Below are 57,671 nucleotides of genomic sequence, written 5' to 3' on the forward strand. Positions count from 1 at the left end.
AGCTAAACTTCTTAATGCGTCACCAGGAGTTCCTGGAGTGTATATTTTATCGCCAACAACCCAGTCAGCAGAACTAAACTGCCAAGTGCCACCACCTCTAACATTATACTTATCATAGCTATCTATCAATACGCCCATTATATCCGACATTGACTCATTTAGAGCACCTGGTTCATCTTGATAGTCTAGGTTAGCAGTGTATTGAGTTACACCATGAGTAAGCTCATGGCCTACTACATCTAAATCGCCACTGAAATAAGTGAAGGTTGTGCCATCTCCATCACCATAAACCATTTGGTTACCATCCCAGTAAGCATTATTATAAGCACTTCCATAGTGAGCAGTTGATATTATTGACATTCCATTGTTATCTATACTGTTTCTTCCAAGAAGATTTTTATAGAAATCATAAACTACTCCTGCATAGTAGTGAGCGCTAACTGGTGCCTTAAAGCTTGTTGTATTAAAGGTTGAAGATGAGTTTGCAACTAAAGTTCCTGGTTCTGTTTGCTTGTTAGCTGCAGTGTAAGTTTTTATTTGACCAGTCATTGCTTTAGTCTTATCTAGCATCTGGTATGAAGAACCTGATTGATATAGATTTAAGGACTTAGTAGTTCCATCTACTAAAGTACCACTTCCTGTAACATTTCCATCGAATCTTATCTTGCTCTTTTTATCAATAACATTTCCTGAGTTAGTATCTATGAATACATCCCAGTTAGCTATCTCAGGGTCTTGATAATAGATATTAACTTTATAAGTTTCATGAGCTGTACCATCTAAAACTATTACCTGTTTTTCAACAGCAGGATCTTTGGCTAATGAGTTGAACTTAAATTGTTTTTTTGCTGTATCTATAGCTTGTTTTTCAGATATAGTATTAGCAATTATTGATTTTGGCGAATCAACACCACTAGCTAGTGATCCTGATACGTTCGATACGACTCCTGTCTTGTCAAATTGAACTGAGATTTCAGCTCCTCTTACGGGAATTCCGTTTATAAGCTGAGCGGCCTTTACATTAGTAAAGCCTAACTCGTCCTTATTTATGGATAAGATTTTAAAGTTATTTGATGGTTCCTTTACACCAAACAAATCCTTGTTGTCTTCAAGGAAAGTTAGTGCAGACTTTTCATCTATAGCTTGCTTGTCTGAAAGTTTACCAGAGATGAAAACTTGTAGCTTACCATCCTTTTCTTTGCTCTTGTGAAGATCAGATTTTAACTTCCCTTCACTTAGTTTGGTTAACTTTTCAACAATCTGAGCCTTTTTTTCCTCAGAATTGTTAGTTGATGCTGAAGCTGATGACTTAGCTTGCACTACGCAAGTAGTTATAACAGATACAGCAATCAAGGATGAAATAATTTTTTTGTTCATTTTGTTGCCCCCTTTTATTTAATTAAATTATTAACTCTATAAACTTATCCCTTAAACCAGAATTATTGCCCCAAATTCTTGGTAAAAGAATATATAAACCAAAGTATTCTCTGGTTTAAGTTAAAAATTAGAGAGTTTAATTTATATTATATGGGATTTGATACATATATAAAGTCCCAAAAAAGTTACAAAATGGTTAAATATTCAAAATACCTCCGGTAAAGTCTCTGAATCTCTTTATTACATTAATTTACATAAAATAAAATAATTTGTTAAGAAGTGATATGTTTGAAAATTTATAAAAAGTGATGAAGAAACTATTGGGTTACATAATGTTATTATCTGAATACTAAGTATAGGTAATTTAGTGTATTTATCTTTACAAAATCATAAAATTTATAATCTATTAAATTAGTATAAATATTTGTGTACTATGAATATAATTACTAAGGCAACAAATTAAAAGTAAAGCATAACATATAAATTGGTGTAAATATGGATTGTAGTATTCTATTTCCTAAGAAATATTTAAGGGGGATATCATATATGAAGATTGACATAATTTCAGGCTTCTTGGGAGCAGGTAAAACTACTTTAATTAAAAAATTAATAAAAGAGCAATTGTATAGAGAAAGAATAGTAATTATTGAAAATGAATATGGTGAAGTTGGTATAGATGGTGAATTGCTAGCAGGAAGTAATATATGTGTTAAGGAGATAGTTTCTGGGTGCATATGTTGTTCAATAAGTGATGATTTTGTTAAAGCTGTTGATATTATGGCAAGAGAATATAATCCAGACAGATTAATTATTGAACCTTCTGGAGTAGCTAAGTTATCAAGAGTGGTGTCTTTTATAAAAACTTTAGATTCATTGGGTAATATTAAGATAAATATACAAGCTGTAGTTGTAGATATAAATAACTTTGATTTGTATATAAATAACTTTGGAGAATTTTATACTAATCAAATAGTGAATGCTAGGACAGTAATATTAAGCAGAACCCAAGATTCTAATGATCAAGAGATTACTCATGTAGTAATGGCCATTAGGAAAATAAATCCTAGATGTTCTATAATAACAACGCCTTGGGACAGGTTGCCTTCTCAGAGAATAATAAGTGTTTGTGAACAAAGGATTGATGATTTGATGAGGGACTCTAATCAAGCTAGGAAGTCTCTAAATATTACACACGTTATAAGAAATTCTAATACACTAACTAATAGTTTGGCTAAAGATGTTTTTGATGTTTGGGCTAAAGAGCTTCATTCTAAATTTAGTATAGATGAGATTAACATGATATTAGAAAGTTTTAAAGATGAAAAAGGTTTAGGATTTGTCATAAGAGCTAAAGGGATAATTGAATTATTAGATGGAAAGTGGATTAAGTTTGATTATATTCCAAACTATATAGAGATTAAAGAGATTAACTGTAGAAGCCATAGGAGAGTTTCTGTTATAGGAAGTAAATTGAATAAGATTGCAATAGAAGAACTTTTTCTAAAAAAGCATATAGGGTAATACAACAATAAATGGGAGGTTATAATGTTAGGGAAAACTGACATAGAATTAGTAACAGGTTTTTTGGGGGCGGGAAAGACATCCTTCCTTCAGTCCTTCATAGATATATCAGGAAAAGCTGATGAGGATTTGCTTATACTACAATGTGAAAGAGGTAGAACAGAACTATCTGATGAATTAATAAAAAGAAAGAACGTTACATTAAAAAAGTACAAAAAAAACGAAGAATTAGATATGAAGAACTTTATGAGGATTATAAACTTTTATGCACCTAAAAGAATAATCATAGAATGTAATGGAGTAAGCAATTTAGATGACTTCCTGACATTCTTAAATGTAAAAGAGTTAAAAAGAAAGGTTAAGGTTACTGGAATTATTACAGTGGTGGATAGTGTAACTTTAAATATGTTTATTAAGAATATGGGGTCATTAATTATTCCTAATTTAAGATCAGCAGATCTTATAGTGATGAACAATTGTGATTCCATTAGTGAAGAGAAGAAGCTACAATTGGAAAGTATGTTAAAGGCTATAAATCTTCACGCTCATATTTTGCAATGCAGAAGCTTTACAAGTTTATATGAAGATGTAAAGAACTGTAGCATAATTAAAAAGTTTGTTTAAAGAGGATGGATATGAATAATATTATTGGAATAGTTCAGTATTTTTCAATTATTTTTGCTAGTATCTTCTTAGAAGCACTCCCTTTTATAATAATAGGCGCCTTAGTATCAGCGTTTATACAAACCTTCTTGGATGAGAAGCTTATTAAGAGGATAATTCCCAAAAACAAAATTTTAGGCGGATTAATGGCATCTCTCATTGGAATGATTTTTCCTGTATGTGAATGTGCTACAGTACCAATAGGAAGGGGCTTGTTAAAAAAAGGAGTCCCGTTAAATGTAGCTGTAACTTACATGCTTGCAACGCCTATAATAAACCCTGTTGTACTAATGTCTACCTACTATGCTTTTAACGGTAGTATTAAAGTACTGTTATATAGAGCTGTTTTTGGTCTATCAATAGCCATAATAGTAGGATATATAGTTGATATATTAAATGGTAGATTTGATGTTCTTTCAGAGAGAGGTTTTTATATAGAAGATAAATGTACATGTGGTTGTAGTGGGTACCAAAATAGTAAATCAAGGTTTTTAACTATTTTAGATCATTCATCTAAAGAACTTTATGATATAGGAAAGTATTTTATAATTGGCGCTGCTTTAGCGGCCCTATGTCAGGTACTTATACCGAGGGACAAGCTTGCTTTGTTAGGTCACAATGTACCTTTTTCAATATTAATAATGATGGGGTTTGCATTTTTATCATCGCTGTGTTCAGAGGCAGATGCTTTTGTTGCAAGCACCTTTTTGGACAGTTTTGGACTAGGTGCTGTTATGTCATTTTTGCTTCTTGGCCCAATGATAGATTTAAAAAATACGGTTATGCTATTTTCATCGTTTAAGAAAAGCTTCGTGTTTAAACTGCTATTTTGCATTTTTTCATTATGCTTTATAGCCGGTTGTATAATATATTAGGAGGAAGAAACTATGAAAAAATTTAACTTCAATGAACTTTTATGGTTTTTGACTCTGGTTTTAAGTTCTATACTATTAATGTACCTGCTAAAAACCTCAAGCATTTCAAACTTTGTTCACCCAAAGATGGATAAGTATCTAATATTTGCTATAGCAGCTCTTCTGGTGATAGCTGTTATACAATTTTTTAAGATATTTACTGTACCTGATAGAGGTGGAGTGAAAAAGGACTACTTAATATTTTTAGTGGCAATCTTCATAATTGTACTAGCTACTAATAAGGATATTGGTACTGAAGGAATAAGTCTTAAGGGAATAAAGCTTTCAACAAGAAGTTATTGGGATGCTACTGGGGACCATCATCATCATTATGATAGTATACCAGGTGGAACTATAGAGTTGTTAGGGGAAAATTACTACTGCTATTTAGAAGATATAGAAAAGAACATAGATCGATATAAGGGAAGGCAAGTTATTACTGAAGGTATGGTATATAAGAATTCAGATATGGATAAAAGCGACTTTATAATTGCTAGAACTGTTATGAGCTGTTGCGCAGCAGATTCTCAAATAATAGGTATAAAAGTTATTGATAAGAAGGCTTACCCTAAAAGTGGACAATGGGTGGAGTTACGGGGAACTCTTGGAAGTGCTAAAGTCTATGAGGGAAATAAGCTTGTTGAAGTACCTACCATAATTTCAGACAATTTGACTGTTAAACCTAAACCTTTCAATCAATATATTTATCAAAACTAATATCATCTAAGTTTATGAGATATAAAGTTTAGAATTTTAACTAAATTAATGTAAATTTTATACGATATTAGATTTATGAATCCATTAATTGATACTGAAATTAAATATAAATCACTACATTTATAAATCTATTTGAAGTAACTTTTGTGTCATTAACACAATATTTATAGGTCAGTTTGTATAATGGAGCGATTTATGTGTTAAATATTCTTGAGGTGAAGATGAGAAAGATAAAGCGCATTTGGGTAATGTTATGCCTGTTTATAATAATATTAATAGGGATAAGCATTTATCCTCCAATACCAAGACCAGATATTATAATAGTCCATAATGGGAATACGTCTATAACACTATCAGAGGAAGATAAAGAATATCAAAACATATTTGACTTAACTAGCAAGAGATTTACACTAAGAAGTGTACAGACAAAAATAGACCATAGAGAAAAAGAAAATATAATAAAAGACAGTACTAAATCAATAGAATTCATATATGATAAAGAACAATCATTTAGATCTAAAAAGAATTTCTTAAATTCAGTACTTTATCGTAAGTTACTATTTCCTATAGAATCTTCCGATAGAAGTAAAGATGGATACATGATTTTTGGATCTGAAAAGGATTATTATGATCTATCTGTAAAGGACCTAGTACAATCGAGTAAACTTGATAAAGCCTTAAAGGATTTGAATTAGAATAAAAAGCATAATTTAAACTTATTGACTGCTTTTGTTTATGTATTTTTATCACAGATAAAATATATGGATAATATCTAACAGTTTTTATACTTTTATGGTACAATAAAATATAAACTTTTGCTGTTTAGAAAGGGAGGAGTCATTAATGAATCCAGTTGCATTTAGTGTATTTGGGCTTGATATCAGATGGTATGGTCTTTTAATCTCATTTGGGGTACTTGCTGCTTTAGCATTGGCATACTTTACATGTAAGCTAAAAGGTACTAGTTTCGATAAGCTTATGGATATTTTTATTTTAGCATTCCCAATGGCCATAATAGGAGCTAGACTTTATTATGTTGCATTTGAATTTGATTACTATAAGAGTAATCTTAGCCAAATTGTAAACATAAGACAAGGTGGTCTTGCTATTCATGGAGGCGTAATTTTTGCTCTAGTTACAGCTTTGATATATACAAAAGTTAAAAAGCTTAATTTCCTTGAGTTTGCAGATATTGCAGCCCCTTCAATAATATTAGCTCAAGCGATAGGAAGATGGGGTAACTTCTTTAACGGTGAAGCTCATGGGGGAGCTGTTAGCCAAGAATTTATAAGTAAATTTCCTAAGTTTATACAAAGTGGAATGCTTATTGATGGAGTTTACTACAATCCTACATTTTTATATGAATCATTATGGAACATTCTTGTTTGTATAATTCTGTTAGTTATACTTTATAAGAGAAAGAGCGAGCATAAAGGTATAGTTCTAGGAAGTTATATGATTTTGTATTCTATAGGTAGATTTTTTATAGAAGGCTTGAGAACAGATAGTCTTTACATGGCATTTGGATTGAGAACCGCTCAAGTTGTTAGTGGAGTATTAATTATTGGCGGCATAATACTTATTACTGCAATATTAAGAAGAAAAAAAGGTATATTTTATTAGTATATAACGGGGCATTATAATTCTGCCCCATTTTTGCAAGTGCATTACTAATATAGGATAAAATTTGTCTGTTGACGAATGTTATATAAACATATATAATAAAAATCGTGACAGCAAGATAGTATGATTTTCATATATGTCTTTAATTCACACTATAATATATGGAGAGATGTCCGAGTGGTTGAAGGAGCACGCCTGGAAAGCGTGTGTAGGGGAAACTCTACCGGGGGTTCGAATCCCCCTCTCTCCGCCATAGTCGTGCTAGACGGGGAGTTAGCGGTGCCCTGTACCTGCAATCCGCTATAGCAGGGTTTAATTCCTCATCGAGGCCTTAATCTGTGAGGCCTGCCCCATGTAAGTGGTGTTGATGGCTGGGTCCCACGCAACGGCAGCCCGTGAACCTCGTCAGGTCCGGAAGGAAGCAGCGATAAGCGGTTCCTGTCGTGTGCCGTGGAGCAGCCTGGCCTGAGCTAACTGCATGGGTAACGCTCATAGATTATTGTCGACATGAGGTGCACGACTTTTAAGTTGAATTATAAAGCCTTTCAGTTATATACTGAAAGGCTTTTTTACTATCTATGAAAGTATAAAGTTTTTTGTTAGTCCAATTTTTTTCTAAAGCGAACTATGCTAAGGATTAATAATAATAAACCAAGTATAAATAATAAACTTACATCTTGGATTAGATATCTTAAATCTAATCCTTTTAGAGCTATTCCCCTTATTATATTTAAGAAGTAGGTTAGAGGGATTATATTGCCTAGATACTGTATTATCTTAGGCATGGCTTCTCTTGGAAATACAAAACCTGACAGCAATACACTTGGCAGTAATGCAACAAAGGCCATTTGCATCGCTTGAAGTTGAGTTTTAGCTATTGTAGATATTAATATACCTATAGCTAATGCGCAAACTACGAACCCAGAGCCTAAAAATATTAATAGAGGTATACTTCCTGATATAGGTATATTGAACCAGTATATACCTAGAACTAATGAGTATATAAAATCTGCGAATCCAATAACAATATAAGGTACAAGCTTTCCGAGTATTATCTCAGGTGACTTTAGAGGTGAGACTATAAGTTGCTCTAAGGTGCCGCGTTCCTTCTCTCTAACTAAAGCAAAAGCAGTCAATATTATGGTTATATTTTGCATAATAAGTCCTATAAGACCTGGAATTGTATAATTTTGATTTCTTAGAGTTGGGTTATAGAGTACTTTAGTTCTTATATCTATTGCTGAATTGTTACTTGCATTTATCTTAGAGTTTAGTTTGTTAAGTATCTTTGAGTTTTGGTTCTGAGCAGCTAGTATACCACTGCTAAAGGCTGTTCTAGCTGTAGTTGGATCTGAGCCATCTACTATGAATTGAATAGTAGGCTTATCCTTTTCTGCAATTTTTTCAGAATAATCTGGTGGAATGATAAGGGCAGAGTGAGCGGTCCCTTTATCTAAAGAATTTTCAATGGCTTCAATACTGTGTACTTTTCCAACTACTTTAAAATACGAGGTGTTCTCGAAGCCTTTTATTAATTCACGGCTTTCTGCCGTATTACTTTGATCTAATACAAGCAATGAGATATCTTCTAGTTCTGTAACTACTGCATATCCAAAGAGTAATATCATAATTAGAGGCATCATTATCGCTATTGCAAAGCTAGCCTTATCTCTTTTTATCTGAATAAATTCTTTTTTTACTATTGACATAAACCTCTGCATATTCATAGTTAGGACATCTCCTCACCGGTTAGAAATTTTAAATCTTCAAAGGACGACTGAATTTTTTGATTAGTAGATTTTTCTACATATCTTATAAAGACATCTTCTAGATTGGATACCTGTTCTTTTTCGATTAGTTCCGTAGGGGTTCCTACTGCTATCAATTTGCTGTTAAATATAAAAGCTATATTATCACAACTTTGCGCTTCATCCATGTAATGTGTTGTTACAAGTATGGTGATTCCTTGTTTAGCTAATGTAAAGATCATCTGCCAAAATACTCTTCTAGATACAGGGTCTACTCCAGCAGTAGGTTCATCTAAAATTAATATTTTAGGTTTATGAATCAAAGCACAACCTAAAGCAAGTCTTTGCTTCCAACCTCCGGAAAGATTTTTTGTTAGAACATTCTCTCGTCCTACTAATCCTGCCATAGCTATAATTCCACCTTTTCGCTCCTTTCTTTGCTTTGCTGTAAGACCATAAATACCAGCATAAAAATCCAAGTTTTCACTAACTGTTAGGTCTTCATAGAGACTAAACTTTTGAGACATATATCCGATGCTTTGCTTGATTTTAGAAACATTTTTGGTCACATCATAGCCTAGGATTTTAGCAGATCCATCAGTAGGGGTTATAACACCGCACAACATTCGTATAGTTGTAGACTTACCAGAACCATTTGGGCCTAAAAACCCAAAAATCTTGCCTTTTGGTACAGTGAAGCTTATATTATCAACGGCAGTATAACTGCCGAATTTCTTTGTTAAACCTTGAACTTCTATAGCATCCATTAGTATCACCTCTATTCTAAGCTTACATCAGCCATAAGACCTGGAACAGCCCCACTATTGTCTTTAAGCTTTAATTTTACCTCAAATAAGGTCTTTTCCTTATCGTTCTTTGTCTCTACGTTTTTTGGAGTGAATTCTGATTGAGTTGATATATATACAACTTGGGCTTTTTCTGTTGCATTATTGATTTTAATAGTTAGAGATTGATTTAGTTTAACCTTTGATCTCTTAGATTCCTCAATATATATCTTTAAATATTTACTCTTTATATCACTGATTTTTAAAATATTAGTTCCAGTAGATATTAGATCACCTTTATGAACTAACACATCTGTTACGGTTCCATCTATAGGCGAGGTTATGCTAGATTTTGAAACTTGTAGTTTAGCTAAATCTACTGAAGCTTTAGCTTGATCTACAGCGCCTTGAGCCTCATCTTTTATTGATGCTTTAGCATTACTAGGTATATCGGATTGTTTAGCTTCAGCTATTTTCAATGCACCTTCTGCCTGAAATTGCTGTATCTCATATACCTTAGAGTCTACTTTGGCAACTTTGTCACCAGCTTTAATTGTAGAGCCTTCAGATACATTAAGTTCTGATAGTTTTCCAGAAACCTCTGAAGAAATATTGTAACTTTCACACTCCACTGTTCCAGTGTATATATTTTCACTGGAATTTTTGACTGAGTTACAACTTACTAGACTTAATGATATTAATAATAATAGAAATGATGTAGTTCTTTTTAACATGATATAGACCTCCTATTTTTTACTTAGCCCGTTTAGAAATAAATCGATTATTATATCAACCTGTTCATCGTCGCTAATAGGTACTATGGTTGGGAGTAACTGTCTCTGAATTATATAAATTCCTAAGGTACCTACTATTCCTCTAGCAGCTATTGTAGGGTTTATATCCCTAAAGATTCCTTTGGATATGCCTGATTTTACAAAATCCTCTAGCAAGACCTTACCTCTTAATGCCATACTTTCTATAAAGAGATTTCTTAAATCCTCATGGTATTGAAGCTCAGTAAAAACAATTTTAATTAAGTTCCAGTTTTCATCTATCACATTTAGTCTATCTCTAGCAATGGCTTTTAATGTATCCTTTGGATCTTTGCTCTCGTAATCTTTTAATATTTTTTTTATCCTAGAGGAGATAAAGGCTTCACCTAAAACCTCAATAAGCCTTTTCATAACACCTCTAAGTAAATCTTTTTTTGTTTTGAAATATCTAAATATGGTCCCTTCAGCAACGCCTGCTTCTTTGGCTATTTCACTAGTAGTAGCAGCGCTGAACCCTTTTTCTGAAAATATTTTTATCGCAGATTCGAGTATTAGTTCTTCTTTATTTTCTCTAACCATATTGAAGCTCCTTTATAATTCTTTTACATAAGTTTATGATTACTTTAAAATGAGTGAGTACTCACTTACATAATAGACCTAATGGCTATATTTGTAAATACCCAAAAGAATAAATTTTACACACAATCATCCCATATTCTTTGATTAAAGTTAAACTTTGTGGCATAATATTTTTAGAATATTTGTTAAATGTAGTAGAAGGAGATAATAAATGATAGAATTCATAGTAAATTGGGCTATATACGTTTTAAGTAAGCTCGGTTATTTTGGAGTGTTTTCTTTAATGGCAATAGAGAGTGCCTGTATTCCAATACCTAGTGAGGCTATATTACCATTTGGTGGATTTTTAGCATCAAGTGCAAACCCAGGAAATAAATTGAACCTTATGCTTGTTATTTTGATTGGAACATTGGGAGGAACCTTTGGATCAGTGTGTATGTACTATATCGGAGCAAAAGGTGGAAGACCATTAGTTGAAAAGTATGCAGAGAAGCTTAGACTTTCAAAGTCTCATTTAGAGATGAGTGATAATTATTTTAATAAATATGGTGAAAAGATAGCATTTTTCTCAAGGCTATTACCTATAATAAGAACTTTTATATCACTTCCAGCTGGAATAAGTAAAATGGACGTTAAGAAGTTTACTTTTTATACTTTCGTTGGATCCTTAATATGGAGTGTGGTTTTAGGGTATGCAGGATATGTCATGGGAGAAAATTGGACTAAGATTCGTGAATGGTTGCACATAGCTGATTACTTTGTTGTGGCTGCGGTTTTAGGTTTAATAGTATATTGGTATGTAAGAAGAAGAAAAAAGAAAAAAGCCGTTACAGAATAAAATATATATAATATAAATTACTTATTTGACAGAGGTGATTAATTTGAATTTCTACGATCCTGGTGCAAAGATAAGGCTTATGAGAAAAAGATTCAATATGAATCAATTGGAATTAGAAGATAGTAATATGACAAGAGCTTTTATAAGTATGATGGAAAGCGGTAAAAGAAGAGTAAGTAAAGTAAGCTCGAAAATATTGGCAGAAAAGTTTAATAATAAGGGCAAGGAATCTGGACTGGAATTAAACTTAGATGATGAGTATTTTTCTAGAGAACCTCAAGAAGATGCTAGATTTTATTGTGAAAATGAATTGAAGAGAAATAATAAGCATAGTCAGCTTGAAGAGTTAATAAATATAGCTATAGAGTTTCAACTTGATAATGTAGCTGCAAAGGTATATAGAAAAAGGGCAGATAAATATTTTGATGAGTTGGACTATGCTAATGCATTTATTAATTATTCAAACTCTTTAGGTAAATATAAGGAGCTAAAGTCATATGAGGATCAACCTTATATATACACGCAGATGGGACTTTGTAAGTCCAAAAGAAATGAGTATGATGATGCAATATTCTATTTTAATCAAGCTATGTACTATGCTAAGGATAAAGGGGAAAGGGCCTATTTCCTTAAGGCAAGTTACAGTTTAGCATCTACTTATTTTGATATGCAGAGGTACAACGAGAGCATAGAAATTTTAGACAAGTACATATTAGGACAAGATCTAGAACAGGACTTATTAGTTAATGGAAAGGTTTTAAAGGCAAATAGCTGTTATAAGCTTGGAAAGAAGAAGGAAGCTGTAAGAGATTACTTTTCAGTAATAGAGCAACTTAAGGAAGATAGTGAGGTACTACTAGCATCGCTGTATGGAAACTTGGGTGAATATTATTATGAGATTGAAGAGTTCTATGAAGCTATAAAATATATAAATCTTTCACAGAAGATAAAGAATAAGGTTGATAAGAAATCACTTCCATATACTCTAAATACTAAAGGAAAGATATTTTACAGACAAGGCTTAGTAGATGAGAGCATAATGATTATGGAGCTTGGTATGAATATGGCAGAAGAATTCAATAATTTTTCTGTACTTTTTGAAATCTATAAAGAACTTATTCGCATATATGAGGATATAGATGACTTAGATAAGATTAAAGAAACTTCCTTAAATTTATTGAGTATTTTTAAGACAAACAACATAGAGGAAGGTAAAAAATATATACTCACTAAGCTTGTTCAAGTAGCACTTAAGAAAAATGATAAGGAAGAAGCTATAAGTCTCTTATCACAACTAGGTGATGCACTTAGTGTTTAAACATGCAGTAATATAAATTTATTAATAGAGATAATAAAACGCCTTCTCTAGGAGAATACTATTCTACTAAAGGAGGCGTTTTTATGAAGAAATTTATATCACTTGCCATATGTTTAATAGTCTTGGTAACTTCAAGTGTCAGTGCTCGAGAACCCGATGCTAAAAGGTTTGCAGTTCCACCTCTAAAATATAGTTATAATGCTCTTGAGCCATATATTGATGAGCAGACAATGAAAGTACATCACGATAAGCATCATGAAGCATATGTAAGTAACCTTAATAAAGCTTTAGATAAGTATCCAGAATTGCAGGGAAAAACAGTGGAGCAATTATTATTAAGTATTAATAAAGTTCCCAGTGATATTAGAGAAACTGTTAGAAACAACGCAGGTGGACATTATAATCACACTTTCTTTTGGGATGTAATGTCGCCTAATAAAGGGGGAAGTCCTAAGGGGAATATAATGAAATCTATTGAACGTGATTTCGGTTCTATGGATAACTTCAAGAAATTATTTAAGCAAACAGCTCTAGATAGATTTGGATCAGGTTGGGCTTGGCTTTTAAAAGATAATTCAGGAAAGCTATCTATAATGTCTACAGCTAATCAGGATACCCCAATTCAGTTAGGACTTAAGCCTATTATAGCTATAGATGTTTGGGAGCATGCATACTACTTAAAATATCAAAATAAAAGAGCTGACTATATTGATGCCTGGTGGAACGTGGTAAATTGGGATAGGGCTGAAGAGCTATATAATGAAAAATAAACGCCTGTTGCTTGAAGCTGTATTATAATGGTATTACTAAGTTTTCTATAAATGTATAATAAAGCAGGGGTGGAGTAATATACCTACTCCACCATTAAATATTGTATTAATAATTATTTTCTAACTAGAGAAATAAACTCGTATGGAATTGTATTTCTTTCATCTTCAACGCCAATTTCTTGCTCTACAACAGTCCACTCAGAGTAATCAATCTTAGGGAAGTAGGTATCACCATCGAAGTGCTTTTTCACCTTTGTTATATAAAGTTTGTTTACATAAGGAAGTAGCTGCTTATAGATTTCTCCACCTCCTATAATAAATACCTCTTCTTCTATTTTTGAAAACCTACTAATAATTTCTTCTATTGAATTAATAACCTCTACATTAGGATCATCTACAAAAAGGTGCTCATCCTTAGTAATTATGACATGATGTCTATTAGGTAGTACGCCAGGTAATGATTGAAAAGTTTTTCGTCCAAGCACTACTGTGTGTCCAGAGGTTACCTTCTTAAATCTTTTAAGATCTGCAGGAAGATGCCAGATAAGATCATTATTATTACCTATTACTCCATTTTCAGCTATAGCTGCTATTATAGAAAGCATTATATTGCTACCTCCATATCTATTTTTGAATGGTGTTTATAGTCTATAAGTTTTATATCATCAGCTGTAAAGTCATAGAAGTTCTTTATTTCAGGATTTATCCATAGTTTAGGCGCATCAAAAGCAGAAGATTTTCTTGCAATCTGTTCTTTTAAGCCATTAACATGATTTTCATAAATATGAGCATTATTTATAACATGAGTAAATAATCCTGGCTTTAATCCTGTAACTTGAGCTACAAGATGGACTAATACTGCATATTGACTAGAATTAAATGGAACACCAAGCCCCATATCTCCACTTCTTTGAACTAGCATGCAATTAAGCTTACCATCAGTTACATCCCACATGGTCAAAAAGCAGCAAGGATGTAAAGGTCCCCCATCGAGATAAGGAATCTGCCATAGGTTTATCATCATTCTTCTATCCTGAGGGTTTGTTTTTAAAGTCTCAATAAGGTTATCCATCTGATCAAACTTTTTTACTACCCATCCATAAGAAGTACCTATTGTACCATCTTCCATCATCCACTCATCCCATATATGGACATTGTCCTCTTGAAGCTTTCTTACATCATTTGAACCATCTTTGAATATCCACAATAGTTCTTTAACTGCAGTTTTAAAGGCTACAAATTTTGTGGTTAAGATAGGAAACTCCTTTTCTAGATTGAATTGCATTATTTGATGAGGAAGTTTATAGGTTCTTATTCCAGTTCTATTATTATCAAAATAACCATTTTCTAAAATATCCTCTACTACAGAAAGATACTTTTTATCATAAATACTCATATTTTCCTCCTAGGGTTTACAATTTACTTATCAATTTATGTAAAGTTTTAAGATAGATTATTGAATCTATATATTATTTTACTATTTTAATATTAAATTTTAAAACGGTAAAAGTCTTTATAGAATTCAATTATTAACAGTGTATAGGTTTTTAGCTCTAATTAGTAAGATATATTAACATAATTCATAAATAGCCAGTAAAGTAGTATATACTTTTTCCTTTTATAAACTGCAATTTGTTTAGAGTTAAGGAATTTAAAAATATAACAATATAAATTTATAAGAATTTATTGGAAAACAAGTGGTTCAAAGATAAAATAGTAATAAAGATAGGGTATGAAAAGGGGAGAGTTTATTGAAGCTTGAAAGATTGATTACAATAATCATGATGCTTATAAATAAAAGAAGAATAACATCAAGGGAATTAGCTGAATTTTTTGAGGTGTCAGTAAGAACTATACAAAGAGATATAGACACGATAAATATGGCTGGAATACCAATAGTAGCTTATAAGGGATATGAAGGCGGCTATGAGATATTAGATGGATATAAGATAGACAATAATTTCGTTACTGAAAAAGAATATAATTTGCTACTAAAGTTGCTTAAGGGTGTAGAAGGTGTCTACGATGACCCAACTATAAAAAATATGTCTGAGAAGTTTAAGGCTGTTAAGGCTAATGATAATGTGAGTATAGATAAAAGTATTGTGATGGATTTTTCTCATTGGGGTAACTCTTCAAGGATAAAGAAAAAAGTTTCTACAATAAAACAGGCTATTGACGATAAAGTTACTGTAGCTTTTAACTACATTGATTTAAATGGTAAAGTTACTAGCAGGGAAGTAGAACCCTATACATTAATATTAAAAGTTAATACGTGGTACCTATATGGCTTTTGTAGATTAAGAAAAGACTTTAGGCTTTTTAAATTGGCAAGACTTGATAAATTAGAGAAGACTAAGACTTACTTTGAAGCTATTGATATAGAAGAGCATAAATTAATAACAGATAAGATAGACAACTATACGGATTTAAAGTTGAGGTTCCACCCATCTTGTATGAATAGGATAGATGATTATTTCGAAGTGGAGGAAATGAATTTTCAAGAAGACGGCTATATATTAATAAATACAAGTTATCCTGAAGATGAATGGGTTTATAGCATGTTATTAAGTTTTGGAGATAAAGTTGAAATACTAGAACCTGAACATATAAGAGATATAATTGTAAAACGGGTACAAAATATTTTGAAATTATATTCTTAATATGACAAACATCTGTCGTATTGTATCTTCTATAATTTAAATAAAGATGTTTCATTTTAATGCGAGATTATTTTAAATTTTCCTTTGGTTTCTGCAAGGAGAGTTAGAGGGTATAGGGTTTAGTATAAAATGATACATCTATATAATTTAATTAGGAGGTAATTCATATGGAAATGAATATTTGTCAAAGTTGCGCTATGCCGTTAGAAAACGAAACCCTATTAGGTACTAATAAGGATGGAAGCAAAAATAAAGAGTATTGCATCTATTGTTATGAAAGTGGCTCATTTAAACAGGATATAGAAATGAATGAGATGGCAGACATATGTGTTAAGTTTATGAAAGAGGAAGGTATGGATGAAGGTAGAGCTAGAGATATAATGAATAGCACTTTGCCTACCTTGAAGAGATGGAGATAAAAGTATAGCCTGATCTTAAAGCTAGTTGCGATTAAAGAATAATGTTTAAGTTAACTGTACAGTGATTCAAGTTTTAACGAGCTTACGTGAAAAATTCGCTAAAGTGTCCTTCTTTAGCGATTTTTTTGGTTATATATAGATTGAATAGAGTTATAGACAATCATTAATATAAGGTTTAAATGCGGATTAAAATTTTGCTTAGATTATATAGTTGTAGTTGTTCATTTAATTATTCCTAAATAGGAAATAAACTATGGTTGGTTAAATCAATACCATTGATGTATAATAATTATTAGGAATGATAGTGAGGTGAATTACCTTGGCATATACAGCTTTATACAGAGAGTGGAGACCTAAGAAATTTGAAGATGTTGTAGGTCAGGAACATGTAACAGTAACTTTAAGGAATCAAATAATAAATAATAGAATAGCTCATGCATATCTTTTTTGTGGAACTAGAGGTACGGGTAAGACTTCAAGTGCAAAGGTTTTTGCGAAGGCTTTAAACTGCCTTAACTTACATGATGGAGAACCTTGTAATGAATGTGAGATGTGCAATAAAATAAATAGTGGTCTTGCTATAGATATAACAGAATTAGATGCTGCATCTAACAATGGTGTAGATAAGATAAGAGACATAATAGATGATGTTCAGTATCCTCCTCAGGAAGCTAGATTTAAAGTTTATATAATGGATGAGGTACATATGCTATCTCAGGGGGCTGTAAACGCATTTCTTAAAACCCTTGAGGAACCGCCTAAAAATGTAATCTTTATTTTGGCTACAACAGACCCTCAAAAGCTTCCGATAACAATACTATCAAGGTGTCAGAGATTTGATTTTAAAAGAATAAGCAAAGAAGATATATCAGGGCAACTTAGGAAGATAGTAAAGGAACAAGGAGTTTATGCTGATGATAAGAGCTTAGAGCTTATATCAAGAGTATCTGATGGAGCACTTAGAGATTCTCTAAGTATACTAGATCAAGCAATTTCTATGGGAAATGGTAAGATAGAGTATGATGGTCTTGTATCTATGCTTGGATTGGTTACAAATGAGTATCTATTTAATATAACAGAAGCTATTATTGAGAGAAATATTGAGAAGACTATGAACATAATCGAGGAAATAGTTTTTTCAGGTAAGGATATACATCTATTCATAAAGGATCTTATATCTCATTATAGAAATTTACTTATGGTTAAGGTTACTAATACTCCAGAAGAAGTCTTAGACATGTCTGTTGAAAATATAAACTTCTTAAAGCAACAGGCTACAAGGCTTAGAGTAGAAGAGGTTATGAGGGCTATAAGAATACTTCAGGAAGCAGAAGAAAGTTCAAAGTTAAGTAAGCAGGCAAGAATATATTTAGAACTTGCATCAATCAAGCTTTGCAAGATAGAGTACGATACTTCGAAAGAAGTTCTTTTAACTAGAATAAATAAACTAGAGGAACTTATAAAGAGTGGGAAAATAAAAGTTTCTGCTTCTAGCTCTACCGGCGAAAGTGCCAAATCCAATATAGCCTCTGTAAATAGTAAGTCATCACAACCCAAAACTGTGTCAGAAAGCACTATTGGAGATATATCAGAGTCTAATCATAATACTCACTCAACTATCACTATAGATGATGTAAAAAGAGCCTGGAAGGATATAATGGAAGGCTTTAAAGCAAGAAGGGCTATGGTGGTATATGCTTCATTAATAACAGGAAAGCCTTCTAGCGTAGAAGAGGGAATTGTGACGATAGAGTATGAAGAACAGTACTCTTTTAATAAGATAAGGTTAGAAAAGATAGAAGTAAGTAAAACTGTAGATGAAGTATTTTCAGAGATTCTACGAGATAAGGTAAAGGTTAGATATAAGATAAATAAAGGTGATGAAGAAGAATCTAAAGCCACAGAAGAACTTCTTGTTGATATTATAGGTGATGATATTTTACAAGTTTTAGATGAGTAAAGTAAACAAATACAGAGTTTACACATAATATTAATTATGAGGATATAGTATTGAATAAAAAAATACTATATAATATATACAGACTAAATGTAAGGAGGAATATCAAATGGCAAAGGGTGGATTTCCAGGAGGCTTCGGCGGAGGGAATATGAATAATCTTATGAAGCAGGCTCAAAAGCTTCAAAAAGATATGGAAGATATGCAAAAGGACCTTGAGAACAAAGAATTCGAAGCTTCAGTAGGCGGCGGAGCTGTTGTTGTAAAGGTTAATGGAAAGAAAGAAGTTAAGAGCATAAATATAAAACCAGAAGTTGTTGATCCAGATGATGTTGAAATGCTTGAAGATTTGATATTATCAGCAGTAAATGAAGCTATGAGAAAAGCAGAAGAAGAGACTGCTAGTAAGATGGGTAAACTAACTGGTGGATTAAATATGCCAGGAATGTTTTAATTTATAGGTTTACTGAAAATATAATCATAAAGCTTATTTAGGCATACAAGAACCTCAGTTCTTTGTATGCCTAAAATATTAGAGGAGGAATAAAGATGGATTTTTATCCAGTTGCCATAGAGAAACTCATAGAAGAGTTTGCAAAGTTGCCAAGTATAGGGCATAAAACTGCGCAAAGATTAACGCTACATATACTTAACCTACCTAAGGATGAAGTTGAAGAATTTGCTAAGGCGCTTGTAAAAGCAAGAGGAACTATAAAGTACTGCTCTGTTTGCGGAAACTATACAGATAAAGATCCTTGCGCAATATGTTCAAATCCTAATAGAGAGAAAAATACTATTTGTGTAGTTGAGCAACCAAAGGACATAATGACTATGGAGAAAGTTAAGGAGTTTAATGGAGTATATCATGTTCTTCATGGAAATATATCTCCTATGCAGGGAAGAGGACCTCAAGATATAAAAATAAGAGAACTAGTATCTAGGATGACTGGTGAGATAAAGGAAGTTATAGTTGCAACTAATCCTACTATAGAAGGTGAAGCTACAGCTATGTATATATCCAAAATACTTAAACCATTAGATGTTAAGGTTACAAGAATAGCCGCAGGAATTCCAGTTGGTGGAGATCTTGAATATGCTGATGAGGTAACTCTTTCTAAGGCTTTGGAAGGTAGAAAAGAAATTTAATATTTTTTAACTTTATTAATATAAAAAAGAATAACAATATGAATATATAATCCATAATATGTAAATAATAGAAGTATTAGAAATTAATAAGCATATTTGGAGGAGTATATGAATAAAAATTTTATATTAGAATATGTTAGAAATAAGATTGACTCTTCAAAAGAAAAAAACGAGCTACTGCGTCAAATAGAAAATGCTAGGTTAGAATTAGAGTGGGCTTGGGAAGTTTTTGACTATGTAAATGATCCTAAACTTATAGAGGTTGCTATTTTTTCAGAGCAGGCAGCTAGAACAAAGTATGAATTTCTCATAAGTGAAGCTAAAAGAATCGGTATAAAAGCAGACAATACTTTAAATTTAAGAATATGTAAATAAAGATAAAATATAGGCTGTTTAGTTTGTATATATCTGCATAGATTAAGGGGTTGGGTTAATGGATGCATTAATATTTGGTGCTTTAGGATTAATTTTATTAGTTATTCTAGTAAAGTTTTTTTCGTGGCCATTAAAGGTTTTAGTAAAGTTGCTTATTAATGGAGCGTTAGGAGTTATACTTCTCTTAATAACAAATTATATAGGACAACAATTTTTTCATTTTACCATAGGGATAAATATTATAACCGCGCTTATTGCAGGTTTTTTTGGAATACCAGGAGTTATATTTTTGATTATATTTAAATTGTTTCTTTAGAAAATGGGCAGGTTCACTGAATGCGACCTGTCCTTTTTATTTATTATTAAGATTAAGGTTCATGAAAAAACCACTAATGAAACTAGCATTAGTGGTTTTTTCATATTATTTATTAATAGATGGGAGCGGTAATTTCAATATTATAATTATGGGAATGTGAATGTATTAAAATCTATTCCAATTCATAAAATATGATATATAGCATTTGAAATAATGTTCTTTATAGAATCATTGTATGTACTAATAATAAAAGTGTTACAGAAATAAATAATAATTTTGTAAATGTTTTTTGTGTAAAAGTATGGTATAAATGTAATTATATAAAAATAAATTTTATAATTACTACAAATAATATTAGCAATATCTATTGCCTTAAGGAGGGAGTTATAACGTCTACTTTAAAGAAGTTAATAAAAGAAGACTGGAAAAGAGTAAGTATTGTATCAGGCATTATTTTTTTATCTCTATTCTTTTTAACTAATACACTTGAGATGATATCCTATGTTAGAAAGCCACCACAACCTATAGACTGGTATACAGGTGACCAATTAATAAATAAGTTTCTATCACTAGGAGTATTGAAATCCTTAATTTTTTATTTAATAAGTGGTACTGTTGTATGCATATATCTAAAAAATAAAGAGGTTTATTTCTCTATAAAAGAAAAAAGAGAAAAGAAACTTATGTATATTAAAATCTATATGTACTTAACAACAACAAGTCTGTTAGCAAATTTATTGCTTTTTATAGTAAAGGCATTATTATTTATAAAAGGTAATAAGTTATTTTCATTCTATGGAAAATTATCAATAGGACAAGTTATTTTATTCTTCTTTACCTGTTTTTTTATTACTTTAATGATTAATGCACTTGTATTACTCAATAGTATGTTCTTTAAGGAGGGGGTGCTAGCTCTTTTAAGTCCACTCTTTACTGTAGAAATAATAATAGCAGTCTTTGGGATAACTACAATGTTTGTAAGTGAACAAACAGGCTGGTTTGGTAATATATTGGCTTTAGTAAACTCAGGTAATATTGACAATATCATATATAGTTGTATATATGGATATAGATTTGAGACTTCTGATGTGGATACCCAGTTAATTTATATATTGGCTATGATATTTGTTACTGTTCTATTAACAACATTATCCTATCTATCTTACATGCACATAGATGGGAAGAAGAGTAAAAGATTGTATTATTATGAGGGGATAAGAGTGGCATGGTATATAGTCATGGGAACTATAATCTGCTACTTAGTAACCTTTACTTCTTCAGGTATTGTGGCACTCTTTAAACAGGATGTAACAATAGAAGAAGGTAAGTATATGTTTAACATTGCTTTTTTAATATCCACACCAATATTCATATTATTGGAGTATATTTTATATAGAGTTACTGGTAGAGAAAGAAAAGTAGTTATAGAAGATAATGAGGACATTCCAGTATAAAATGAGCTAATTAAGTTAGATTTAACACATATACTATATATTTAGTAAGGTTAAGTTTTTAGATTTTAGCCTCAGTAAAGATGTTAATTAATAATTGTAATAGCAGAAAGTTAGTTAGAGACTTATTTTGGATCTAACTAACTTTTGTTTTTTACTGTCTATATCAGTGTGAGGCTTATTGTTATCTAAATATATCAATATCAAAGGGTTGAAATTCTTGTTAGGGGAAGCAATAAAACTTATTTACTGGTTAGCTTTGCTCATGTACATTCGTATGTAATATAAGACCTCACTATATAAACTTAAGAAAAAATTAAGATAATATTAATTTAATAGTTAGAAGTTTCTGGTAGCATTAAAATAGTAAGGGAGGTTGTTCTATGAATGTATTAGAAGTAAAAGGCGTAAAAAAGAAATTAGGAAAGAAACAGATAATAAAAGGCGTTTCCTTTGAAGTTGAAGAAGGAGAGATATTTGGATTCCTAGGTCCTAATGGAGCAGGTAAAACTACAACAATAAGAATGTTAGTTGGGCTTATAAAACCTGATGAGGGAATTATAAAAATTGCTGGACATGATATACAAAAAGATAGAGAAAGCGCATTAGCTAATCTAGGAGCAGTTGTTGAGAATCCAGAATTGTATGGCTATCTTTCTGGAAGAGAGAACTTAATGCAGATAGCTAGAGTAAGAAGACTTAAAAAACAAAATGTTGATGAGGTAATCGATCTTATAGGGTTACATGATAGGATAGATGACAAAGTTAAAAAGTACTCCTTGGGTATGAAGCAAAGACTGGGGCTTGGAGCAGCACTGTTGGGAGAACCTAAATTAATGATACTAGATGAACCAACAAATGGGCTTGATCCTTCAGGAATATTAGATTTTAGAGAAATAGTGAAAAAGGCGGCAAAAGAGAGAGGAATGTCGGTGTTCGTATCTTCTCATATACTTAGTGAAGTGCAGCACTTGTGTGATAGAGTTGCGTTCATTAATGGCGGAGAAATAAAATCTGTTGAGAGTGTAAGCGAAGACGGAATGGCTACAGAGAAAGAGACTATGGTAGTATCTACAACAGAGGACAACAAAGCCTTAGATGTTGTTAAAAGTTTTGATTTTGTTCATACTGCTAATATAAATGATGGACAAATTATAGTTTCTATAAAGAGTGGCTATTCTCCAAAGCTTGTAGAGGAACTTGTAAAAAGTAATGTAGGTATTGTGGAAGTTTACAAACGTCATAAAGGCCTTGAGCAGAGATATATGGAGCTTGTTGAAGGAGGAGTAAGATAAGATGATATTTACCTTAACAAAAAATGAATTGAAAAAAATATTTAAGAGGCCAAAGACATATGTGGTTTCAATACTATTTGTTGCTCTTGTAGTATTGCTTTATGTAGGTGTTTATATGGATGAGAGAAGCCTTAGTAAGATGAACTCTCCTCAAGGGAAACTAGAGCAGTTTAAAGACCAGTTAAAGTCTACTGATCAAGATATAAAGGCAATGGAGAGTAGTAGCAAGAGCTCAGATGAGTCAGTACAGGCTTCAATTAAAACTACAAAGGAGCAAAGAGATAATATTCAAAAGTCTATAGATAAGCTTGAGGAACAAATAAAGTCAGGCAAAACAGAAGATGATTGGAAGACACAAATAGATGATGAGATTGCAGAATTAAAAAGTCGAAAGGCTGATGAAACTATTCCTGAAAGGTATAAAGCTGGAATAGATAATGAAATAGCTCAGAAAAGTTATTATAAGGATAATAATTTAAAGCCAATCGATGATTGGAAGGTTACTGGGTTCAACTATCTAAGTAGGGTATTACAAATACTAGGTACAATATTTTTAGGTGTTGGAATATCTGTATTTATGAGTGATATAGTTTCAGGAGAATGTACTCCTGCAACATTAAAGTTCTTACTTATTCAACCTGTTTCTAGAGGAAAGGTATTATTATCTAAGTTTATAGCTATAGTGATAAGTTGTTCAGCTCTTATATTATCAATAGAGGCAGTTGCTTTTGTACTAGTTGGACTGTTTAAGGGCTTTGGATATGCATCGGTTCCAACTATTATTGGAACAAGATATCAGTTTGATATGAGTAAGGTGCAGGATGGTGCTCACCAACTTATACCGATTGCAGGTACTGGAACAACTATACCACTTTGGGACTTTACTTTAAGAACTATTCTTTTACAGGTATTATTTATATTGGTATGTTGTAGTTTTGTATTCCTTATATCTTCTTTGGTAAAAAGTAGTATGATTTCTATGGCCATAACAGCTATATTAACAATACTTATACCAATATTGAGCGAAGCTATTAACCCAATCAAAAAGATTTCACACTTCTTATTCTTAACTTATGGTAATACTGGAAGTGTATTAAGTGGGAATATAGCTATGCAATATTCCAATCCTAATCTCAATATTACCTGGGCAATTGCTGTAATGCTTATATCATCAGTTGTATTTTATGTTATTTCTCACTTGGTGTTTACTAAGAGAGATATACTAATATAATTAATAACTTATGATTGGCTAAATTCATTTGATATAAGGTCTATTAGTATAGATGTACCATTTAGTAATAAAATTATATTTTTACATTCTTGGTTAAGATACTAGAGAAGTCAGAGAATAGTTTTTAGAACGAGTTGGTACATACTTATGGAGTTCCTAACTTAATTGTTGATTTATACTTGTACGAAATTCCATAGAAGTGTTGGTTGGAATAAATATAAATTAAGTTTTGATATAGGAACTCCTTACTTAAATTACTGAATAAGTAAAGATAAATAAACCGCTTCTTTTTATTATAGAAGCGGTTTATTTTAACATTAAATATATTTTATTTATATATGACTAATAAATTTTAAAGTGGTATAATATGCTATATAAAAATTAGTATGGAGGTTTATTATGCCGATAGGAACAAAGTTTAATTGCAGTTACTGTCCTGATTTTAAGAATAATAACTGTGATGGAGAAGAAAAAAATTGCTTATGTAGAGAATGTCCTAGAAACTTGGGGCAATGTATATGTGTAAAGTATTGTAGAGAAACTGAATCCATATTGATTTTTGAAGAGGAAGTTACACAGATAAAGGCAGAAGATCCTAGAAGGATGTATGAAGACTAAAAATTAAATATTAATATATATAAAAGGGGGCATATTATTGTGAGTTTACAAGAAAAGCTTAAAGAAGTAAGAGAGTATATAAAAACTATGGAGCTTTTAGAGCAAGCTACAGGAATAGTTTACTGGGACATGAGAGTTGGAATGCCTAAAAAGGCTGTAGAGCAAAGAGCAGAGGTTGTAGGATATCTTTCTGGAGAGGGATATAAATTTACCACATCAGAAAAGGTTAAAGAGTTCATAGAGTTTTTTAAGCCTCATCTAGAAGAATTAAGTGTAATTGATAAAGCGATGATAGAAGAACTTAAGAGGGGATATGAAGAGATAAAGAAGATTCCTGAAGATAGATATAAGGAGTATGTTATATTAAGTTCAAAATCAGAGGCAGCTTGGGAAGAGGCTAAAGAAAAAAATGATTTTTCTATATTTAAACCATATCTTGAGAAGGTTATAGATTTTCAGAAGGAGTTCTTAGAGTATACAGGGTATACAGGAACTAAGTATGACAGCTTACTTGATAAGTATGAAAGAGGAATAACTGTAGCAAAATTAGATGAGGTCTTTGGTGAATTAAGAGATGCAATTGTTGAACTACTAAATAAGATAAAGAATAGTAAGATAAAGATTGACGATTCTTTCTTCAAGAAGAGCTTTACCAGGGAAGAACAAGAAGAGTTTAGTATATTTGTTTTGAAGAAGATGGGATACGATTTTGAAGCTGGAAAAGTTGATGAGAGTGTGCATCCTTTTACTATAAACTTTGGAAATAAGGATGTAAGAATAACAACTCATTATTATGAAAATGAGTTTAGAAGTGCTCTATTTAGCTGTATACATGAAGGCGGTCACGCTATATATGAGCAAGATATTCCTGATGAGCTTATAGGTACTGGCTTAGGAGCAGGTGTTTCCATGGGGATACATGAATCTCAGTCAAGATTTTATGAAAATATCTTAGGAAGAAGCAAAGCTTTTTGGAAGTATTTCTTTCCTGAAGCAAAGAGTAGATTCCCTCAATTAGAGGATGTAACTTTCGAGGAGTTTTATAAAGCTATAAATATAGTAGAACCATCACTTATAAGAACCGAAGCAGACGAATTAACATACAGCCTTCATGTTATTATAAGATATGAAATTGAAAAGTTAATATTTAATGGTGAGGTAGAAGTAGCAGACTTACCAAGGATATGGAACGAAAAATATAAGGAATACTTAGGCGTTGAGCCTTCAAATGACTCAGAAGGAATACTACAAGATATGCATTGGTCAGATGGGTCATTTGGATACTTCCCAAGTTATGCTTTAGGAAATCTTTACGGGGCTCAAATGTTACAAAAAATGCTTAAAGACAATCCAAAAGTTTTTGATGAAGTAGAAAATGGAGATCTTGATACTGTACATCAATGGCTTAAAGAAAATGTTCATAAGCATGGAGCTGTTTATAAACCTGCAGATCTTATAAAACTAATAACAGGTGAAGAGTTAAATGCTAAGTACTTTATAAAATATCTAAATGATAAATATCAAGAGATTTACGATCTTAAGTAGTAAATATTTAGTGGCAGCCTTAAAAATAAGGCTGCTTTTTTTTATTTTAACACCAGTATAAAATTTTCCTTGCTATCTAAGCCTAGTAAATGCACTGGGGAAGATTACTTAAGCTAATTTTATTCTTTAGAAAATTATGTTTTATATGAAGATTTGAATAACTATCCGTAGAAGGCTTAAAGGTAGATATAGTATAAAAGATAAAATAGTTTAATATTAGTTAAACATAAGAGTCTTTGATATATATAGTAAAATAATACAAAAGAAAGCATAAAACAGATGATTCCTAATATTGACAGATTTTATATTAAAATTGTATATTCAATAATAGGACGCAATGGATCATACATATTAATTCAATACTTAAAGGGGGATTTATATGTGGAAGTTACTAGTTGCTGATGATGAACCTAAGATTAGAAGAGGAATAGTAGGTTTATTTGATTGGAGTAGTCTGAATATTAAGGTGATAGGTCAAGCAGAAGATGGAGAAGTAGCGCTGAAGATAATTGAGGAAGAAAGTCCAGATATAATTCTACTGGATATATGTATGCCATTTCTCAGCGGATTAGATCTTGTAGAAAAGATTCGTTCCAGGTTAAGTACGTCAATAATTATAATTATAAGTGGATATGATGAGTTTGCTTATGCGCAAAAGGCTCTCAAGCTGAAAGTGTTTGACTATATTCTCAAACCTATAGACAGTGATATGCTAAGGAGTGTTATTGATAAAGCTATAAAGGAGCTTGATAAAATTAAGGAAGAAAGAAGTTATTTAGATTGGTCAAATAAGCAGATTGAAGATAATTCAGAAGCTCTAAAGCAATCTTTCTTAAGAAACTGGGTAAATGGAAGACTTAGTTATGAACAGCTATTAGATGAATTGAACTTTTTTGATATAAAATTTAGAAATAACTTAGGCATAATGGTGTTAACTGTAGTTGAAAGACTTAGTTTAGTTGTTTCGGGTAGTAACTGGCAGAAGAAGACTTTAAACTTTGCAATAACTAATATAGTCTCAGAAACATTAAATAAATGGACTACGGTACTTACTTTTGTGGATGATGAAGATAATATAGTAATAATAATGGATACAGAAAATAACTTAGAGTGGTTTGGATTATGCTCGTTAATTGAAGAAAAGATATATAATTATTTGCATTATACAGTGATAGTAGAACAAAAGAGAGTTAATAACATACTAAGTATTACAGAATCCTATAAGTCTATAATGGATGCCATAGCTAGAAAGGTAAAATATAAGCCAGTAGTGCTTTTAGCAATAAGATATATAAATAAAAACTACTTTGTAAACGATTTGAACCTTGAAAAAGTAGCACAAGAGTTTGAGGTTAACCCCTCATACCTTAGTAAATTGCTTAAGCAGCAGACTGGTATGTCGTTCATTGATTATGTAACGAATATACGGATAAATAAAGCTATGTGTATAATGGAAGACCCTTCGGTGAAGATTTATGAGGTTGCAGAACTAGTAGGATATAGTAACCAACATTACTTCTGTAAGGCCTTCAAGAAGGTTACTGGATTTTCACCAAGTGAGTACAGAGGTGGTGTAATTAGTAGTTGATTAGAAAGATAAGATATATAATTTTTACTTTTTTTGCACTTATAGCAATTATAGCAATAGTCTGTTTTGTAAAGTTAAGTAATAATAAGGATTCCAACGAAGTTCAATATGTCATAGGTATGTCGCAGGCGAATTTAACTGAGCCTTGGAGAATATCAATGAATCAAGATATATTAAACGAAGCTAAAAGCTATAAGAATATCAATGTAGTATATAGGGATGCAGGAGGAGATACTGAAAAGCAAAAGAAGGACATAGATGAACTTTTAGCAAGTGGAGTTGACTTGCTTATAGTATCTATGAATGATTCAGAAAAACTTACTCCAGAGGTTAGTAAAGCTTATAAATCTATTCCTGTAATAGTTTTGGACAGGGCTGTTCAGGGGTATGACTACAGTCTTTATATAGGTCCTGATAACGAGTCTATAGGTAGACAAGTTGGAAAGTACATTGCAGATCTTATCGGTAATGGAAAAGGAAAGATCTTGGAGGTGCAAGGATTATTAAATTCTCACCCTGTAATAGAGAGAAGTAAAGGGCTTAGAGACGTAATCAATAATTATAGCAATATAGAAATATCCAGGACAATAATAGGAGAGTGGCAGAGGGATGAGTCTGAAGATAAGGTGAAAGAGATTCTTCAACAGGATAAAGATATTAATATAATTTTTGCGCATAATGATTATATGGCCTATGGAGCCTATAAGGCAGTGCATGATATGGGACTGAATAATATTAAGATAATTGGCATAGATGGTCTTGTAGGAGAAAATGGAGGCTTAGACTTAGTATCAAAGGGAATGATGCAAGGCACATTTACCTGTCCCACGGGGGGAAAAGAAGCCATTGATTATGCTTTAGACATACTAAATAAGAAGAGCGATATACCTAAAAAAATTATACTTAGAAGTGACAAGATAACCTCAAATAATGTAAATGGTTATTTGAATAATAAATTAAAAAAGACTAAGGAACATAAAAACATTGTTTTAGGTTATGCACAGTTAAAGTCTGAGAGTAAGTGGAGAGAAGTAAATGCAAAATCTATTAAGGATGCTGCAGAGAAGGCTGGAGTCAATTTAGTATTCTTAGAAGAAGGTTCAACCCAGGAAGATGAAAAACGTATGATAAGAGAACTTATCAAAAGGAAGGTGGATATTATTTCTTTTTCACCTTATGTAAAGTCTGGGTGGGATGATGTACTTAAAGAGGCTAAAGCTGCTAATATACCAGTAATAATAAGTGATAGGAATGTTGACTCAGATGATTCTCTTTGGATTAATAATATAGGTTCAGACTTCTATGAGGAAGGAAGAAGGGCTGCTAGATTATTGGTAGATTTATTTAAGGATAAGAAAAAAGTCAATATCCTAGAGCTTAAAGGTAATGAAGGTGCGGCACCTACTATTGATAGAACAGATGGATTTATGGAGATAATAAAAGATTATAATAATTATAATATAATAGATTCTCGTTATGGAAATTTTGAATATAAGGATGGCAAGAATATTGTAAAAAACTACATTAAGAAAAATCCCAGTAAAGTAAATGTAATATATGCTCAAAATGATGATATGGCCCTTGGAGCCATAGATGCGATAAAAGAATTAGGATTGATTCCAGGTAAGGATATAATAGTTGTTGGCACCGATGGAACAAAAGAAGCCCTTGTATCTATAAAAAATGGTGAGATGTATGGTACTGTTGAATGTAATCCGCTATTAGGAGTTCAGCTAATCAGAACAGCAACACAAGTGGTGGACGGATATGAGGTACCTTTAAGAATTGTAAACTCGGAGGATATATTTACAAAGGGAGTTACCTATAAGCAGATTTTTGCCAGAGAATACTAATATTATATATTTTTAAATAAGGCTGTTTAAGAGTACAGAAAGCTTTTTATAAAGATAGAAGTCATACATAAAAGTTAGATGAATTTTCTTTTATGTATGACTTTTTTGTGGCTGTATTAAAACATGATGTTGGAATAAAAAGCTTAGTCATAAAAGGTATCAATTATAATGCAAACGGATTAAGTTAGTTTAGATATTTTATGTTTATTATAAGATTTGTTTGAAAAGTATAAATAATTGCTGAATAGTATAAATACAATTATTGACAAAAAATATATAATCATAAATGTAAACGATATAAAAATGTTAGGGGGAAGTAAATATGAAGATAAAAAAATTATTTGGTGTCTTGGTAGCTGCAACTTTGGTTGCTGGCATGTTTGTTGGGTGTGGAAGCCAAGGAGGAGACTCAAAAACTACATCTTCAAATTCATCTAGTAAAAAGAAAGTAATAGGCTTTGCTCAAGTTGGAGCAGAAAGTGGTTGGAGAACTGCTGAAACTGAATCAATTAAGGAGATTCCTAAGTTAGATACGAATTTCGATTTGAAGTTCTCTGATGGACAACAAAAGCAGGAAAATCAAATAAAGGCTATAAGATCATTTATAGCTCAAAAGGTAGATATAATAGCTCTCGACCCAGTTGTAGAAACAGGATGGGATACAGTACTTAAAGAAGCTAAGGATGCTAAGATTCCAGTGGTTATAGTAGATAGAAATGCAAAGGTATCAGATGAGTCTCTTATAACAGCATTCTTAGGATCAGATATGGAAGAGGAAGGTAAGAAGGCAGCTCAACTTGTAATAGATAAGTTTGGCAAAGATGCCGCTCTTAACATAGCAGAACTTCAAGGTACAGTAGGTTCAACAGCTATGATAGGTCGTCAAAAAGGTTTTAATGAAACAATAAAGGACTGTCCAAATTACAAAATTATAAAAACACAAACTGGAGATTTTACTCGTGCTAAAGGAAAGGAAGTTATGGAAGCTTTCTTAAAGTCTGATGGAGATAAGATAAACGTTCTTTGGTCACACAATGATGATATGGCTGTAGGTGCTATACAAGCTATAGAAGAATACGGCAAAAAACCAGGACAAGATATATTTATAGTTTCTGTTGATGGTATAAAAGATATGTTCCAGCTTATGGCAGATGGAAAATCAAATGGAATAGTTGAATGTAATCCACTTTTAGGACCACAGCTTCTAGAAGTTTCAAAGCAGATATTAGACGGAAAGTTAACAGACAAAAATATTAAATCAAAAGAAGGGGTATTCAAGCAAGATCAAGCTAAGGCTGAATTACCTAATAGAAAGTATTAGAATAAGCCTCTGTTAAAGTACTGTGTTGAAATTAAGTGGTCAGTCATCCGATGCTTAGATGAGCTTGCGCAAAGAATTAATATGATTTTGTCATATTCTATCTCCTTCATGACCACTTAATTTCAACAATGTTATTAAACATAGCCTAGAATAAAGATCTATAAAGTATGCTGTTAAAGTTAAAGGATTATCTATCTAATACTTTAATGAGCTTATGAAAAGAATAATATGGTTTTCTCTTTAGGTGATTGCAAGATCAGGGTAAGATTTTGTAATCGCCTAAAGGGTTTCAATTTATAATGATTGCAATATAGTAGGTAAGATTTACTTTGAAACAATAATTAAAATTCAATATTAAAAAGATTGTTATTGAAAAGGAGGGAATATTAGTGCCCGATAATAATATAGTTCTAGAAATGAAAGGTATTAGTAAGTCATTCCCTGGAGTAAAGGCGCTTTCAAATGTTGATTTTCAACTAAAAAAAGGTGAAATACATACTCTTATGGGACAAAATGGTGCAGGAAAGTCTACTTTAATTAAAGTTCTTACAGGAGTTTATGAAATAGATGAAGGAACAATACTTTTAAGTGGAAAAGAAGTAAAAATTACATCAACACATGATGCTCAAGAAAATGGCATAAGTACTGTTTATCAGGAAGTAAACTTGTGTCCTAATCTTACTGTAGCTGAAAATATATATATTGGCCGTGAGCCTATGAAAAGAGGCCATATCGATTGGAATGTTATGAATAAAAATGCCGAAAAGCTACTAGAGGAGAGGCTTAATCTAAAAATAGATGTAAAAAGATTATTATCAGGGTATTCTGTGGCAATTCAGCAAATGGTAGCAATAGCGAGAGCTGTTGACATATCTAATGGAATACTTATATTAGACGAACCAACTTCTAGCTTAGATAGCAATGAAGTTAAACAATTATTTAAGGTAATGAGAAAGCTTAAAGCCGAGGGAATGTCCATGGTTTTTGTAACTCACTTTATGGATCAAGTTTATGAGATCTCAGATAGAATAACAGTTCTAAGAAATGGAAACTTTATTGGTACTTATGAAGCAGATAACTTACCTCAGATGGATCTCATATCGAAGATGATTGGTAAGAACTATGAAGAAATGCAAAAGGCTAACGATGTTACAAGAAAATATAATATAAAGGATAAAGCAGAATATTTGGCCAAGGCTAAAGGATTTGGAAGAAAAGGAACCATAGAGCCCTTTGATATAGATGTAAGAAAAGGAGAAGTTCTAGGACTTGCAGGACTTCTTGGTTCTGGAAGAACTGAATGCGCAAGACTGTTATTCGGGATTGATAAATCTGATCATGGAACTATTACTATAAATGGCAAAGAATATTCATATATCTATCCTCAAAAAGCCATAAAAGAGGGTTTAGGCTTTTGTCCTGAGGATAGAAAGATTGAAGGCATAGTGGGGCAATTGACCATAAGAGAAAATATTGTTTTAGCACTTCAATCTAATAAAGGTATATTTAAATACATCCCTATGAAAAAGCAACAGGAAATTGCTCAAAAATATATAGAATTATTGAATATAAAAACACCTAGTACAGAACAAAGAATTGATAACTTGAGTGGTGGAAATCAGCAGAAGGTTATCTTGGGAAGATGGCTTGCTACAAATCCACAGTTGCTAATTTTAGACGAGCCAACAAGAGGTATAGATATTGGCGCTAAGGATGAAATAAAGAGATTAGTGAGAGAGCTTGCAAAGGATGGGATGACTATAATATTTATATCATCAGAGCTTCAGGAGATGGTTAGCTGTTGCGACAGAGTACTTGTTCTTAGAGATAGAAGAATAATAGGTGAGTTAGTTGGAGAAGAGATACAAGAATCCACTATATTACAAACTATAGCAGAAGGAGGGATGTTAGCATGAAAAACAGTGGAACAAAAGGTATACTAAAAAGCTTTTACAGTATGCAGATATTCTGGCCCCTAATATCTTTAATGGCATTGATATTATTAAATTTTATTATAAGACCTGGTTTTGTAAGTATAACAATTAAGGATGGACACTTATTTGGAAATCTAATAGATATATTAAACCATGCTGCGCCACTTATATTAATTTCCTTAGGAATGACTATAGTTATTGCAACTCAAGGAATTGATATTTCGGTAGGATCAATAATAGCCATAAGTGCTGCTGTATCTGCTACTGTTATAGTTAGTGGTGGCTCAGTACCAGTAGCTGTACTTTCAGGTATGATAGTAGGAATACTATGTGGAGCATGGAATGGCTTGTTAGTTGCTTATATAGGCGTTCAGCCTATGGTAGGAACCTTAATTTTATATATTGTTGGAAGAGGTATTGCGCAGCTTATAACTAATGGACAGATTTTAACCTTTACTAACAAGTCTTTCATATTTATAGGTACTGGGTATTGGTTTTTACCAGTAGCTATATTTATAGCTGGAGCTATTACTTTATTAATGTATTTAGTTATAAGAAAAACTGCATTAGGTTTGTTTATAGAATCTATAGGAGTTAATAGTACTTCCAGTAGGTACTCGGGAATAAACTCTAAGAAGGTTATATTTTCTTTATATGTAATATGTGGATTCTTGGCAGGTATAGCAGGTATTATAATATGTTCTAATATAAAAAGTGCCGATGCCAATAATGCTGGTTTGTGGCTAGAATTGGATGCTATATTGGCTACGGTAATTGGTGGTACCTCTATGGCTGGAGGAAGATTTTATCTAGGTGGAACAGTTATAGGAGCACTGTTCATACAAACACTTACCACAACTATATACAGTATGGGAGTTCCTCCAGAAATAACTTTGGTAGTTAAAGCTTTAGTTGTTATTGCAGTATGTATAATACAATCTCCAGAGTTTAGAAAAATGTTGAAGTCTAAGTCTTCTACTGGCAAGAAATACGAAGCGAAGGAGGTGGCTAGAGTATGAGTAATGCTGTAGTAAAAAAGAAGAGATTTAAGGTTAACTCCTCATATATATCCATTTATGCAACAGTAGCATTATTTATATTATTATTTGTAATTGGTTCTGTCCTATATAATGGATTTTTCTCTGCTCAAGTAATCTCAAATCTGTTTATAGATAATGCATATCTTATTGTCGTAGCAATAGGAGAAACGTTAGTAATACTAACTGGAGGAATAGATCTTTCTGTAGGTGCTATGATAGCTTTTGTAAGTATGATTACTGCCAGTATGTTAAAACATGGAGTAAATGCTTTTGTAGTAATGGCTTTTGTTTTAATAGTTGGTATAATCTTTGGAACTGTCCAAGGAATATTAGTACAAAAGTTTAAGCTTCATCCATGGATAGTAACATTGGCAGGTATGTTTTTTGCAAGAGGTGCTAGCTATATAATCAGCATAGACACTATAACTATAGATAATCCAACTTTTACAGCAATATCAGGGTTTAGAATACCTATTTTTCCAGGGGCATTCGTATCTATTAATGTTATAGTAAGCCTTGTAGTAGTAGCCGTATCAATATACCTGCTAAAGTACACAAGGTTTGGTAGAAGAGTATATGCTATTGGAGGTAATGAGAACTCAGCAATGCTTATGGGCTTGAATGCTGGAAGAACTAAGATTTTGGTTTATACATTGTCTGGTTTTTGTTCAGCCTTAGGAGGCTTATTATTTACAATATACACTTTATCAGGATATGGACTTCATTGTAATGGTATGGAAATGGATGCTATAGCAGCTTGTGTAATAGGTGGAATACTACTAACCGGTGGTGTTGGATACCCAATAGGACCTGTATTCGGAGTTTTGACCACAGGTATTATTCAAAGTCTTATAATGTTTGATGGAACTCTGAATTCTTGGTGGACTAAGATTGCAGTAGGTATGTTGCTGTTTATATTTATTGTGCTTCAGAGAGTTATAGTGATAAGAGAAGAAAAGAGAAAGACTGTAGTAACTTAATAATAAGATATAAATCTTAAATATTAAAACAAAAGGTGATCATTTAATTTGATCACCTTTTTAATCCATATTGACAATAATAAGGTAAGAAATTAAACTGTAGTCAAGATTGTCTAGCTAATTGGAGGAAGTAATTTTGAAGAAGCTTATATCTAGTTTTTTAAATAGCAGTATGAGAAGAAAGTTAATATTATATTTCTTTTTAGTAATACTAGTACCTACAGTAACCATAACTATTTTAGGAAATTTGATATACAAAAACTCTATGAGTGATGAACAGCAGGCAAATACTAAACAGATGATAAAGCAGATAAGTGATAATATTGATTTCTATATTAAAGATACTGAAAATATAGCCAACTATTTATCACAAGATCCAAGTGTATTAGCTTTTTTAAACAGTAATAGTATTGATGAAAATAATTATAAAGATGATATATCTAGTAATGCAATGAAGATAATAAGTAGATTTGTCAACTTACATCCTGAAATAGCGGGAATAATGATAGTTAATAAAAATGATTCATATGTAAGTGATGTAATGTATAGGATTTCAAGAGATCCTCTTACCAATGAAAGATGGTACAAGAAGGCTATGGAGAATAAAGATAACATAAATCTTTTCAGTAAACCTGTTGGACGTAACATAAATAATATATTCAACTATTCTGCAGATAACGTAGTATCAATGTCTAAAGCTGTGTATGATAATTCAGATGGAAGCTGTAAAGGTGTAATACTTATAGATATGAAGCTGGATATAATAAAACAAGTTATAGAAAATGTAAAGCCTGGAAGAACAGGTTTTGTATATATAATGGATTCTGACAATGAGATAGTATATTCTCCTATTAATAAAGTAGTGTATAGAATAAATAAAAATATATTTGATAATAACAAAAATAACTTTATTATTAAAAAAATAAAAAACAAAAGTTATCAGATTATGGGCACAAGCTCTCAGTATACCAAATGGAGAACCGTGGGTGTATTTCCACTTGATGAAACTCTAAAGGTTATTAATTACATGAAATACTACTCATTTTTTATAGCTTTAATAACACTTATTTTGGCAGGAATACTAGCTATATTTTTTACTAAATCTATAGTAAATCCAATAACAAAACTTAGAATGTTAATGAGAAGAACTCAGGATGGAGATTTAAATGTTCACTTTAATAGTAAATATAATGATGAAATAGGGGAGTTAGGTAACTCTTTTAATAAAATGATTAAAGAAATTAAGAACTTAGTAGAGTTAGTACAAATTGAGGAAAAAAATAAGAGAAAAGCAGAGATAAGTGTTTTACAAGCTCAAATAAAGCCTCATTTTCTATATAATACCTTAGATACTATTCAGTGGATGGCAAAAGAACATGGAGCTGATAATATAGTAAAAATAATAACTAGCTTAACCAACCTTCTTAGAATTGGGTTGAATAATGGAAATGAGATTATAAAGTTAAGGGATGAAGTTAGGCATGTTGAGAGTTATCTTTCTATACAAAAGGTAAGATATGAAGATAAATTAAACTATAGGATATATATAGATGAGGATATATTAGAGTACTCTGTAATAAAGCTGATACTTCAGCCCCTTGTAGAAAATGCTATCTATCATGGTATAAAAGAAAAGCGTGGAAATGGAAATATTGTAATTGAGGGAGAGGAAAAAGACAATAAGATTCATATAAGGGTAATAGATAATGGAGTTGGAATTGATGAGGACAGGCTTAGAGAAATAAATCAGATATTAAAGAAAAGTTCTTTGGCTAGGTGCAGAATAGGCTTTGGTATATTTAATGTAAATGAAAGAATAAGGCTCAACTATGGTGATGAGTATGGTCTCTTATACAGTAGCGTGTATGGTGAGGGAACTGTAGTTGATATATGGCATCCAATTTTAAAATGACTATTTAAATATATATTGTAGGAATATGATAATTTTATAATAAAAATGTACATTAATAGTATATGCCTCCAGATTATATTAAGTTACTAGCTACATTAAAGTTACTGTATTTACAAATTAATAAATTTAACCTAAATAAAAGCAATTTTTTTCTAAATGCAGTCACATATTTTCGACAGGATTAGTATTATATATTAAGTTCATACTCAAATGGAGGTATTAATATGGCAGATAATTTTAAATATAATTGTGGATGTGCAAAATCTGAAACTTTAGTTCAAGCTCATGGTGTTAATAGTTGCGTAAAGGGAATAAAGCCACCATTCTTTAGTAAACTTCCTGTAGTTATAGCTGCAAAAGAAGTAGAAATAGGTATAGAATCTTGCATAGAATTACCTTGCGATGAAAAATACTATGAAATTAAGAGAACAAAGAAAAACTTATTCTTAACTCAAGCTAGAGTTGTAAGTTTAAACGAAAAATGTGGAAAGCTATTCTTACAAGGTTATATCGAAAAGAATATTGAATATGCTACAGCTGATTGTGTAAGTAGAGATAAGAGCGTAATCAATGGCGATATAAAACATCATACAGTAAAGGTTCCATTCCATGTTATAACTGATATCGACTTCTTATTAAAGCCAATAAATAAGGATAGAACAAGTTTAACTGAATCTGACCTTTATTGTGATGCATCAGAGTATGATAGCTGCTCATGTTCATGTGATGGAGTAAAAGGAAAAGCTTATTGTGAATCTGATTTTAAAGAATCAACAGTTTATAATACTAGACCTTTTATAAAACTAGATGGTTTCAAGATAATCGAATTAGATATGTATAAGGATGCTACTCCACTAGGTGGCTGTTATGATGGATGGGAAGACGGAAAAGGTGGAGATAAGAAGCCAGAACATGAACATGAAGAAAGATGCAACTGCACTCCTGAATATGAAGGTAACTTGTATTCTAAGATAGTTGAAAAGATGGTTCTTTTCTTAGATATTAAGGTTCTTCAAGAACAATATGTATTAGTAGAATGCTAATATAATTACTATACTTTAAGGAAGTTCTAGTTAAGGAATATTAAAATATCTAGCTAATTATTTAAGCAATATTTATCACTGGGCTATATATGAATAAGACTTAATGCTTTGAGTGCAAAACTGTATCAGTTTTGCACTCTTAGCTTATAATATTATATAAAACAATTAAACTAGGATGAATTTATGTGGATGAGGATCTATTAGTTAAGATATTACTTTCTATGATACTTGTTGGTTATTATGAAGAAATCGAAGATGAAGATGTTTTGAATAACAATGTACATAATGATAAATCCAAATTAGATTCTTTTGAGGATGTAGCAGCATCTGATGAAAGGTTTTATAGCGGAGAAAAGTATAAAAAGATTAGTGGGCTCGATTCAAGCTGTGGTTTAGATAATTCTATTAAGCATGATGAGCTTGATAAGATAGAAGAAATAGCTGTAAAAGGCATCAAACCTTATTTTTGTAATGAAATCAAATTGTCAAGTGAATTTGTTAGTACAAAAGAGGTTGATAATGACTTGGACACATATTATGAAGATAGTTATAAAGAACAGAATTGCTCGTACTATAAAGATGATGAGGAATCAGTTAAAGATGATGTGTTTGAAGGCAGAAAGATTGGTAACTTGGAGGTATTATTAGCATCTATAAAGATTCCGATATCTATTGAAGAGAGTTTTAATGTAAAGAGAGAAAAGATATATGGTATTGAAAATATATCCTGTGATATAAAAGAAATAAGAGGTAATCTTTTGTTACTTAGAAGGCTTGGGCAAAAGAGCAAAGTAAAGTTGTTTTATAGCGGGATATTAAGATTGAAAATTAAGTATTTAAGTATAGATCGTATTGAGGATAAAAGCTTGTACTGTAATACAAAAAATCTAATCTTATATGATGATTTTAGTGGTACAATCAATACTTATATAGAAACTAGAATGATAGAAGAGGCAATTAGTGTTAATATACCTATTAATGTAGATTTGCTTGGCACTCAGTTTAACGGAAGGTATGTACTAGCTGATCCAACTACATTATATGACGTTAAAGAAGATTATTATAAAGGCCTAACCATTATTGGAGACTTAAGATTAAACATAGCTCTTTTAAAAGATATATATGCTGTAATTTAATTATAATAAATAAGAATTGTATTAATAGAAAAAGAATATAATAAAACTCCTAGGTAAATAATAACTACATTATCTACTTAGGAGTTTTATTATGATGTATGATGAACTTAGATGCATAATCGGTGAGAACTGCGATGATTATAATCCAAAAGATAAGGTGTTGATGCTTAGTATGGGGTTGTCATCTGTCAGTTGCGATAACTGTATTAATTATATTAATGAAACTTGCCATGCTGGTAGGTTTGAGAACCTAAAAAATAAAATAACAAACAACTAAATATGTGAAGCTAAATCGGTGCAATATTTTAAAGACTCCTCTGAATCACTAGAGGAGTCTTTAGAATGCATGTGTAATAAAAAGGAAATGTATTCAGATAATTAAAAAATAATAAAAAACCTTATTTTGTAGACATTTTCATTAACATTATAGGAAAAAATTAATACATTATTATATAAACAGTTGTTTTTTTAAAAGATTATTGTATAAATATTTTGAAAATGGTAGAATTTATAATAACACATGGGAGTATTTAATTTATTTTGGGGGTGTCATTATGCACAAAAAATTATTTATTCCCGGACCAGTAGAGGTTAGACCAGAAGTATTGGAACAGATGGCGAGACCGCTAATAGGTCATAGAGGAAAAGAAGCATCAGAGCTTCAAAGAAGAATTACTAACAATCTTAAAAAACTTTTCTATACAGAAAGTGAGATATTACTTTCTACTAGTTCAGGCAGTGGACTTATGGAGGGCGCCATAAGATCATGTACGTTAAAGAAGGCAGCTGTCTTCTCCAGTGGGGCTTTTGGAGATAGGTGGTATGAAATGGCCTTAAATAATAACGTTCCTGCTGATAAATTTGAAGTTGAATGGGGAAAAGGAATAAAGGCTGAGGATGTAGAAAAAGCACTCTCAACTGGTGATTACGACCTTATAACTGTAACTCATAATGAAACTTCAACAGGACTTATGAACAATCTAGAAGAGATATCAAAGGTAGTAAAAAAATATCCAGAGGTGGTTTTCTGTGTTGATACAGTAAGCTCAGCTGGTGGGACAAAGATAGAGGTTGATAAGTTAGGAATAGATATTTGTATAACTTCTAGCCAAAAGGCATTGGGCTTGCCTCCAGGACTAGCAGTATGTACTTTCTCTAATAAGGCTAAGGAAAGAGCAGAAAAGGTTCCTTTCAGAGGCACTTATCTAGATTTGTTAGCACTTTATAAATATATTAAAAAGAAGGATTATCAATATCCATCTACTCCATCTATATCTCATATGTTTGCTTTAGACTATGAATTAAATTATATAGTCAATGAAGAAGGAATAGAAAATAGATTTGAGAGACATATTGAGATGGCTAATATAGTTAGAGCTTGGGCAAAGAAATACTTCGATATTTTCCCTGAGGAAGGTTATTGGTCTAATACTGTAACCAATATAACCAACACTAGAAGCATTGATATTAGTGCATTGAATAAAGAATTAGGAGCCAGAGGGTTCCAAATCTCCAATGGCTATGGGAAGCTAAAGGATAAAACTTTTAGAATAGCGCATATGGCTGATTGCACTGTGGATGAAATAAATGAGTTATTAACAAATATCAATGATATTTTAGGACTTGAGTAATTTTAATCTAATTTTTATTAAAGCAAAGGGAGAGTAAGTATTTATGTATAGAGTATTAGTGACTGATGGATTAGAGAAAGACGCCGTTTTAAAACTTAAGGATTTGGGTTTTGAAGTGGTTGAAGAGCATTACGCTCCAGAAGAACTTGGATTAATACTGAGAGAATATGATGTAGTTGTAGTAAGATCAGCTACAAAGATAAATAAAGCTATAATTGATAAGGCAAGTAAGACGGGAAGATTGAAACTCATAATAAGAGGTGGAGTAGGAGTAGATAATATTGATGTATCCTATGCCTTAGAAAATGGGATTCAAGTTATGAATACACCCAACGCGAGTTCTGCATCAGTGGCTGAGCTTACAATTGCTCACATGTTTGCGCTTGCAAGGTTTATAAATATATCAAATGTTACCATGAGAAACATGGAATGGAACAAAAAGAAATATGAAGGTATAGAGTTAAGCGGAAAAACTTTAGGCATAGTTGGAATGGGAAGGATCGGAAGAGAAGTTGCTAAAAGAGCCTGTTGCCTTGGAATGAAGATCATATATTTTGATGGACTAGGTGAAATTAGCAATCTTGATAAATGTGACTATGAATATAAGGAGCTTGATGAGCTTTTAAAAGAGTCAAATTTTATAACTCTTCATGTACCTTTTGATGCTTCAAAAGGACCATTAATAAGTAAAAGAGAATTTGAGCTTATGAAGGATGGAACTTATTTAATTAATTGTGCTAGAGGGAAAGTTGTGGATGAAGCAGCATTACTTGAAGCTTTAAATAAGGGGAAGATTGCTGGCGCTGGCATAGATGTGTTTGAAGAGGAACCTACTAAAAATAAGGATCTGATTAACCATCCAGGAGTAAGTGCAACCCCTCATATTGGTGCTGCAACTAAAGAGGCTCAAACAAGAATAGGTAATGAAATAGTTGATATAATAAAAGATTTCTTCTAAAATTTTTATCTTTGTACCCAATTTCTATATTTAAGATATATCATCATATATATGGTATATTTTAAGTATGCTTTGAAAGAGGGTACATTTTTTTCTTAACATAACTTGAGTAAGGTTTGAACTTTGTAGATTAGTGAATTAGAACAGAGTGAAAATCTATGAAGTTGGCATTATTACTATATATTTATATGATTATTTAAATATATAAACTTGTATTTTTTTGTTTATATGAAGGGAGATAATGATGGCTGTAATAAGACCTTTTAAAGCAGTTAGACCTGTAAGAGCTTTTGCTGATAAAGTGGCGGCTCTTCCATATGATGTTATGAATTCTGAGGAAGCAAGGATGATGGTAAGAGATAATGAGTATTCATTTCTTCATGTGGATAAAGCTGAGGTGAACTTAGATATTTCTGTGGATATATATGATGAAGCTGTGTATAAAAAAGCTAAAGAAGTTTTAGACAGCATGGAGAAGAAAAGCATTCTTATACAGGATGAGGAGCCATATCTATATATTTATAGACAAACTATGAATGGACGAAGTCAGACAGGACTTGTTTCTTGTGTGTCTATTGATGATTATATAAATAATGTTATAAAAAAACATGAGTTCACAAGACCAGATAAGGAGCAAGATAGAATAAAACATGTAGATGTTTGTGATGCAAATACTGGCCCTATATTTTTGACTTATAGAGATAATGAGAGTATTTCAGCTTTAGTTGATAGCTGGACTAAGAAAAAGCCTGAGTATGATTTTATTTCTGAAGATGGAGTTGGACATACGGTTTGGAAGATAGATGATAATAAAAGTATACAATCTTTGAAGGAACATTTTAGTAAGGTTGATTACTTATATATAGCAGATGGTCATCATAGAGCAGCTTCTGCTGTAAAAGTTGGGCTTAAGAGAAGAGAAGAATATGAGAATTTTGATGGGCAAGAGGAGTTTAACTTTTTCTTAGCGGTTTTATTTCCAGAGTCTAATCTTAATATTATGGATTATAATAGAGTAGTAAAAGATCTTAATGGTTTAAGTAATGAAGATTTTTTAAGTAAGATTAAAGAAAAATTTTATGTTACTACTATAGGAATTGGTAAACAGTATAAACCTCAGTCAAAGCGTAATTTTGGAATGTTTTTAGATGGCATTTGGTATAAGCTAGAGGCAAAAAACGATAGTTTTGATGCTGAAGATCCTGTTAAGAGTTTAGATGTTTCGATACTGCAAGACAACTTGTTATCTCCTATACTAGGTATAAAAGATCCTAGAAGCGATAAAAGGATTGATTTTGTAGGAGGAATAAGAGGTCTAGATGAGCTTGAAAGAAGAGCCTCAAGCGATATGAGGGTGGCATTTTCAATGTATGCTACATCAATGAAGGAGATAATGGATATAGCAGACAGTGGAGAGGTAATGCCTCCTAAATCTACATGGTTTGAGCCAAAGCTTAGAAGCGGGCTATTTATTCACAAGCTAAGCTAGAAGTTGGTTTTACTTTCTGATATTTTAAGAGTATATCTCTTAGATATTAAATCAACTTCTAAAACTATCATTGGTTAAGGTTAAAAAATTTTAAATATAAAGTTTTATAAAAAAGCCATGCATGAGGGTAAATAATCTATCCTTTCATGCATGGCTTCTATTTTTTACTGCTTACCATAATCTTTTTACACATTTTTAAAAAGGTACATAAGCAAAAAGTTATTAAATCAGCTTATTTTACCATAATTATTATTTCGCGGGAAATAACGAGTTTTAATGCATATCTTTCATGCTTGGCATACTATTTACAATTTCAGGGTTTACCATGCCGAAGATCATAGCAATGTGGGCAACTACCAAGAATCCTCCGACAAGCATAAAGTGAAGCTTTAGTTTCTCTTCTTCAGACTTATTTCTAAAAATCAGCCCAAGTTCCATTAGAGATATTGGAAGTAGGAATAAAACACCGCTAAGATAGAAACCAACAGCCACTACATCAACCCAGGTATGCCAACCTCCAGAGGTAGTTAGTGGTATTACTGCGTTGATAAGTAAATAAATAAAAATTCCTGTAAAGTATAGTCCTGCAAAGATTCCAACTAACTTATTTATAGTTTTAACAGCGCCTTGTTTTACTCTGTTAAAAATTATAAAGAATTCAGTGATTGTCAGTGTTTCAGCACATATAACTGGTATAGCCATGAAGATAATAAGATTCCAAGGCTGATTATCTGATAAAAGTGACATATAGTGTGTCATGTTCATAATAGTGAATCCCCCTAACATATGGTTGTGACTATAAATTACTAAAATGTTGTGAAGATTGTATGAAGAAAGAATATGTAATTAAACAAATTTAACATATATTCATAAAACGAGAGTAATTAAAAATATTACCAGTACAAGACATTAAAAGCATTTTTTATGGTAGTATAATATTGGAATATATGTAATTTGTAGCTTCGTGGGGGTGAAGTAGTTTGGACGATATAGATTTAGTTGAAAGAATTTTAAAAGGTGAAGCAAAATATTTTGAGTATATTATTGATAAATATGAACTCCCTATATTAAAGTACATATATAGTTTTATTGGTGACAGAGCTATGGCTGAAGATTTATGTCAAGATACATTTGTATCTGTTTATAATAAGTTGTATACATATAATAAAGAAAATAAGTTTTCTACTTGGATATATTCTATCGCACATAATAAGGCTATTGACTACTTAAGAAAGGCTTCTAAAAATAAGGAAATTGCAATTGACAATATTAAAGATTCAATTTCAGGGGAAAGATCTCCTCAAGAGATAGTAGAATATAAAGAAATCCTAGTGTCTATAGAAAATTTTATAAATACCTTAAGTTTGATAGACAAGCAAATAGTATATTTTAAATATGCTCATCCTGAAATGTCATTTAAGGAAATATCAAAACTTATGGGGATGAATGAGTCTACGGTAAAGAAACGGTATTATCGATTGTATACCAAATACGAAAAGTATACTAATAATAAAATTAAAGGAGGTGACAGTTATGGAGTGTCTAGAGTTTAGAGAAAAAATTATAGAGCTTATAGAAGCTCAACTACCGGATGACTTTAAGAATCAGATGGAAAAACATATAGATGAGTGTGAAACATGTAGAAGATACTATGAAAATAAGACTTTTATTAGAGAGAGTCTGTTTAACGATATAGCCAGAGAAGACTTCACCTATAACAGTAGAAAATCTAGCATAATGGGTTCTATAGACTTAGAGAGGTACAATAAGAGTTCTGTAAAAGCTATTAGTATAGTTAGAAGGAATAACAAGAAAATCATACACTTTGGGTTAGCTGTTGCCTCATTATTTATTTTCATGCTTATACTTCCGGTGATGGAGCTTGATTCGAAAAATAATGATTCACCGATTAGTTATGGTGCTAGCTATGCTGATAAGGAAATAAAAGATGCAAAGAAAGATAATAGAGATGCTAGAGATGAAAACAAATCTTCAGTATATATAACTGAAGATAAAGATATGACTAAAAGATATATAGGAACAGCTTCAGAAGCTAGTAAAGATTTAGTTAACGGAAAAGATAAAGATATGACTCTTGTAGCATCGAACAGCATCTACCTCATATTAGATAATAAAAGTGTTTTTTATTATTCATTAGATAATAGAACTGATTTTTATTTAAAAGAGGGTATTTTTAATAGTGAAGGGATTAACGGTAGCGGTGATATGAGAGTGTATAGCCCTACCAAAAGGTTTATCTTTCTAACTAATAAATCCATATCTTCTAATTGCTATATAGTAGATACAAAACTTAGTGAAATTTTAAAGGTTAATATTTCTGAGCCTATAGATGACGGGGATATAACCTGGTCAACTAATGATAGATATCTCTGTATTCAAGTTCAAGATGATATTTATTTATATAATCTAGATAGTAAAAAGCTTAGTTATGTATCTAATGAAAATAAAGATACTGTTAAGTATGTTACTGATGAAGGGGTAATAATAACTTCAAGAAATACTCTATTACCTTCCAATAGGACTATAGAAGGAATAAATCCATATGAATTGTTTGCATATAATAATTATATATATGCATTATGTTATGATGATAAAAAAAATACTGAACTTTATCAATATGATTATAGCAATAATAGACTTAGTAAGATTTTTGATCTTGGACAGAGAAGATATACCTATGGTAAAAAGTCTGATAGCCCATTTCTAATATCAGTGAATACAGATGTTAATGGCAATGATGAAGGCTGTATATTTAACATAAATACTATGAAAGTCCATTATTATAGTAAGACTATAGATATACAGAATGACTTTAAAAATTATATTTCACCAAGTGGAAATAGATATATAAGTAAGACTACTAATACTGATGGAAAACAAGTCTTTAACGTATATACTGAAGGAAAGAACGACGTCATCACCATACCAACCGTAAATCTCATAGAAACATTCGTTAATGATGATACGATTATATATGGAGAAAGAAAGATTAAAGGAAGTGATGCTGTTTTCCAAGCTGTGAGGCTTGATCTCAATAGCGGACAGAAAAAGGGTATATTTATTGTGCCAGAAAAATAAATCTAATTAAATAAATAGCGACACACTTATACGTTAGATAAGTGTGTCGCTATTTGCTTAAATAAGCTCAATCATAGCTTTTAATATTGAGGTTGAATTCTTTACTCCTATTGGAATAAACTTTTCATAGTCCATATGAGCACCGTTATTAGCGTTATCAGATATGGATCTTATAACTACAAAAGGTACATGATTTAGGTAGGCAACATGAGCAATACTACCACCTTCCATCTCACAAGCAGAAGCATCGAATTCCTTAGCTAGCCATTGAATTTTTTCTAAGCTTGCTATAAACTGGTCTCCGGATACGATTCTTCCTACAAATGTATTAATATCAGGAAGTGACTTGCAAGCCTCTTTAGCTATTTCTACAAGTTTTTCATCACACTTGAAGTCAAATGTATCTAGTCTTGGTATCTGACCTGGTTTATCTCCAAAAACAGTTGTATCTATGTCATGTTGAACTAAGGAATTTCCTATTACAACATCTCCTGGATAAATGTCTTTGCCGATACCACCAGCAACTCCAACATTTATAACCATATTAACCTTGTATTCGCTGATAAGCACTTGAGTACAAACTGCAGCATTAACCTTTCCAATGCCGCAAACAACAGCTACTACATCCTTGCCCCACAAGTTTCCACGGTGAAAAGTCATATTTGCTTTTTTTTCAGTATTCTCTAAATTCATATCTTTTAGAAGAATTTCTAATTCTTCATTCATTGCACCAATGATTCCTATAGTCATAACAGACCTCCATAAAAGTTAATAATTCTAATTATACTTAATATGCTCGTATTTCTCAAATAAACAGCATAATTTAAATAAGGATTTGTTGGGTTTATATATTTAAATTATACGTTAAAGTCTAATTCTTTATCAAAGTTTGTATTGTTTCTTACAGAATCATAATGAATTCTACGATTTTTTAAGTCTAACCTCTTTAGTCCAAAGCGCATTAGTAGGATGCCTACAACTACCACTGCTATTGAAGTAGCTACTAATAGATAGATATTGTGTATGTTTTTTAGCTCAGGAATAATAGCACATATGTTATTAGTAGCATGACATAATATTGATAGGAATATTGATTTAGTACTTAAATAAACATAGCCTAGTATTAGTCCAAGTAAAAAAGCATTTATTCCTTGTGGAAGATTCATATGCATAGCAGCGAAAATTAATGAGGAAATAACTAAAGCAACCTTAGGAGAATACTTTTTAGACAGACCGTTTAGTATTATTCCTCTATTTACGAATTCTTCTTGTATAGGTGCTATTATTACTGCAGTTATTATTCCTATGGCAGGGTTTATAAACATCTGATCAAAGGCCTTTTCTATAAAATCAGGAACAGGTATTAGGTCTACAAGGTAACTTAAAGATCCAGAGAATAATAATCGAAAGCCTAAAATTAAAGCAATAACTCCTAAAATATCTGAAGTTTTAAATTTTCTTTCTGGGAAGGAGTTGTAGCTTTTCTTAGTAAACCCTTTCCACATTATAAGGATTGTTAATAAAAATGATATAAAAGTAGATATCAGTAAAAAGCTTTGGGATTTTTCAATACCTTTAATAGTTGCATCAATACTTAAAGGTGATGCAGAGTATGCCTTTATTGCGTAACCTATCATTAATACTATATCCACAGCAAAAGGTATTATAAGTGCAAATAGCACAGCAATCATAATTGAGACAAATATACCAAATTTATCAGGAGTAACCTTCTCTTCTTCTAAATCGATAAAAGGATTAAATATAATTAGTTTTCTAAGATTCATTTTTTCACCTCATTATGTAGTCAAATATAATCATTATATTAACACGAAATACAATTAATGTAAAACTATAAAAGGTTGTATAACATATTTGATGATAATCATTATTTACCTATTGATGCGATAAGATTTATAGTATATTATATAAGTTGTTTTATAGATAAAGATGTATAGTTCAATAAAGATGTACCACTTCAGTCATAAATCAATTTTCAAAAATCATCTTGGTCTTGAGAGGATAATTTGAAAATATAAGTCTTATTATGAAGCTCTACATCTATAACTAGTAGCTAAGTTTAACAATGAACGAACACATCTAGAGGTTAGGTGAAAAGGAGAGTAATATAATGCTACAGCATTCATTATCAAGAACAGAGCTCCTTATAGGAAAAGAAGCATTACATAAATTAAAGGATAGTAAAGTAGTTGTATTTGGAGTAGGCGGTGTTGGAAGTTTTACTGTAGAAGCTTTGGCTAGAGCTGGAGTAGGAACTCTAGTACTTATCGATGATGATACGGTATGTTTGACTAACTTAAATAGACAAGTACATGCTACGTATAAGACCATAAGTAAGAATAAAGTTGATGTTATGAAAGAAAGAATCGGAGAAATAAATAGGCAGTGTGAGATTATAACACACCAAGTATTTGTTACAGAAGACAATATATCAGAGATAATTACTGATGATGTTGATTATGTAGTTGATGCTATAGATACAGTATCAGCTAAGATAGCCTTAGCTGTGTATTGCGAAAACAAGAATATAAAGCTTATGAGTTGTATGGGCACAGGCAATAAGTTAGATCCAACTCAATTTAAGGTTACTGACATATATAAAACGAAGGTATGTCCTTTGGCTAAGGTAATGAGATATGAGTTAAGAAAAAAAGGAGTAAAGAAGCTAAAAGTAGTTTACTCTGAAGAAGTTCCAAGAAAGCCAAAGATGGATGAGGTTGTTACTTGTAAGGAAGGTTGTGTATGCACAGGCGGTAGTAAGAAGTGTGCTGTTAAGAGACAAATACCAGGTAGTGTATCCTTTGTCCCACCGGTAGCAGGTATGATAATAGCTTCTGAAGTTGTTAGAGATCTTATAGAAGAATATATATAAAGAAAATAAATGTACTTTTTATTCAAAAAGTACATTTATTTTTACATTGTCATCAACGATAGGTTTGATTAACTTTTTTACGGTATCTTCGCTATTTTTTACAGCTTCATCATAAATAGTTGTATCTTTTAATTTACTACCCATCCTAGAGATTACCTCTTTATCTATTACTGCACTCTCGTCCTTGGTTAATTTTATATCACCAAATCTGAGAAGTCCTTTCTCCGTGGATTCAAAAGTGGTTTTATCATAATCTATTGTAGGCGTACTAGCAATTGGTCTTGGTAAATGTACAGTTACTATTTTATTCAGCTTGTCTATCTTAACCTTAGAGTTGTCTATTGAAGATAAGTCTAAAGAGTAAGATCCTTTTCCGTAATAATCTACTTTCTGGATTTTTTTAAAAACGTCCCATTCTCCCCAGCTATTATCAATAACCATTTTTTCGTTGAGGTCAACTTCAACTACAACTAGCTTTTCCACTTTCTGTATTTTGTCTACTATACTTTCCTCGGTAACGAAGGATAACTTAGTATTAGATTTGGATGGAAGCATTTTTGTTATCTTTGGCTTGTCCTTATCTTCTATAACTCTGTAGCTTATGTAGCAACCTAAAGAGGTGAATACTAAGAAGGCTAGTATAATATTGAAAGTCTTTTTTCTAATATTTTTGAACATGATACACCTCCTGAATTTATAAATATCTTTAAATAATTATTATAATTTTCCTCATAATAGTACAACTTGTCAAGTACTATAACCTGGAAGGAATACATTGATTCCTTTTAGATTTTATTATATTAGACAATAATTTGATATATACGTAGGATTTTATTGTGCATAATAGTCTTTTTGAAGAATATAGTAACAATTTCATAAGCAGTTATAAAAGTTTTATTAAAAAATACATTTTATGATAAATGTTTAATGGCTTAGAGTATACTGAGATATAAAAGAACACCGAAGATAATTTCCTCAGTGTTTCTTATTATTTATATCTAGGGTTTTAATAAGCTTCCCAGCCTTCATTTAAGAATTTATAGAGTGCAGGATATGCATTTAATGATGCCATTAAAGAAATATAATCATCCATAAGTTCTGGTTTTTCTTTTCCTGTCTTAACTGCTCTAATCATTAAGTTTTTAGGGGTTTCTAATGGAGAAATGTATTCCACAACTGAAACATTATACCCTTTGCTTTCTAGCATCATACTTCTCATTCCATCAGTTAAAGCATCAGCAATTCTAGCCTTTAATATTCCATGTTTTAGTATGCCCTTTAGTGGTTCATAGCTATATTGATTTAGCAATTCTCTATGACAACAAGGCACAGCTATGATTGAGTCACTTTCTACCTTTATTCCAAGAGCAATAGCCATATCTGTTGCAGTATCGCAAGCATGAAGAGATATAACCATATGTATCTTTCTTTTAGGACTAAATTTCTTTATATCTATAGCATGAAACTCCATATTTCTATAGCCTAGGTTTTCTGCCATTTTCTTAGAGCTATTAATAACACCTTCAGATATATCTAATCCTATGAAATGACATTTTCTCTTTTTCACTTCTGTGAGATAGTAATTAAGAACAAAGGTTAGATAAGATTTTCCACAACCACAATCTAATATGGTTAGAACTTCATTTCTAGGTAAAGCTTCAAGAGTGCCGTCTAAGATCTCTACATAATGATCTATCTGATTATATTTTCTTATTTTATCATTCTTAACCTTTCCTGATTGAGACATTATTCCTATCTCTTTAAGTAGGGCATCTGCTTTTCCTACTTTAATAAAATAATCTCTATTAAGTAGAGTAGAAGTCTCTTTAAAAGTATGTTCTGATGCCTCCTCTTTCTTTATAGCAAGAGGTGAACTTTCCTTTACTTCCGTATTGTTCATTTTTACATTCTTATTATCACCAGTTATTACTATATCGGTGCCTCTTTCTCTATATAGTATGGTAACTGTATCATAATTATCACATTCAGAACTTATTTTTTCAAACAATTCTATTATACTTAGCGATTCGGTTTTTCCATTAAAGTTGTATTTTATGTTGCCATCCTCAAAACTACCATTACCTTTAAATTCTTTAAGCCCTGCGGTATAGGTTACGTATATATTTTTAAATGTGCTTGAGTCCTCTAAAAACCTGTTGCTAATTCCCATTAAAAACAACTTTATCTTAGTAATACTTTGTTTATTCATTACATCACCAAAAGCCTTTCTTAAAACTAAAAATACATAAAATAATATAAACACAACATAAGGTAAATATCAATAGTAGTATTACCAATTTTACTAATTAGTAAATTATAATTTTTGCCGTTAATTTACTTAAAGTTTTCTATAAACAAAATACATATTTATGATATAATTAATGAGATTATTCATAGAGGTACTACTTCGGTATAGATTATTATTTTTAAATACTGTTGCAGATAATAGGTACTTTTATATTTCTTTTGCATTTGTTGTATTATCTTTAAGTGAAACTATTGAAATATAATTTTAATAACTAAAACTAAATTTAGTTAGAAATAGAGAATAAGTAATTGATACTTGATAAATTTCATTGATCAGGGGATGGACTTTATGGCTGAAAAGAAGACTATATCTATAGAGCTAATAAGAGGTACTGATAAGGATTATATTATAAAGGATTATAGTGGAATAACTATTGGAAGGTTTAATGTAATCGAGTTTGAGCCAGAGAATCAAAGGTCTACTATAAGATTTAAGTTCTATAGGAATGATAATTATCAGATGATGAAACAAGCACTAGAAAAGTGCTTAGAAAATATATTTAAGGGAAATAAAATATATAAGGTAAATATTTTAGCAAATGAAAGTTCCAATGTTTCTGCGTTTTTTGATTTAGGTTTTATTCTAGAGGGAATAGTATCAAATAATTTGGTGCAAAATGATTGTCATAAAAGCGAATTATTGTTTGGTATAAATCTTAATGATTTTAGGAATTTTCAAAACATAACTATATTAAAGCTTAAAGGCAGAAGGATAGAGTTAAGAAATTTAACTCCAGAACATACTTCTCAATTATTAGAATTTTACATAAGAAACGAAAAGCATCTAAAAACTTTTGAACCTGCTAGAGATAAAAGCTTTTATACCTATGAGACTCAGTTATCTATATTGTTAGAGAGCTATAAACAATTTATGAATGGATCAAGTATTGATTTCGGAATATTTTTGAATGGTGAGTTGATAGGTAAAATAAAGCTATCTAATATTGTTTTAGGGGTTTTTAAAAGTGGTATACTAGGTTATTCAATGGATGAAAAACATTGTGGTTTAGGATATATGAAAGAATCTGTGAACTTAATTATAGACTATTGCTTTAATGATATGGGCCTTCATAGACTAGAAGCATCTACATTGGTTGACAATCTAAAATCACAGAATGTATTACTTAAATGTGGCTTTAAAAAAATTGGTTTAAATGAGAAGTATCTTTTTATAAATGGTGAGTGGAGAGATCACATAACCTTCTGTAAAATTAATGATATATAATCTTTATTTAGTCCAGTTGAATTTGCTTTAAGGGGGATTTACACTTGCCTTACCAAAGTAATAATTTGTATGAAGTAATTCTTAGAAGAATAGATAGAAAAGGAGTTTGGGACATGATAGTTGTTGATGGAGTAGTTGGAGTTGGAAAGAGTACATTGATGGGACTTATTGCAGAGAGAGGTTACATATCTTTTGAAGAACCTGTTGTAGACAACCCTATTTTAGAAAAGTTTTATTACGATAGAGAGAGATATTCTTTCCCACTACAAGTTTTCTTTTTAAATAAGAGATTTAAGCATATAAAAGAGGCTTCAGCAATAGCTAACTCTGTTATGGATAGAAGCATATATGGAGATGTTATATTTGCAAAGATGCTTTGTGATAAGGGAGAAATGTCTGTAGAAGAATTTGATTTATATAGAGAACTGCTAGAAAATATGCTTGAGCACGTACAACCTCCTAAACTTATGATATATCTTGAAGTTTCAGTAGATGAAGCTATGTCGAGAATAAAGAAAAGAGGAAGAGATTACGAACAAGTAGTTGAGAGAGCATATTGGGAGAAGCTTAATGAAGAGTATAGAAAATATTTTTATAGTTATGATGTTTCGCCTATACTTAAGATAAATGTAGATGGACTAGACTTTGAGAATAATGATAAAGATAGAGAATATGTTATGGGATTAATCGAGCAGAGACTAAGAGAGATAGAAGAAAAACAAGCTTAATACGGAAGCTATAAAAAAGAAGTTATCATAATAATTTAGTTATGATAACTTCTTTTTGCGTATAGAGAGTACATGGTTAGATAACAGATATTAATTGATTGAATAAAATAGAACATATTACAAATTAAGGATGAAAAATGTATTGCTACTTTATGGAGCTAAACATATAATTTTTATGAATAGAGTTTTATAATGGGGAGTGACAAAATTGAGTATTAATAATTTGTTTAAAGGTTATAAGAAAATAATAGTTGTAATTTTGATACTAACATTAATAACAATTGCAGTAATAGAATTAATAAGAGTGTTCTTTAATACTGATTCTAGGGAGAAGATAGGGGTTGCTGCAAATACTAGTGAATCAAGTGAAATTAAGTTAGATGCTATTAATAGTACAGATTCAAAGTTTCATCCTTTAAATGAATTGAATTATAGATCTATAATTGAAGTTCCTAAAATATATAGTGCTAAGGATATATATAAAAATGGAAATGACAGATATATTATAGCTAAAAAGAATGGAGACAAAGGTCTAGTTTTGTATGACTTAAATAGGAAAAGTGAGACAAGTCTTATGCCACCAACAGCAGAGGGGTATGAAATAATTGATGCAAAGTATGATGGAAGGTGGATCGTCTGGAGTGAAAGAATGGAAAATCCTAAATTCACAAATTCTCCTAAAAGATATATTTGGAGAATATTGTATAAGGAATTAGACTTAAAAAACTTGAACGATGGAAAAGCAGCTAAAACACTTTCGCAAGGTTCATATATAAAAAAATGGTCTCAAGATATACCATTACCGACTATTAATTTAAATAACGGAGTAGCTACATCTTTAAGTGTAAACTTAAAAGATGATAATATAAATATGAGTGAAATCTTAATGTTAGACTTAGAATCAGGTAGCTCGAAGGAGCTTAAAAGTGAGCAAATATGGGGAAATGACTATCCTAAGCTTAGCATACCTAATATATATGAAGATAATATAATTTGGAGTGAAAATAAGACAGAAAAGAAATTAGTGAGAGAAGAGTATATATACGCTTATAATGTTAAGAGTAATGAGTTAAGGTTAATCACAGATAAATCTATAAACGGAGCTTTTGGTGGGTATAAACAATATCTTGTTTTTACAGAAGCAAACAAAGTATCTATATATAATTTAAATAATGAGAAGTCTAAAGATATATTAAATAAGAATTTAGGTTTACTTACTGAAAAATATAAAACCAATATAGCTGCCTTCAATATTTCTTCTATATATGTGAGCAGAAGTTTTGTGTTCTTCAAACCAGATTCAAAGTATATAACTGCTTATGGATTGAAGGATAACAAACTTTTTGATTTAACAGAAGGGCTAGACGCAACTTATGGAAGGATAACTACTGTTGTATCTGATGATAATATGATTTATATAAGTGGATATGATAAGGGAGATAACAAAAAAAGTTTTTTTGTGGAGATAGATTAGTTTTTATATGCCTCTAAAATAAAAAAATAATAAAAATATTACTTTTATTATTATACAATATTGATTATTATTCTCAATAGTGATAGTATTAAATCATAGAAAAAAGATTTTGGAGGTATTAGAATATGAAACACGAATTACCAAACTTAGAATATGAATATAATGCTTTAGAACCATATATAGATGAAACTACAATGACAATACATCATTCAAAGCATCACGCAACATATATAAATAATTTAAATGCAGCACTAGAAGCTTATCCAGAGCTTCAAGAAAAATCAGTAGAAGAATTAGTTAAAGACTTAGATGCAGTACCAGCTGATATAAGAGGTGCTGTTAGAAATAACGGTGGTGGACACTATAATCACTCATTGTTTTGGAAGTTATTATCACCTAATGGAGGAGACGCAAAGGGTGTTTTACTAGAAGCTATAACTAAAAAGTTTGGAAGTCTAGATGCTTTCAAAGAAACTTTTGCAAAAGCTGCAGCTACAAGATTTGGTAGTGGTTGGGCTTGGCTAGTGGTTAACAAAAATAATGAACTAGAAGTTTTATCAACTGCTAATCAAGATACTCCAGTCAGCGAAGGTTTAAAACCAGTTTTAGCTTTGGATGTTTGGGAACATGCATATTATCTAAAATATCAAAACAGAAGACCTGACTATGTTGGATCATGGTGGAGTGTAGTTAATTGGGATTATGCCAATAAGCTATATGAGGAAGCAGTGAAGTAATAAGAGTCTTTAGAGGTAATATATAAGTACTTAAATAATAGAAAAGATTACTTGGATTATATATCTAGGTAATCTTTTTTTTGTCATATAGCTGATTTTCAATTTACAAAGTGGCTTCTCGTCTTTCTACGTGAATTGTAAATCGAAATGCAATCATTCCGATTCAAAGTTTATTACTAATCCTTAAATTTAATATACATGCAAGGTGATCGCACCTCAGCTTACAAAAAGATTGGGTTATACCAGTCTTTTTTGTTTCCCTTAGTTTAAAATTCATATATCCTAAAATAGTTGGCGGCAGAATGGAGGATATATGTCTAAATTTTTTAATTATGAGGAAAGACTTGAATTACAAAAATTTCTAAAAGAAAGTCTTTCCTTCAAAGAAATTAGTCGCAGATTGGGTAAAAATCCAACTACTATTTCCAGAGAAGTACGTAAATACAGCTCAGAAATTGCTACTGGCTATCCCGGTTATCCACTTAATGCCTGTAAGAACCGTTTTTTCTGTAGATCTAAAGATGTATGTGGTAAAAATTGTACCAGAAAAGCTTCAGTTTACTGTAGACTTTGTCAATCCTGTAATGATAATTGCCCAGACTTCATTTTAGAAATCTGTACTGCCAGGTTTCGGGTTCCCTACGTTTGCAATGGCTGTGAAACCCTTGGTAAATGCTCGCTATTAAAAAATATTTACGACGCGGAGCATGCGCATCTTAAAGCTCACGAATCTATCTCCCAGTCTAGGAGTGGTTTATGTGTTTCTGAGACTGAGCTAGATCGTTTGAATAAGATAATTTCACCACTTGTTCAGAACGGTCAATCTGTTCATCAAATTTATGTAAATCATGAAGATGAACTGATGTGCAGCGAAAAAACAATTTATAACTACATTGATGCATGTCTTTTTGATGTTAGAAATATTGATTTGCCACGTAAAGTAAAATTTCGAGAACGTTACAAAAAGCCAGAGTTTAAAGTAGATAAAGGATGCCGTATTGGTCGTAACTATGAAGCATTCGGTGCATTTATTGATAAAAATCCTGATACAGCAGTTGTTCAAATGGACTCTGTCATCGGAACAAAAGGAGGTAAATGCCTTTTGACTATTCACTTTGTTGATTGTAGTTTGATGCTTGCGTTCTTGCGGGATGCAAATACATCAAAGTCTGTTACGGATGCATTTAATCATCTCGATAAAGTGATTGGACATGAACTGTTTTCAGAGTTGTTTCCTGTAATACTTACAGATAACGGAAGTGAGTTTTCCAATCCAAGAGCCATTGAGTATCGAGATACGTTCCCGCTTTTGCGTACCCATGTATTTTACTGCGATGCAGGTAGTCCTTATCAAAAAGGTGCTATCGAAGTAAATCATGAATTAATTCGTCGAGTCCTTCCGAAAGGCACCAGCTTTAATCAGCTTACGCAGGAAGATATTAATTTAATGATGAATCACATAAACTCGTACAAAAGAAAAAAGCTGAACAACCGTAGCCCATACGAAACGTTCAGCTTTTACCATGGAGAAGAAGCTCTACATAAGTTAGGATGTTCACAGGTTGCCGCCAGTGACATCATGTTAAAACCTGCTCTTCTCAAAAAATAATAATAGAAACAGCGCCGCCAACAGCTCATAAAGAACTGAAATCAGGGGTGGATTCTCCGATTGCAAAAAAATCGA

Annotated in this window: 54 protein-coding genes, 1 tRNA gene and 1 other RNA gene (1 of these 56 cut by a window edge); 44 read left to right on the forward strand and 12 right to left on the reverse strand. The window is 31.4% G+C overall.

Annotation, left to right across the window (positions count from 1 at the left end; translation table 11 throughout):
* Positions 1-1,377 carry the 5' portion of a M4 family metallopeptidase gene (locus GXK57_RS13025; RefSeq protein ID WP_160676920.1) on the reverse strand. It extends 663 nt beyond the left edge of the window, so 1,377 of the gene's 2,040 nt are visible here — the first part of the coding sequence; the start codon lies at positions 1,375-1,377; its stop codon lies off the left edge, out of view.
* 546 nt (positions 1,378-1,923) lie between these two features.
* Here GXK57_RS13025 and GXK57_RS13030 point away from each other — a divergent pair.
* The 8 genes from GXK57_RS13030 to ffs all read left to right on the forward strand — a co-directional run bounded on the left by GXK57_RS13030 (position 1,924) and on the right by ffs (position 7,335).
* Positions 1,924-2,898, forward strand: a complete 975-nt coding sequence (locus GXK57_RS13030) for a GTP-binding protein (RefSeq protein ID WP_160676923.1) — start codon at positions 1,924-1,926, stop codon at positions 2,896-2,898.
* A 24-nt stretch (positions 2,899-2,922) separates the two neighbouring features.
* Entirely contained in the window at positions 2,923-3,522 is a 600-nt protein-coding gene (locus GXK57_RS13035; RefSeq protein WP_160676926.1) for a GTP-binding protein, read from the forward strand.
* An 11-nt stretch (positions 3,523-3,533) separates the two neighbouring features.
* The gene (locus GXK57_RS13040) at positions 3,534-4,436 is read left to right on the forward strand and encodes a permease (RefSeq protein WP_243156428.1); all 903 of its coding nucleotides are present in this window, start codon (positions 3,534-3,536) and stop codon (positions 4,434-4,436) included.
* Between the two features lie 12 nt (positions 4,437-4,448).
* Positions 4,449-5,192, forward strand: a complete 744-nt coding sequence (locus tag GXK57_RS13045; RefSeq protein WP_160676929.1) for a TIGR03943 family protein — start codon at positions 4,449-4,451, stop codon at positions 5,190-5,192.
* 197 nt (positions 5,193-5,389) lie between these two features.
* Positions 5,390-5,887: a hypothetical protein gene (locus tag GXK57_RS13050; protein ID WP_207710234.1), complete on the forward strand. Its 498-nt coding sequence runs from the start codon at positions 5,390-5,392 to the stop codon at positions 5,885-5,887.
* A 148-nt stretch (positions 5,888-6,035) separates the two neighbouring features.
* Positions 6,036-6,815 (forward strand): prolipoprotein diacylglyceryl transferase, encoded by a 780-nt coding sequence (gene lgt / locus GXK57_RS13055; RefSeq protein WP_160676935.1) that lies wholly within the window; start codon positions 6,036-6,038, stop codon positions 6,813-6,815.
* A 163-nt stretch (positions 6,816-6,978) separates the two neighbouring features.
* Positions 6,979-7,068, forward strand: a tRNA-Ser gene (locus GXK57_RS13060).
* Between the two features lie 3 nt (positions 7,069-7,071).
* Positions 7,072-7,335: signal recognition particle sRNA large type (ffs, locus tag GXK57_RS13065), an RNA gene on the forward strand.
* A gap of 79 nt (positions 7,336-7,414) precedes the next feature.
* Here the strand turns inward: ffs and GXK57_RS13070 are convergent.
* Genes GXK57_RS13070 through GXK57_RS13085 form a run of 4 tightly spaced genes read right to left on the reverse strand, consistent with a single transcriptional unit; the run spans position 7,415 to position 10,700 of the window.
* Positions 7,415-8,542 (reverse strand): ABC transporter permease, encoded by a 1,128-nt coding sequence (locus GXK57_RS13070; RefSeq protein WP_160676938.1) that lies wholly within the window; start codon positions 8,540-8,542, stop codon positions 7,415-7,417.
* A gap of 2 nt (positions 8,543-8,544) precedes the next feature.
* Complete coding sequence (locus GXK57_RS13075) at positions 8,545-9,330, reverse strand: ABC transporter ATP-binding protein (protein ID WP_160676941.1); 786 nt, start codon at positions 9,328-9,330, stop codon at positions 8,545-8,547.
* An 11-nt stretch (positions 9,331-9,341) separates the two neighbouring features.
* Positions 9,342-10,082, reverse strand: coding sequence for a biotin/lipoyl-binding protein (locus GXK57_RS13080; protein WP_160676944.1), 741 nt, complete (start codon positions 10,080-10,082; stop codon positions 9,342-9,344).
* Positions 10,083-10,094: 12 nt separating this feature from the next.
* Positions 10,095-10,700 carry a TetR/AcrR family transcriptional regulator gene (locus GXK57_RS13085; RefSeq protein ID WP_160676947.1) on the reverse strand — a complete coding sequence of 202 codons (606 nt, stop codon included), beginning with the start codon at positions 10,698-10,700 and terminating at the stop codon, positions 10,095-10,097.
* A 211-nt stretch (positions 10,701-10,911) separates the two neighbouring features.
* On the opposite strand from GXK57_RS13085, the gene GXK57_RS13090 reads away from it, so the two are divergent.
* From GXK57_RS13090 to GXK57_RS13100, 3 genes are all read left to right on the forward strand, one after another.
* Positions 10,912-11,538, forward strand: a complete 627-nt coding sequence (locus GXK57_RS13090; RefSeq protein ID WP_160676950.1) for a DedA family protein — start codon at positions 10,912-10,914, stop codon at positions 11,536-11,538.
* Between the two features lie 43 nt (positions 11,539-11,581).
* A complete protein-coding gene (locus GXK57_RS13095) occupies positions 11,582-12,856 on the forward strand; it encodes a CDC27 family protein (RefSeq protein WP_160676953.1) in 1,275 nt (424 codons plus the stop codon).
* 83 nt (positions 12,857-12,939) lie between these two features.
* Complete coding sequence (locus GXK57_RS13100) at positions 12,940-13,626, forward strand: superoxide dismutase (protein ID WP_160676956.1); 687 nt, start codon at positions 12,940-12,942, stop codon at positions 13,624-13,626.
* A 113-nt stretch (positions 13,627-13,739) separates the two neighbouring features.
* Here the strand turns inward: GXK57_RS13100 and GXK57_RS13105 are convergent, their stop codons facing one another.
* Positions 13,740-14,231, reverse strand: a complete 492-nt coding sequence (locus tag GXK57_RS13105; RefSeq protein WP_160676959.1) for a dihydrofolate reductase — start codon at positions 14,229-14,231, stop codon at positions 13,740-13,742.
* The gene (locus GXK57_RS13110; RefSeq protein ID WP_160676962.1) at positions 14,231-15,022 is read right to left on the reverse strand and encodes a thymidylate synthase; all 792 of its coding nucleotides are present in this window, start codon (positions 15,020-15,022) and stop codon (positions 14,231-14,233) included. The genes GXK57_RS13105 and GXK57_RS13110 overlap by 1 nt, the downstream gene beginning before the upstream one ends.
* A gap of 355 nt (positions 15,023-15,377) precedes the next feature.
* Between GXK57_RS13110 and GXK57_RS13115 the strand changes: the two genes are divergently transcribed.
* From GXK57_RS13115 to GXK57_RS13235, 25 genes are all read left to right on the forward strand, one after another.
* On the forward strand, positions 15,378-16,289 hold the full coding sequence (locus GXK57_RS13115) for a YafY family protein (protein WP_160676965.1): 912 nt from the start codon (positions 15,378-15,380) through the stop codon (positions 16,287-16,289).
* Positions 16,290-16,456: 167 nt separating this feature from the next.
* Complete coding sequence (locus tag GXK57_RS13120) at positions 16,457-16,708, forward strand: zinc ribbon domain-containing protein (protein WP_160676968.1); 252 nt, start codon at positions 16,457-16,459, stop codon at positions 16,706-16,708.
* Between the two features lie 319 nt (positions 16,709-17,027).
* Positions 17,028-18,668, forward strand: coding sequence for a DNA polymerase III subunit gamma/tau (gene dnaX / locus GXK57_RS13125; protein ID WP_160676971.1), 1,641 nt, complete (start codon positions 17,028-17,030; stop codon positions 18,666-18,668).
* 106 nt (positions 18,669-18,774) lie between these two features.
* Entirely contained in the window at positions 18,775-19,119 is a 345-nt protein-coding gene (locus tag GXK57_RS13130; protein ID WP_128210725.1) for a YbaB/EbfC family nucleoid-associated protein, read from the forward strand.
* A 95-nt stretch (positions 19,120-19,214) separates the two neighbouring features.
* A complete protein-coding gene (gene recR / locus GXK57_RS13135; protein WP_128210724.1) occupies positions 19,215-19,811 on the forward strand; it encodes a recombination mediator RecR in 597 nt (198 codons plus the stop codon).
* A gap of 108 nt (positions 19,812-19,919) precedes the next feature.
* Positions 19,920-20,186, forward strand: a complete 267-nt coding sequence (locus GXK57_RS13140) for a DUF2508 family protein (RefSeq protein WP_128210723.1) — start codon at positions 19,920-19,922, stop codon at positions 20,184-20,186.
* Between the two features lie 58 nt (positions 20,187-20,244).
* Positions 20,245-20,502 carry a pro-sigmaK processing inhibitor BofA family protein gene (locus tag GXK57_RS13145; protein ID WP_160676974.1) on the forward strand — a complete coding sequence of 86 codons (258 nt, stop codon included), beginning with the start codon at positions 20,245-20,247 and terminating at the stop codon, positions 20,500-20,502.
* 578 nt (positions 20,503-21,080) lie between these two features.
* Complete coding sequence (locus tag GXK57_RS13150) at positions 21,081-21,956, forward strand: hypothetical protein (protein WP_160676977.1); 876 nt, start codon at positions 21,081-21,083, stop codon at positions 21,954-21,956.
* 380 nt (positions 21,957-22,336) lie between these two features.
* Positions 22,337-23,248, forward strand: a complete 912-nt coding sequence (locus tag GXK57_RS13155; RefSeq protein WP_160676981.1) for an ABC transporter ATP-binding protein — start codon at positions 22,337-22,339, stop codon at positions 23,246-23,248.
* Between the two features lies 1 nt (position 23,249).
* A complete protein-coding gene (locus GXK57_RS13160; RefSeq protein ID WP_160676984.1) occupies positions 23,250-24,479 on the forward strand; it encodes an ABC transporter permease subunit in 1,230 nt (409 codons plus the stop codon).
* A gap of 399 nt (positions 24,480-24,878) precedes the next feature.
* Complete coding sequence (locus GXK57_RS13165) at positions 24,879-25,097, forward strand: hypothetical protein (protein ID WP_160676987.1); 219 nt, start codon at positions 24,879-24,881, stop codon at positions 25,095-25,097.
* Between the two features lie 39 nt (positions 25,098-25,136).
* Positions 25,137-26,642 carry a carboxypeptidase M32 gene (locus GXK57_RS13170; RefSeq protein ID WP_160676991.1) on the forward strand — a complete coding sequence of 502 codons (1,506 nt, stop codon included), beginning with the start codon at positions 25,137-25,139 and terminating at the stop codon, positions 26,640-26,642.
* 379 nt (positions 26,643-27,021) lie between these two features.
* On the forward strand, positions 27,022-28,230 hold the full coding sequence (locus GXK57_RS13175) for a response regulator (protein WP_160676994.1): 1,209 nt from the start codon (positions 27,022-27,024) through the stop codon (positions 28,228-28,230).
* A complete protein-coding gene (locus tag GXK57_RS13180) occupies positions 28,227-30,083 on the forward strand; it encodes a substrate-binding domain-containing protein (RefSeq protein ID WP_160676997.1) in 1,857 nt (618 codons plus the stop codon). Before GXK57_RS13175 ends, GXK57_RS13180 begins: the two co-directional genes overlap by 4 nt.
* A 322-nt stretch (positions 30,084-30,405) precedes the next feature.
* On the forward strand, positions 30,406-31,404 hold the full coding sequence (locus GXK57_RS13185; protein WP_160677000.1) for an ABC transporter substrate-binding protein: 999 nt from the start codon (positions 30,406-30,408) through the stop codon (positions 31,402-31,404).
* Between the two features lie 389 nt (positions 31,405-31,793).
* Positions 31,794-33,320, forward strand: coding sequence for a sugar ABC transporter ATP-binding protein (locus GXK57_RS13190; protein ID WP_160677003.1), 1,527 nt, complete (start codon positions 31,794-31,796; stop codon positions 33,318-33,320).
* The gene (locus GXK57_RS13195; protein ID WP_160677006.1) at positions 33,317-34,357 is read left to right on the forward strand and encodes an ABC transporter permease; all 1,041 of its coding nucleotides are present in this window, start codon (positions 33,317-33,319) and stop codon (positions 34,355-34,357) included. Before GXK57_RS13190 ends, GXK57_RS13195 begins: the two co-directional genes overlap by 4 nt.
* Positions 34,354-35,358, forward strand: a complete 1,005-nt coding sequence (gene yjfF, locus GXK57_RS13200; protein WP_160677009.1) for a galactofuranose ABC transporter, permease protein YjfF — start codon at positions 34,354-34,356, stop codon at positions 35,356-35,358. The genes GXK57_RS13195 and yjfF overlap by 4 nt, the downstream gene beginning before the upstream one ends.
* Positions 35,359-35,494: 136 nt before the next feature.
* Entirely contained in the window at positions 35,495-37,270 is a 1,776-nt protein-coding gene (locus GXK57_RS13205) for a sensor histidine kinase (protein ID WP_160677012.1), read from the forward strand.
* A 224-nt stretch (positions 37,271-37,494) separates the two neighbouring features.
* Positions 37,495-38,313, forward strand: coding sequence for a CsxC family protein (locus tag GXK57_RS13210; protein WP_160677015.1), 819 nt, complete (start codon positions 37,495-37,497; stop codon positions 38,311-38,313).
* A 185-nt stretch (positions 38,314-38,498) separates the two neighbouring features.
* Positions 38,499-39,449 (forward strand): hypothetical protein, encoded by a 951-nt coding sequence (locus tag GXK57_RS13215; protein WP_160677017.1) that lies wholly within the window; start codon positions 38,499-38,501, stop codon positions 39,447-39,449.
* A gap of 91 nt (positions 39,450-39,540) precedes the next feature.
* Positions 39,541-39,726, forward strand: a complete 186-nt coding sequence (locus tag GXK57_RS13220; RefSeq protein ID WP_160677020.1) for a hypothetical protein — start codon at positions 39,541-39,543, stop codon at positions 39,724-39,726.
* Between the two features lie 277 nt (positions 39,727-40,003).
* Positions 40,004-41,080, forward strand: a complete 1,077-nt coding sequence (locus tag GXK57_RS13225; protein ID WP_160677023.1) for an alanine--glyoxylate aminotransferase family protein — start codon at positions 40,004-40,006, stop codon at positions 41,078-41,080.
* Positions 41,081-41,123: 43 nt separating this feature from the next.
* A complete protein-coding gene (locus GXK57_RS13230; protein WP_160677026.1) occupies positions 41,124-42,038 on the forward strand; it encodes a D-2-hydroxyacid dehydrogenase in 915 nt (304 codons plus the stop codon).
* A 244-nt stretch (positions 42,039-42,282) separates the two neighbouring features.
* Entirely contained in the window at positions 42,283-43,527 is a 1,245-nt protein-coding gene (locus GXK57_RS13235; protein WP_160677029.1) for a DUF1015 family protein, read from the forward strand.
* A gap of 273 nt (positions 43,528-43,800) precedes the next feature.
* Here the strand turns inward: GXK57_RS13235 and GXK57_RS13240 are convergent, their stop codons facing one another.
* Positions 43,801-44,292, reverse strand: coding sequence for a DUF6803 family protein (locus GXK57_RS13240; protein ID WP_160677032.1), 492 nt, complete (start codon positions 44,290-44,292; stop codon positions 43,801-43,803).
* A 215-nt stretch (positions 44,293-44,507) separates the two neighbouring features.
* Here GXK57_RS13240 and GXK57_RS13245 point away from each other — a divergent pair, with 215 nt between their 5' ends.
* The gene (locus GXK57_RS13245; RefSeq protein ID WP_160677035.1) at positions 44,508-45,080 is read left to right on the forward strand and encodes an RNA polymerase sigma factor; all 573 of its coding nucleotides are present in this window, start codon (positions 44,508-44,510) and stop codon (positions 45,078-45,080) included.
* Positions 45,061-46,626 (forward strand): hypothetical protein, encoded by a 1,566-nt coding sequence (locus GXK57_RS13250; protein ID WP_160677038.1) that lies wholly within the window; start codon positions 45,061-45,063, stop codon positions 46,624-46,626. The genes GXK57_RS13245 and GXK57_RS13250 overlap by 20 nt, the downstream gene beginning before the upstream one ends.
* 57 nt (positions 46,627-46,683) lie before the next feature.
* On the opposite strand, the gene GXK57_RS13255 is transcribed toward GXK57_RS13250, so the two are convergent.
* Together GXK57_RS13255 and GXK57_RS13260 are read right to left on the reverse strand one after the other, a co-directional pair.
* Positions 46,684-47,376, reverse strand: coding sequence for a 5'-methylthioadenosine/adenosylhomocysteine nucleosidase (locus tag GXK57_RS13255; RefSeq protein ID WP_160677041.1), 693 nt, complete (start codon positions 47,374-47,376; stop codon positions 46,684-46,686).
* 107 nt (positions 47,377-47,483) lie between these two features.
* Positions 47,484-48,410, reverse strand: coding sequence for a type II CAAX endopeptidase family protein (locus GXK57_RS13260; RefSeq protein WP_160677044.1), 927 nt, complete (start codon positions 48,408-48,410; stop codon positions 47,484-47,486).
* Positions 48,411-48,754: 344 nt separating this feature from the next.
* Here GXK57_RS13260 and GXK57_RS13265 point away from each other — a divergent pair, with 344 nt between their 5' ends.
* A complete protein-coding gene (locus GXK57_RS13265) occupies positions 48,755-49,516 on the forward strand; it encodes a tRNA threonylcarbamoyladenosine dehydratase (RefSeq protein ID WP_160677047.1) in 762 nt (253 codons plus the stop codon).
* A gap of 18 nt (positions 49,517-49,534) precedes the next feature.
* On the opposite strand, the gene GXK57_RS13270 is transcribed toward GXK57_RS13265, so the two are convergent.
* Positions 49,535-50,194, reverse strand: coding sequence for a DUF4230 domain-containing protein (locus GXK57_RS13270; protein ID WP_160677050.1), 660 nt, complete (start codon positions 50,192-50,194; stop codon positions 49,535-49,537).
* A gap of 328 nt (positions 50,195-50,522) precedes the next feature.
* Complete coding sequence (locus tag GXK57_RS13275; RefSeq protein ID WP_160677053.1) at positions 50,523-51,725, reverse strand: SAM-dependent methyltransferase; 1,203 nt, start codon at positions 51,723-51,725, stop codon at positions 50,523-50,525.
* 387 nt (positions 51,726-52,112) lie between these two features.
* On the opposite strand from GXK57_RS13275, the gene GXK57_RS13280 reads away from it, so the two are divergent.
* The 5 genes from GXK57_RS13280 to GXK57_RS13300 all read left to right on the forward strand — a co-directional run bounded on the left by GXK57_RS13280 (position 52,113) and on the right by GXK57_RS13300 (position 57,596).
* The gene (locus GXK57_RS13280) at positions 52,113-53,048 is read left to right on the forward strand and encodes a GNAT family protein (protein ID WP_160677056.1); all 936 of its coding nucleotides are present in this window, start codon (positions 52,113-52,115) and stop codon (positions 53,046-53,048) included.
* 113 nt (positions 53,049-53,161) lie between these two features.
* A complete protein-coding gene (locus GXK57_RS13285) occupies positions 53,162-53,776 on the forward strand; it encodes a deoxynucleoside kinase (protein WP_160677097.1) in 615 nt (204 codons plus the stop codon).
* Positions 53,777-53,984: 208 nt separating this feature from the next.
* Complete coding sequence (locus tag GXK57_RS13290) at positions 53,985-55,250, forward strand: hypothetical protein (protein ID WP_160677058.1); 1,266 nt, start codon at positions 53,985-53,987, stop codon at positions 55,248-55,250.
* A 125-nt stretch (positions 55,251-55,375) separates the two neighbouring features.
* Positions 55,376-55,987 (forward strand): superoxide dismutase, encoded by a 612-nt coding sequence (locus GXK57_RS13295; protein ID WP_160677061.1) that lies wholly within the window; start codon positions 55,376-55,378, stop codon positions 55,985-55,987.
* Positions 55,988-56,300: 313 nt separating this feature from the next.
* Positions 56,301-57,596, forward strand: a complete 1,296-nt coding sequence (locus GXK57_RS13300) for an IS30 family transposase (protein ID WP_160677064.1) — start codon at positions 56,301-56,303, stop codon at positions 57,594-57,596.
* Positions 57,597-57,671: the final 75 nt, after the last annotated feature.

Source organism: Clostridium sp. C8-1-8 (assembly GCF_009928445.1).
Taxonomy (GTDB): Bacteria; Bacillota; Clostridia; order Clostridiales; family Clostridiaceae; genus Clostridium_AR.

Excerpts from the sequence above, each read along its gene's own strand:
- GXK57_RS13185 (WP_160677000.1), top strand. The coding sequence starts at position 30,406 with ATGAAGATAAAAAAATTATTTGGTGTCTTGGTAGCTGCAACTTTGGTT.
- yjfF (WP_160677009.1), top strand. The coding sequence starts at position 34,354 with ATGAGTAATGCTGTAGTAAAAAAGAAGAGATTTAAGGTTAACTCCTCA.
- GXK57_RS13295 (WP_160677061.1), top strand. The coding sequence starts at position 55,376 with ATGAAACACGAATTACCAAACTTAGAATATGAATATAATGCTTTAGAA.
- GXK57_RS13260 (WP_160677044.1), bottom strand. The coding sequence starts at position 48,410 with ATGAATCTTAGAAAACTAATTATATTTAATCCTTTTATCGATTTAGAA.
- GXK57_RS13280 (WP_160677056.1), top strand. The coding sequence starts at position 52,113 with ATGGCTGAAAAGAAGACTATATCTATAGAGCTAATAAGAGGTACTGAT.
- GXK57_RS13030 (WP_160676923.1), top strand. The coding sequence starts at position 1,924 with ATGAAGATTGACATAATTTCAGGCTTCTTGGGAGCAGGTAAAACTACT.
- GXK57_RS13045 (WP_160676929.1), top strand. The coding sequence starts at position 4,449 with ATGAAAAAATTTAACTTCAATGAACTTTTATGGTTTTTGACTCTGGTT.
- GXK57_RS13235 (WP_160677029.1), top strand. The coding sequence starts at position 42,283 with ATGGCTGTAATAAGACCTTTTAAAGCAGTTAGACCTGTAAGAGCTTTT.
- GXK57_RS13120 (WP_160676968.1), top strand. The coding sequence starts at position 16,457 with ATGGAAATGAATATTTGTCAAAGTTGCGCTATGCCGTTAGAAAACGAA.
- GXK57_RS13090 (WP_160676950.1), top strand. The coding sequence starts at position 10,912 with ATGATAGAATTCATAGTAAATTGGGCTATATACGTTTTAAGTAAGCTC.
- GXK57_RS13155 (WP_160676981.1), top strand. The coding sequence starts at position 22,337 with ATGAATGTATTAGAAGTAAAAGGCGTAAAAAAGAAATTAGGAAAGAAA.
- GXK57_RS13130 (WP_128210725.1), top strand. The coding sequence starts at position 18,775 with ATGGCAAAGGGTGGATTTCCAGGAGGCTTCGGCGGAGGGAATATGAAT.
- GXK57_RS13275 (WP_160677053.1), bottom strand. The coding sequence starts at position 51,725 with ATGAATAAACAAAGTATTACTAAGATAAAGTTGTTTTTAATGGGAATT.
- recR (WP_128210724.1), top strand. The coding sequence starts at position 19,215 with ATGGATTTTTATCCAGTTGCCATAGAGAAACTCATAGAAGAGTTTGCA.
- GXK57_RS13210 (WP_160677015.1), top strand. The coding sequence starts at position 37,495 with ATGGCAGATAATTTTAAATATAATTGTGGATGTGCAAAATCTGAAACT.
- lgt (WP_160676935.1), top strand. The coding sequence starts at position 6,036 with ATGAATCCAGTTGCATTTAGTGTATTTGGGCTTGATATCAGATGGTAT.
- GXK57_RS13075 (WP_160676941.1), bottom strand. The coding sequence starts at position 9,330 with ATGGATGCTATAGAAGTTCAAGGTTTAACAAAGAAATTCGGCAGTTAT.
- GXK57_RS13175 (WP_160676994.1), top strand. The coding sequence starts at position 27,022 with ATGTGGAAGTTACTAGTTGCTGATGATGAACCTAAGATTAGAAGAGGA.
- GXK57_RS13225 (WP_160677023.1), top strand. The coding sequence starts at position 40,004 with ATGCACAAAAAATTATTTATTCCCGGACCAGTAGAGGTTAGACCAGAA.
- GXK57_RS13240 (WP_160677032.1), bottom strand. The coding sequence starts at position 44,292 with ATGAACATGACACACTATATGTCACTTTTATCAGATAATCAGCCTTGG.
- GXK57_RS13250 (WP_160677038.1), top strand. The coding sequence starts at position 45,061 with ATGGAGTGTCTAGAGTTTAGAGAAAAAATTATAGAGCTTATAGAAGCT.
- GXK57_RS13100 (WP_160676956.1), top strand. The coding sequence starts at position 12,940 with ATGAAGAAATTTATATCACTTGCCATATGTTTAATAGTCTTGGTAACT.
- GXK57_RS13165 (WP_160676987.1), top strand. The coding sequence starts at position 24,879 with ATGCCGATAGGAACAAAGTTTAATTGCAGTTACTGTCCTGATTTTAAG.
- GXK57_RS13195 (WP_160677006.1), top strand. The coding sequence starts at position 33,317 with ATGAAAAACAGTGGAACAAAAGGTATACTAAAAAGCTTTTACAGTATG.
- GXK57_RS13070 (WP_160676938.1), bottom strand. The coding sequence starts at position 8,542 with ATGAATATGCAGAGGTTTATGTCAATAGTAAAAAAAGAATTTATTCAG.
- GXK57_RS13035 (WP_160676926.1), top strand. The coding sequence starts at position 2,923 with ATGTTAGGGAAAACTGACATAGAATTAGTAACAGGTTTTTTGGGGGCG.
- GXK57_RS13145 (WP_160676974.1), top strand. The coding sequence starts at position 20,245 with ATGGATGCATTAATATTTGGTGCTTTAGGATTAATTTTATTAGTTATT.
- GXK57_RS13105 (WP_160676959.1), bottom strand. The coding sequence starts at position 14,231 with ATGCTTTCTATAATAGCAGCTATAGCTGAAAATGGAGTAATAGGTAAT.
- GXK57_RS13220 (WP_160677020.1), top strand. The coding sequence starts at position 39,541 with ATGATGTATGATGAACTTAGATGCATAATCGGTGAGAACTGCGATGAT.
- GXK57_RS13270 (WP_160677050.1), bottom strand. The coding sequence starts at position 50,194 with ATGTTCAAAAATATTAGAAAAAAGACTTTCAATATTATACTAGCCTTC.
- GXK57_RS13085 (WP_160676947.1), bottom strand. The coding sequence starts at position 10,700 with ATGGTTAGAGAAAATAAAGAAGAACTAATACTCGAATCTGCGATAAAA.
- GXK57_RS13300 (WP_160677064.1), top strand. The coding sequence starts at position 56,301 with ATGTCTAAATTTTTTAATTATGAGGAAAGACTTGAATTACAAAAATTT.
- GXK57_RS13230 (WP_160677026.1), top strand. The coding sequence starts at position 41,124 with ATGTATAGAGTATTAGTGACTGATGGATTAGAGAAAGACGCCGTTTTA.
- GXK57_RS13285 (WP_160677097.1), top strand. The coding sequence starts at position 53,162 with ATGATAGTTGTTGATGGAGTAGTTGGAGTTGGAAAGAGTACATTGATG.
- GXK57_RS13140 (WP_128210723.1), top strand. The coding sequence starts at position 19,920 with ATGAATAAAAATTTTATATTAGAATATGTTAGAAATAAGATTGACTCT.
- GXK57_RS13040 (WP_243156428.1), top strand. The coding sequence starts at position 3,534 with ATGAATAATATTATTGGAATAGTTCAGTATTTTTCAATTATTTTTGCT.
- GXK57_RS13080 (WP_160676944.1), bottom strand. The coding sequence starts at position 10,082 with ATGTTAAAAAGAACTACATCATTTCTATTATTATTAATATCATTAAGT.
- GXK57_RS13160 (WP_160676984.1), top strand. The coding sequence starts at position 23,250 with ATGATATTTACCTTAACAAAAAATGAATTGAAAAAAATATTTAAGAGG.
- GXK57_RS13265 (WP_160677047.1), top strand. The coding sequence starts at position 48,755 with ATGCTACAGCATTCATTATCAAGAACAGAGCTCCTTATAGGAAAAGAA.
- GXK57_RS13110 (WP_160676962.1), bottom strand. The coding sequence starts at position 15,022 with ATGAGTATTTATGATAAAAAGTATCTTTCTGTAGTAGAGGATATTTTA.
- GXK57_RS13255 (WP_160677041.1), bottom strand. The coding sequence starts at position 47,376 with ATGACTATAGGAATCATTGGTGCAATGAATGAAGAATTAGAAATTCTT.